Here is a 57671-nt window from a genome sequence, read left to right on the forward strand (position 1 = left end):
GAAGGTCTTGATGCGGAAGTGTTTTATCAGGATTGTCTGGATCGCTATCCAAATGAGCATGATACGTTCTCTCAATTGAAAGCGTGTTTTACCCATTACTCAACGAGCATGACGGGGCAGGACGTACTCGTGACGAACGACGGTTCTTCTGACTTATATAAGTCGTATGTGGATCGCATTACTCTTGGTAACCCTTCCGGACTTATGGCAGTGGAAACCATTGCCCAATTCATCCATTCGTTTGACCGTCCTGTTCGCATTCTGGAGCTCGGGGGCGGTTCCAGTAGCCTTACTCGCTTATTACTGCCGAAGATTGAGAAAAAAGATGTCACTTATCTGTTTACGGATTGTGCGCAATCGTCTCTCGCCGAGGTAGAAAAAGAGTTCCAAGAAGTGTACCCGTTTGTGCAGTTCCGCCTGTTCAACATGGAGCAGGCCCCAGCCGAACAAGGCTTTGATCTGCATGCTTACGATGTGATTATCGCGAATAACGCTATACACAGGACGAAGGATGTTCGGGCATCCTTATCGATTGTGCATCAGTTGCTTGCAGAGCAAGGTGTGCTGTTTGCAATCGAGCTCGTGAAAAATCGTTCAACGGCAAATGTGATCGGGGGGCTTGCCGCAGACTGGTGGCAGTACGAGGACACAGATCTTCGACACCAAGCCAGACTAATGGATGCCTCGCGCTGGGAAAAGGCGCTTCGGGATACGAACTATCAATCGGTTGCCATGTATCCATCATCAACAGCGCTGTTTGATCTTTCTAATTCAGCATTATTGATCGGACACTCAGCGTATACCCCACAAGAGTATCGGGAGTGGATCTATCAGATCAATTGGCAAACGAAAGAGCTGACCACCAATCATCAGTCCCAGCGCCCAGGGATCTGGCTGGTGTTTCAAGATGAAGGCGGTGTAGGAGAAACGCTGGCTGACGCGATGTCATCGGACGGACATGAAGTGTTCAGATTTCGCACTGGTGAGGCTTTTGCCGCCGTTTCTTCCCACGAGTTTATTCTAGATCCTAGCCAGCCAGCAGATCTGCGACGTGTGTTCGAGAGACTCGGGGACAAAAAGGAAAAGCTGACTGGGATGATCCATTTATGGAGCTTGACCTCGGGCGCCCAACAGCCAAATGATCTCGGAGAGCTTGAAGCCCTTGAGTCAGCGCAACATCTGGGCGTTTACAGTCTGTTTCATTTAACACAAGCGTTGCTTGAGCTGGATCTGAAGCAGGTGCTAGATTTACGAATCGTTTCGAACTACGCACAGGCAGTAGATGACAACGGACCTGTTTTTCCTGAAAAAGCTCCTTTGTTCGGTCTAGCTAAGGTGATCTCGCAGGAAAATCCTAAGCTGCAGTGCTTTAGCCTGGATCTTGCAACAAAAGGGCATTCAACATCGCAGTTGGCAGATCAGCTTCTAGCGGAAATTCGCAGCAATCGGGATGACACATTGGTAGCCTATAGAGGAAATCGCATCGTACCTGAGATGAATCGCTGCAATATCGATAAAATTCCGAAACGGCCCGTAGAGATACGTGAAAATGGTGTTTACTTGATCGCCGGAGGTACCGGAAAACTGGGGCTGGCATTTAGTAAACATCTGGCCGCACAAAAAAATGTGACGCTCGTGCTAATTAATCGTTCTCCACTCCCACCTAACCACGAGTGGCAAGAGCGTTTACAGCATCCAGACTGCAATGCTACTGAGGCACGAAAGCTAAGAGGTCTGATTGAGCTAGAGGAAATGGGAGCGCAAGTAGTCTGCTACGCAGCAGACGTGTCCGACCGTCAGCAGATGGAGGATATTTCTGCGCGAGTCCGTGCCCGTTATGGCCCGATCAACGGTATTATCCAATCCGCGGCGCATATCACCTTTGAGACGATTCAGACGAAGTCGTTCTCCCATTTTCAAAATGGTTTGAAAGCGAAGATGGCGGGCACAGTTATACTCGATCAAATAGCTGAGCCGGAGCATCTGGATTTCTTTGTGATCTTCTCATCACTTGCTTCGATTTGGGGTGGAGCGACTGGAAGTGACTATGTCTCATCCAACTGCTTCCTGGATGCCTATAGTGCAGCACGGAGTCGAACGGGAAAACCAACGATAGCTTTGAACTGGTATGCGTTTGAAGGCATAACAGGTCCTGGTTTTATCGGATACATGCCGATGGATGGAGCCATTCAAGCCTTCGATGCATCGTTGTTTTGCCAAACTGAGCATCTGATCATTGGACAATTTGATTTGCAGGTGCTGAAGGAATGGGCACCATCCCTGAAAGTAAAGCTCGGAGATTCGATCTTTGCAAGCGAAAAGTCTCGTAAAGAACGCGAAGTACCATCTGAGTTGACCATGCAAAACCGTGTTGTTTTGTCTGGCAGGGAGAAAGGCGATCCCTACACTTCGTCGGAGCTTGCCTTAGGTCAGATTTGGTCTGATGTGCTGGGTTACACCGAGTTGAGCATCGACGATGACTTTTTCAGACTGGGTGGCGATTCTCTTTTGGCAATCGGTATCGTTTCCCGTGTCACTAAACAGTTGCAAAAAGAGATGACAATCACTGACCTGTTTCAGACTCCGACAATCCGCCAATTGGCAGTGCTGATGGCTCCGAATGAAGAAACAGCTGTGTCAGTGATTCCTGTAGCAGAGTATCGGGAAGCTTACCCCGCCACCTCGTCGCAGCAGAGAATTTATGTGCTGGAACAGATGCAGGAAGGGGCAGTTGCCTATAACATCCCTACAGTTATGATGCTTGAAGGAGAGCTGGACAGAGCGGCTTTCGAACGTGCATTTGTCACACTGGTGCAGCGTCATGAGTCGTTGCGCACCTCATTTTCCATTGTGGATGGAGCTTTGATGCAAACCGTTCAACCAAGCGTAGATTTTACATTGGCGTATCGTGAAGTCGACGAGAACGAGGCCAGAAGAACGGTCAAACAATTCATCCAACCATTTGACTTGTCAAAAGCGCCGCTTGTTCGCGGTATGCTCATTCGAATTGATGTCAACAAACACTTGTTGCTGTTCGACATGCATCACATTATTTCCGATGGTGTATCCATCAACATTTTGATCCGCGAGTTCTTCCAATTGTATCAGGGACTAGAGCTACCCGAGCTGCGGATTCAATATAAAGACTACAGCGTGTGGCAAACAGAGCAGCTAGGTAATGGAGTATTGGCCGCTCAGGAGAAATTCTGGCAGAAAGAGCTGGATGGAGAACTTCCTGTGCTTAATCTGCCTACGGACCACCCTCGACCGTCTATTCAGAGTTTTGAGGGAGATGTCCTGACCTTTGAGATCCCTCAAGAGATGACAGAGAAGGTACTGGCACTGGCAAAAAACAATGGGGCAACCTTGTACATGACGCTACTGGGAGCGCTCACCATTATGCTGTCGAAATACGCTGGCGAAGAAGACATTATCATTGGATCGCCGGTGGCTGGCCGTCATCATGCTGACCTGGAAAACATCGTGGGTGTCTTTTTGAACACACTGGCGATGAGAAACTTCCCGCGAAGCGATCGAACCGTGGCGGATTTCCTTCAGGAAGTAAAAGAACGGGCACTGGCGGCGCTCTCTCATGCCGACTATCCGTTTGAAATGCTGGTGGATCGTCTGACGTTGCCAAAAGATACGGCGCGCAACCCACTGTTTGATGTGATGTTCATTTTGCAAAATACTGGCGACGCAAAAGGAAGCATGAGTGCAAATGGGCTGACGCTCTCTCCTTACCCATTTGAACAGCGCTCTGCCCAGTTTGATCTGACCTTTGACATCATTGAACGAGAACAGCGCCTAATTGTCGATATCGAATACAGCAACAAGCTGTTCAGCAAAGAGACGATCGCGTCGATGTCCACACACTTCCAGAAGATTCTGGAACAAATGGTGGAAAATCCTGAACAGTTGATCGGCAAGATGTCTATGCTGGCAACAGAAGAACGCTTGCTACTGATTGAGCAATGGAATGACACGAGTTTGGAATACTCTCGTGAAAAAACAGTCGTCGAGCTCTTTGAAGAGGTAGCGGCAACACAGCCGAATGCGCTAGCTGTATCATGCGGAGATGAAAAAGTTACTTATGCGGAATTGAATAAGCGAGCAAACCAAGTAGCTCGTTTGATCAAGCAACACGGCGTCACTGCTGATACTTGCGTGGGCCTTTTGACGAATCGCTCCGTGGAAATGATGGTTGGACTCATGGCGATCTTGAAAGCAGGGGCTGCGTTTGTTCCGATTGATCCGCACTATCCAGAAGAACGTATCTCCTATGTTTTGGAAAACAGCATGACTCGCCTCGTCTTAACCCACGATTCCCTGGCTGAGAAGCAGTGGGGAAGTGTTGTCCGAGTGGACGTAAACGATTCCCGGGTGGAGACGGAAGACGATTCCAATCTTCCGCTACAGGCTACACCTGGTGATCTAGCCTATGTCATTTACACATCGGGTTCTACTGGCAAGCCTAAAGGCGTCATGGTTGAGCACGGTAATTTGATGAGCTTCTGCCCAGGGATCGGGGAACACATCGATTTTGCCAGCGCAGACAAAATGCTGGCTGTGACGACGATTTCGTTTGATATTTTTCTGCTTGAAACGATTGTCCCGCTGACGAAAGGGATGACCGTGGTCATTGCAACCGAACAACAGCAAGCCGATCCGCAGGTGCTCAAGGAGTTGATTTTGCAGGAAGAAATCACTTTCCTTCAACTGACTCCATCCCGTCTACAGCTCATGCTGGAAGAGAAGAGCAACTTGCACGCACTTGACTGCCTGAAAGCGATCCTGCTTGGAGGAGAAGCCCTTTCAACGTCTTTGTTCCAAAGGCTTCGCACACAGACCAAGGCGAGACTTTACAATTTGTACGGTCCGACGGAAACAACGATTTGGTCTACGGTGAACGACTTGACCGACGCAGCGGAAGTAACGATTGGAGCGCCGTTGCCCAATACACAAGTCTACATCCTCGATGAGCATCTGCAAGTGCAGCCGAAGAAGATCACTGGCGATCTTTACATCGCAGGAGATGGGGTAACGAGAGGCTACTTCGGCCAGCCAACACTGACGGCTGAGCGCTATATCCCAAATCCGTTTAAACCTGGTCAACGTATGTACAAAACAGGTGATCTCGCGAGATGGCTGCCGGATGGGCGGATTGAATACGTGGGACGATCCGATTTTCAGTGCAAAGTGCGTGGTTATCGGATCGAATTAGGTGAGATTGAAACAGCCCTTTCTCAGCATCCGGATATTACGGAAGCGGTGGTCAGTGTGCGAGATACCGCCAGCAATCCTTACCTGGCTGCCTACTATATGGGAACGCAAACGTTGGACATTGATGAATTGCGAGCGATGCTAAGCAAAAGCTTACCCGATTACATGATTCCACATTTCTATACGCATATGAGTATGTGGCCGCTGACACCAAACGGAAAACTGGATCGCAAATCATTGCCAGAACCTAATGCCCTCCAAGACAAGCACAACGAATATCAAGCCCCGGCTACCAGACTGGAAGAACAGGTGGCGGGCATTTGGCGGGAAGTGCTTAAGCTTGAAACGGTCGGAATGCAGGATAACTTCTTCCACATAGGTGGTAATTCGCTTTTACTGGTGCAAGTTCATGCCAAGCTTGAACAGCTTTACCCTGGACGGGTTCGAATTGCCGATTTGTTCGCCCATCCTACGCTGTACAGCCTAAGCAACTTTTTGAAGAACACTGCTTTAGATGGAGCGGATGAACAGGAGGAAACGGATACGACCACGTATTGGTTGAAGGAGTTGGATCGTGTCTCGCTAATAGAGCTGCCGTCTCCGTATTGGGCTAGTGGAGATGCGAATACGGACACAAACTGGGTCCAATTTTCACTTACGGATGATCTGTTTGAAAATGTGCAGCAGGTAAGTCAAATGGAGGCTGTTGAGGTGAGAGACGTTCTGCTCTCGATGTATCTATACCTCATGGCCGAATTGACAGAACAGCAGGATCTTTATATGGAAGTGGCTGTCGCCCGGGAGCTGCAGATGAATGCCTATCCATTCCGGGTAAACATGTCAGAGATCAACACCTTCTTCGATCTATTCAAGCAGGTGCAGCAGAAACGACAGTTCATCGAGAACATGACGGGGGATGCCTCGTTGTGGCTAAAAAAATTGCGGACGGATCGCAATGATGGAACCATTATTCCATTCTTCGGCAGTGTCAATGAGTTTACAGATGCATCGTTCACACACGATGAACATGAGCTTACCTTCTGGATCAAGGAAGGAAAAGACATGATTGATATCGTGTGTGCATTCGACCCTGATTGTCTCCGGGTAGAAAAAGTTACGGAGATGACACAGGATTACCAGCAATTACTCAGGATGCTAGTGAATGAATATATGACGTAGAGAAGGGTGATCAATAATGGACAAAATCGCACTCTTATTTCCGGGACAAGGTTCGCAATATGTTGGAATGGGCCAAGCATTATGTGAGGCCCACCCCATTGCGGCTCGCACCTTTGAAGAAGCAAGTGATGCGCTTGGATTGAACCTGCAAACGCTTTGTTTTGCAGGGGATGTACAAGAACTGACCAAAACAGAGCACGCACAGCCAGCAATCCTGACGGCAAGTGTCGCAGCCTTCCGCGTTTATTCACAGGAAATGGACATCGAACCGAAGTGGGTGGCGGGTCACAGTCTGGGCGAGTTTACGGCCCTGACTTGTGCCGGTGCTATCCAGTTTGCAGATGCCGTCCGCCTTGTCTATCGCCGAGGTCAGTTCATGCAGGCGGCTACTCCGCAGGGTGTCGGAGCCATGTCAGCAATCTTCGGGTTGAATGTTCAACTTGTCGAGGAGATTTGTCGAGAACATTCTCGTGACGATGCCATCGTCGTGGTCGCCAACCATAACTCCGCTGATCAGATCGTCATCTCCGGTCATGCACATGCGGTACGGCAAGTAGAGGAAGCGTGCAAGCAGCATGGCTCGACTTCCGTTGTCAGCCTCAAGGTGAGTGCGCCTTTCCATTCGCCACTCATGGTGCAAGCCGCTGAACAATTAAACGAAGAACTGAAGCGGTATACGTACTGCGATCCCAAATGGCCTGTCATTTCCAATGTAACAGCACAACCCTATGTCCATGCTGATCAGCTTGTCGATTTGCTCACAGCCCAGACAACCAGCCCTGTTCGCTGGCAAGCTACGATGGATTACTTGGTAAAACAGGGAGCGAATACCGTAATTGAGCTCGGACCAAAAAGTGTACTGACAAATTTGGCCAAAAAATATCCGCTTCGCGCCTTTGCCTTTGACAAGCAGGGGGAGATCGAGCGTTATCAGCAAGAGCTTCAAGATGCTAAAACGCGTAATCAAGCAGCAATTGCCCAATTCGTCGATTCTTGCATTGCGATTGCCGTTTGCACGAAAAACCGCGGTCTCGATGAAGAAGCGTACCAGCAAGGGGTGATTATGCCCTATCAAGCACTTCAACAACTGAGACAACAGCTGGAACAAGGGGAAAAAGAGGGGGGCTATGGGGATGTACGCGAAGCTTTTTCTCTGCTTCGTTTGATCTTGCAAACCAAAAAAGCTCCTGAAGCGGAACAAGCCATGCGTTTTGAACAGCTGACCAGCAAACCAGACCTGCAACAGCGATTTCCCGAGATCAGCAACGTATGGCAAGCAAGCTAAGCCGAACCAGGTAAGCAGAGGACTCAAGGAGGAAGAATGCAGTGAGCAAGCCATTAGGACTTAACCGAGTCAAACTGAATAAACAGCAGACGGATGCTCATTCAACTGACAGCAAAGCCAATCAACACGATATTGCGGTGATTGGTGCTGCTTGCCGATTCGGAAGCGCAGAAAACCCGGAAGACTTTTGGCGTCTGTTACAAGCTGGTCAAGATTGCGTCCGAGAGCTTCCCAAAGAGCGCCAGAACGATTTGATTCCATTGTTACTCGCCAAAGGGTTGACGATGGAGAAAATTCAATTTCGAGAGGCTGCCTACCTGAATGACATTGATAAATTCGATCCGCAATTCTTCGGTCTTTCTCCTAAGGAAGCAAGCCAGATGGACCCGAACCAGCGCTTATTTTTGCTGACATGCTGGGAGGCGATTGAGGACGCTGGATATGGTGGAACGATGCTCGCGGGCAGCCGTACGGGTGTATATCTGGGGTTTAGCAGTGATTTTGGTGAAGAGTATCGACGAATGATTCGGGAGCTGGAACCAGATGCAATGTCCACCTCAATCATTGGCAATATGAAATCGGTGATCGCATCTCGCGTCTCCTACCTGTTGGATCTCAAAGGTCCGAGCATGCTTGTGGATACTTCGTGCTCCTCGTCGCTGATGGCAGTTCATCTGGCATGCCAAGCGATTCGTCGAGGAGAATGTGAGATGGCGCTGGCCGGCGGTGTCAAGCTCATCTTGCTGTCTTTACAAGATGGAAGCAATGATTTGGGAATTTTATCGCAATCTGGGCGTACTCGCCCTTTTGACAATGATTCAGACGGTACGGGTGTCGGTGAAGGCGTTGGCGCCGTTTTGCTGAAACCGTTGACCAAGGCTCTTGCAGACGGGGATTCGATTTATGCCGTGATCAAAGGAAGCGCCGCCAATCAAGACGGCCATTCTTTCGGGCTTACGGCGCCAAATTCATTGGCACAAGCCGAAGTGATCCAGCAGGCATGGAAAGACGCGCAGATTGACCCCGAAACGCTTTCGTATATTGAGGTACACAGCATAGGCACAAAGCTGGGTGATCCTATGGAGATGGACGGGCTTGAGAGAGCATTTCGCCCGTACACAAAGCGGCGCCAATTTTGCGGGATCGGCTCCGTAAAAACGAACATCGGTCACACCGATCACGTAGCGGGTATGGCTGGTCTTTTCAAGGTGATCCTGTCTCTTAAACAAAAGCAGATTCCTCCGCATTTGCATTTTCAGCGCGCGAATCGGATGATTCCTTTTGAACAATCTCCCATTTACATCCATGACACTTTGACAGAGTGGGAACCAGAGAAAAGCGTGCGACGGGCTGGAATCAGTTCGTTTGGCATGAGTGGAACGAATGTGCACCTCGTAGTAGAGGAAGCACCCTTCATTCAGCCTCCCAAGCAAGACGAAGGGTTTCAGGCAATCGCTTTATCCGCTAAAAGCAAGGAGAGCTTGCTCAACCTGTTGCTCCGCTTTCAGAAGTGGACCAGCAAGCCTGTGGAAGAACTGCCGACATTGGAAAGTCTCAGCTTTACGGCAAATACGGGCCGTAGTCACTTTGGCTACCGATTGCTGATGATTTGCAGAGACATGGATGATTTTTCCGCAAAAATCTCTATGTTGTGCGCGAATGATTGGACAACACTTTCTGAACCGGATATTTTCTTTGGCTGGCACAAGGTTATCTCGCAGGAAAAAGCGGATAGAGAGCCAGGGATACTCACTGAGGCAGAGCAACAAGCGATGAATAAGGCTGCTAATGCACTTTTACAAAAGCTTTTATTGGCGCAAAGCAAAGAGTTATCTGATCTGAAAGAGCTTGGCGAATTGTATGTGAGTGGGGCAGATGTACGCTGGAGTGCCATGCATACGTTTAAAAAGCCGTGCCGCGTGCACCTCCCTGTTTATCCGTTTGAGCGTAAGCGTTGTTGGCTGGACATCTCTTCTCTGCATTCTCTTGACAAGGATGCCAGGAGAGACGAAGACCATGTTGCACCGCGAAAATCTGGAGAAGCGAAGCTGCCAAATGTGTTGGTACGTGGGAGAAAACAGGATACCTACACCGTTTTAGAGCAAGAGCTGGCTCGCATTTGGGGATATGTTCTGGGGCTTGAAGAAGTAGATGTCCATGACAATTTTTACGAGCTGGGCGGGGACTCGATCATCGCGATTAGAATGATCAGCGAAATCTCAAAGCGAATGAACCGAGAAGTAGAAGTACAAGACCTACTTACCCATTCGACGATTTCCGAATTTGCTGCCTATCTGGATGCGGCTGGGCATGAAGAAGGACAGGTTGCGAAAGCAGAAGCAGCTGCTACTGTCGTTCAAACTGTCCAAACTGTTCAACAACGAAACACAAAATCATTACATGGTACGCAAATCAAACGCAGCTCGTATGCCGATGTCAGTCAATTATCTTGGCGTCAATGGAATTGTTATGATCGCGGTCTCGCTTTATTAATGGAGGAGCAGGATGCCCATCTGATTCCGTATTTCAAGCTTTTTCTCGGGTTAAAGCGCGGCTATCAGCTTGATGCGGAGGGGTACCCCTATTCGTATCGGGAGCATCCTGAGGTTATGGGATATTTGTCGGATGAGGAGATGCTTTACAAATTTGGCTATCGGGTCAAACTCATGCCTGTCGCTCGTCTGGATGAATTGCATGAATCGATCATTCACCAGTTGGATCAAGGCAAGCCAGTAATGGTTGCGTTTGACGAGTATTACACCTTTTACACGACGCAATACCAGAAGGAACATACCGATCATCTCACCGTTATTACTGGCTATGACCATGAAAAGCAGGTCTATACGATCATCAATCACAATCATTTGACTCGCGGGCAAGCTCAGCGAATCCAGTACGATAAATTTTCCACAACGTACCAAACGCTTGAGGAGATTTATGCAAATGTAGAGCCGCATTCTCGGCTGATCATGGTGCTTGATCGCGTTGCAGATGACGAAGCAATTCTGCGTACCAGCGCAGAACAGGAGTTGCTGTTTTTACTAAAAGCGGTCGAGAGTAAACAGCAAGTTGGTCGTGAGCTTACGCTGTTGCTGTCGCTTACGGAGCAGCCAGACACCTATTTTGATGAAGCCAATCTAAACGAGCTCTACGTTCAATTAGGCGGCAAAGAACTGTGGGTGGAAACATTATTGGACTGCTACATTCCACAGGCTGATCAGTCTGTACGCGAACTAGCGGAGGAGATTTTGCAGACATCCACTAACGCGGTGAATCGCTATGCTCTTAGCTTATACAAAGAAAAAATGTTGAAACGTTCCGATGTGGAAGCTGCTATCGACAAGTTGCGTTCTCTCACTCGTCAATTTCTACAACAAGTATTTGCCTTGCGAGAGCGTGATTCGGATATCCGATAGTCGCATGTGTTTACCATTACGATAGACAGGAAGGAGAGTGCTCATGTCACTCACCGAGATTCAACCGAGCAAGCATCCGAACCTGGATTGCATCGGCGCTTCTATCTACACGGTTCTGAAATACCTGAACTTTTCCGCCTTGGAAACAGCCTGGAAGCAGTGCGGTGCCATCTATCTAAAAACGCAGGATTCTCCTTATGGAGATGTAAACGGTCAATACATGAGAACAGTCGCAGAGCTGGCGTGGATTCATCATATCCGCGTAGAAGGACGGGCTGAACCGGAAAACGACCTGTTTTTGGAAAATATACAAGAACGTTTGGAACGGGGGGTACCGACAATCGTCCTCTGCAATATGGCGGAACTCCCATACAACCCTTATTATCAGGACCTGCCTGAAATGCATAGCATCATTGTCACAGGAAGAGAAGGTAACCAGCTTCTGATTGTCGATGATTACTACCGCTACAAAGGCCTGTTGCCCATCGAGCAATTTTTACTGGCGAGTAACTCTTCCTATCGGGATGCAGGCACAGGCGAATGGTATCCACTCCACAATCGATCATTTGAATTGGTACTTTCAGATTCCCAGCATCCTACGTTCGATCAGTTACTGGAAGCAGTCAGGAGCAATCTCAGCGTACTAGAGGGTCGTTGCGATACAAGTCAAATCAAGCGGGAGTTGGATGTACCCGACGATGTCAACGTCGAGGTAGGGCTGAAATCCCTTGATCCTTTTCTAAAAGACGTAGAGGCGTTTCTCGCTAGCGGAGTGGAGATTACAGACGATCACCTCGATATCCTTAACCACAGCTTGATCAGCATGGCACAAACACGAGCGATGTATGCCAATGTCCTGCAAGTGATCAGTGAGAAGTACCAAAACTTTGGAGAACTTGCCGAGCAGTATCGCAGTATTGGACATCAATGGAAAATTACGACCAATATGATTTTGAAGGCTTTTGACAGTAATCGCAGTGACATGGTTCATCGCGTTCTGCAAAAAATCAGCAGCATAAAAACGCAGGAATTTGAGGCGGTCACAAAAACAAGAGAAGTACTGGAACGGGTTGGCGTTGTTGTGTAAGCATCATCTAGCACATGGAGGGACTCCTATGGAAAGGGAAAACGAAGTATACGAGACGCTCCTACAGTTGTTTTCTGAGTACGTGAACGAAAGCGGAGAACTTACGGAGTACATTGAGTCATTGACCTTTATCAGGTCGGTCGTAAAGGTTGAAAAAGAGTTTGGCATTGAATTCGATGATGACATGCTCCATTTGGAAAACTTTCAAGACATGAAAATGTTGGCAGGTTACATCCAGCAAAAAATGGATGAAAAATCTGCTTGATCGAAGGGCCAAGATATTTATGGTAGATCGGACGAAGACGGGAAAACACGGGAGAGAGGGCTCAACATGCTAACGAAAATGATGGCCATAAGTCACATGATTGGCAATACGCCTTTAATCAAACTTGAGCATGAGCACATCAATCTGTTTTGCAAGCTGGAGTACAACAATCTCATGGGTAGTGTAAAAGTGAGGCCAGCCTTTTACATATTACAGGAGGCGATCAAAAGAGGAGAGATCACGCAGGAAACTACTGTAATCGAATCTTCTTCGGGAAATTTTGCTATCGCTTTGGCAACATTGTGCAAGCAACTCGGAATTAAATTTATTCCAGTCATTGATCCAAACATCAATCCAGTCTATGAGAACTTGCTCAGGGTATTTGCCCATGAGGTCGTAAAAGTAACAGACCGTGACGAGACAGGAGGATTTCTCCTGACGCGCATCCAAACGGTCAATCGTCTACTCAATGAGACGAAGAACTCGTTTTGGACCAACCAGTATGGAAATCCGGATAGTGCTCGAGCCCATTACTTCGGACTGGGAGCCGAGATCGCAGACAGCTTCGAGACATTGGACTACGCATTTATCGGCGTTAGCTCTGGCGGTACGATTACTGGAATTTCGCAGCGATTGAAAGAACGATATCCGAACATAAAAATAATTGCTGTCGATACGGCAGGCTCAGTGATTTTCGGACAAGAGCCACAAAAACGATACATCCCGGGAATTGGATCAAGCATGCGGCCTGACATACTCAAGGGCGCGATTATTGATGAGGTTGTTCATGTTTCGGAGGAGGATACAGTCGAGGCTTGCTATCAGCTGTACGCTGAGCATGGCATTTTTGCTGGAGGATCTTCTGGGACTTCCTACTGGGCAATAAAAAACTATTTCAAAGATCAAAAGCACGTAGTCAAGCCTAATGTCGTCTTTTTATGCCCAGACGGTGGTATGCCATATGTCAATACCGTATACAACCAGGAATGGGTTCAGTGGTTGCATCAGCAAAAGCATTCTTTCGTTGGCAATTAATCAGTGTCCAATAAATCTACTACGAGAAGCAGGGTGGGATGTACGATGTTATATCTAAACACGAGCGATATTGAAAAGGTCGGCAAGAATTGGAAGGAAACGATTGATGTCATTGAACATGCTGTACATTCCTTACACAAGGAAGATTATGCACAGCCGATTAAACCTTACTTGCGATATCATGACATGGCAAACCGCATTATTGCCATGCCAGCATTTGTAGGCGGAGATACTTACATGGCGGGAATCAAGTGGATTGCCAGTTTCCCGAAAAACCTCCAAGAGGGAATCCAACGCGCGCATTCGATTACCATCCTGAACGAAGCCAGAACGGGTAAGCCTGTGTCAACGATTAATACGGCCCTGGTCAGCGGTATTCGAACGGCTTCTGTTTCCGGCCTTCTCCTCAAGCATTACGAACAAGTACGTCCCCTGCAAAATGTAACGGTCGGAATTATCGGATTTGGTCCGATTGGCAGACTTCATTTGCAAATGGTAACGGCCATGTTAGGAGAGAAGATCGCCAAGGTGGTTCTCTATGACATTGCGGGTATCCAGCAGGAGCATATTCCGGCTGAGATAAAAGAGAAAACCGTTATCGCGCAAACGTGGGAAGAAGCCTATTGCGAGGCAGATGTGTTCATTACGTGCACCGTATCACCGCATGGTTTTATTGACAAGCAACCAAAACGCCATTCTTTGTTGTTAAATGTGTCGTTACGCGATTTTACACCAAAAATTCTCGACTATACCCGTTCCATTATCGTTGACGACTGGACCGAAGTTTGCCGTGAGAACACGGACATCGAGATCATGCATCTGGAGAGAGGATTGCAAAAAGAAGATACCAAATCCATCACGGATATCGTCTGCCTTGACCAGATGAAAGAATTTCCACAAGATGAGCCCATCATGTTTAATCCGATGGGGATGGCAATTTTTGATATCGCCATTGCTGCCTATTATTACAAACAAGCACTCTCGCAGGGGATCGGAACTCACTTGCAAGACTAACTGGAGGTTACCATTTTGTACGATGTGCTAGCAAATCTAAAACTGGTAGAGTCATCTCGTATTTGTTTGCACGAGGCACATGAAAACAAGCGACTACACAAGACCAGACAGATCATTGAGGAGGAAGGGATTTTGCGTCATCCTCCGTTGGCGATTCTCATGCAAAACGGCCAGTATTTGATCATTGATGGTGCACATCGGACCTTTGCTCTCCAAATGCTTGGGTGCAAACATATCCCTGTACAGGTAGTGGGGCATGAGGATTTTCACTTGGATATGTGGGATCATATTGTGCCAGTCGCTTCATGGTTGCAGTCAGTGGAGCAGGATTCTGTGTTTCGGTGGGAAACAGAGCGTTTAGGAGAAACGCCTGTGGCAGAAATGAAGATAGGGAATAAGGAACGCTTCTATTTGTATCCAAATGAGAATCGGCAGGATGATGAGTGGCGAATGACGCTATGGCGTCAATTAGTGGACAGCTACACCTATAGCCACCCGGTGCATCGTCTGCCCACAGGGATGCTTGAGTGGCCGGACACAGGAGCCGCCTTGATACGATTCCCGCCAATCAATTTGGCGGAATTGGAGCGTATCGTATCGGAAGGGCATGTTTTGCCTGCGGGTGTTACCCGTTTTGAAATAGACGGGCGTCTATTAAACTTGTGTATTCCGATTAGCCTATTGAAACAGGAGCAAATCGAGCGAGAACAGTGGGAGCGATTGGTTAAAAAATGGAGAGAAACCTTGCGCCTCTACTCGAAACCCGTGTATATGTGCGATGCGTAATAAGAAACCGTGGCGAGTTTGATTCGCCACGGTTTCTATCCAATCCCAATTTACATCACGTACTCGTTTACTTGCGGTTGCGGTCTTTCCCACAGACGCAGTGCCTAAAAAGGAGTGGATCATTCTGCAAAAGATTATAGATGAGTCGGGACGAAAACTAGTATTCTTGCTGATCTGTCTGGTTCTCGTACTTTCCGGAAGTATACCCGTGTACGCTGAAACAAGCGTTCCACAGAATACGGAAATCGCAACGAAAATCGAACAGCTGGTCAATAAAACCATGGAGTCGGAAAAAATCCCGGGTGCAGCCGTTGTGGTCGTCAAAGAGGGGAAAACGATTTACAAGCAATCGTTTGGATTTTCCAATCTCGAGAAGCAGGAACGGATAACTGCTGACACATTGTTTGAAATCGGATCGAACTCCAAGGCCTTTACGGCGCTAGCCTTGCACCAGCTAATCGAGCAAAAACGTCTTTCTCTGGATGATCCTGTTCAGAGCTTTATACCGTGGTTTGCCGTTACATATAAAGGACAACCGGAAACGATCCTGATTAAGCATTTGCTGTATCATACCAGTGGGATTCCTTTTGAAAGTATTGGCTCCATCCCTATTTCTTCCAGTGAGAATGCGATCGAAGAAACCGTGCGAGCGATCAATCATGCTGAACTGGTACGCAAGCCAGGGACCGAGTATGAATACGCCACCATTAACTACGATATCCTGGGCTATGTGGTCGAGAAGGTTACCGGGAAGTCCTATGAGCAGTATGTGCAGCAAGAAGTCATCGCCAAATTGGGACTAACCGATACATTTTTGAAGGCACAGGCACCTGAGTGGGATCTGGCAAAAGGGCATAAAATCAGCTTCTTTTCTCCAAAAGTGTATAATGCGCCTGATTATCGAGGAAACACGCCAGCTGGTTATGTCGTATCCAACCTGACTGATATGGAACGATGGCTGAAGATTCAGCTAGGGGTAGAGTCTTCCGCGATTCGTACAGAGCTGGTGAGTGCCTCACAGCTTCCTGACCGGTCGGTACCTCCAGCTGCGGACGGTTCCTCGTATGCGTCAGGCTGGATGATTTATCAGGATGGTGGCGGGCAAATTTCGCACGGCGGCAACAACCCTGGATTCTCGTCGTACATGGCGTTTCGCCCAGAGGAAAAGCTGGGAGCCGTCGTTTTGACCAATACAAACTCGCTGAACGCATTCGTCATCGCCGAGGGGGCCGTCAATCTCGTACTAGGCAAAGAAGCTCCGGTAGTAGTGTCTGACACCAATCTTCAAGCAGATCGAATGGCAAGCATTTCTCTTGTGATCCTTGGTATCCTTTTGTTGGTACTTGGTGGGGCAATCGTGCAGATTTTCGTGCAAGTCTATCGAGGTGAACGAAAACTCGTCGCGAATGCGGGGCGAATTTGCTTTGCATCCTTTGTTGCATTTGTTGGCATGGGAATTGTTTTAACCGCCGCCTTATACTATTTGCCGGATGTATTTTTTATGGGTTTACCATGGCCGTTCATCGAGGTCTGGCTTCCGATCACCATTTTTTACGCCATATATGCATTGGTAGCAGGACTCGCTCTGTTTAATGTCTACATCACACTCACCCGCTTGTTCCCGAAATCGCAAGAAACATCCATGACGTCTATTGTCATCCAAGGACTTATCAGCGGTTTTGGGAATGCGCTGATTATTTTTATGATCAATCTGGCGCTCACTTCTACAAACAAGTTTCATGCATCCATTTTCCTTTATTTTCTCCTGGGTATCTTGTTGTATATCGTCGGGGAGAAAATGATGCGTAGCCGACTGATTGTGATCACTAATGAAATTGTATACGAAAAAAGAATGGAACTGATCCGCAAAATTTTTCGGACCCCTTATCAAAAATACGAGACACTTGATAACGGTGAAATATATGCGGGGCTAAATAACGATACGGAAACGATCAGTACGTTCGCCAATAGTGTCGTTGTGGCACTGACGAGTGCGGTTACACTCGTGTTTTGCTTCATTTACCTGGGCTCGCTGGATCTATACGGATTTTTGTTTTGTCTGGCTGTCATTTTTGTGGCTGTCGGTTTGTATACGCTGGCAGGTCGCTTTGCAAATAAAGTATGGGAGGAAACCAGAGACATCCAAAATGTGTTTTTCTCCTATATTACCGATATGATCGGGGGCTTCAAGGAGCTGTATTTGACGCAGGCGCAACGAAAAGAATTTGAAGATGACATGGAAAAAAGCTGCTCTGACTATCGACATAAGAAATCAGCGGGCCAATTTAAATTTGTGAACGTGTATTTGATAGGGGAGTTGCTTTTCGTCGTGGTAATCGGCACGGTTGCCTTTTTATTCCCGGTGCTCTTCCCTTCGCTTCAAAAAGAGATGCTGATTAGTTATGTGTTTGTCTTTCTGTATATGACTGGGCCCGTTCACGGTATTTTGAATGCGGTACCGGAGCTGATTCGGATCAAGATTAGTTGGCAGCGATTGAATGCGTTGCTCGATTCGTTATCAGTGGAAACGAGAAGAGAAGAGGAAAGCTTGGCTCGGCAAAACTCGCAAGACTTTGAGACGTTTTCAACTGAACAGGTGCGTTTCCGATACAAAAACAAGGAGGGCGAAGAGTTTTCCGTAGGGCCGCTGGACTTCTCCTGCCGAAAAGGGGAAATCGTCTTCATTGTTGGTGGGAACGGCAGCGGGAAGTCAACATTTGCCAAGCTGATTACTGGATTGTACGAGCAGGATGAGGGCGAGTTTTTCATGAACGGCCAAAACGTGAATGCTGATCAACGCTGCGAATTCTTCTCTGCGATCTTCAGTGATTTCTACTTGTTCGAGAAAATGTACGGAATCGATTACCAAGCGAAGCAAGAAGAAGTGAGCAAATATTTAGAGGTGCTGCGCATCGCTGACAAAGTCGGAGTGGATGAAACGGGAACGTTTAGCACGACGAAGCTGTCTACGGGTCAGCGTAAGCGTCTTGCTTTAATGCTCAGTCTGGTCAGAGACAGGCCCATTTTCCTCTTTGACGAGTGGGCAGCTGACCAAGATCCAGAATATCGTCAATTCTTTTACGAATCCTTGCTACCAGAAATGAAAAGACAGGGCAAATGTGTCATCGCGATCACACACGACGATCGCTACTTCCATCTTGCTGATCAGGTAGTGAAAATGGAGAGTGGGCGAATTATTTCGCAGCAAACACTTACGCATGCCTGATGTCAAACCAAGCAGAGAAGACCGAACGGGGGGATGATGCCCGGCGGTCTTTTTTTGCATGCGTGGCATGGTTCCATACGAAATGGTCGAAAACCCGAAGTAGGGTGTGCGATGAAGGTGATGAATTACGGTCAATAACTTCCCAAAAAGGAGGTTAGTGATGAGTAGAAGTTATAAGAAGCTCCCGGTCGTACAGGACAAGACTGGGCCAGACAAAAAGTTCGCAAAACGGTTAGCATTCATACGGGATGCCATTCGAGATTGGGAGACAAGTGATGTCCTAAGGTGAAGGCGAAGACAAAAAAACAAATCATCAACGAATGGGCGAAATATTGCGTTCTTTCATACCTGCTCGAATACCGAACAACTACCAATTATAGAACCCTTACGGAAGCTCTTAGTGGCTTCGAACGATACTATGGTTTGGAGAGAGGAGAAGCCTTTACTGTGTTTAAGCATCTCGCGGCCTCGAAAAAGGTTCAGTTTGTATGTCAGCCAAGTTCTCCAAGAGTATCAAAATCGCAGATCTCACCATGAATGCACCAGCAATATCACAACTGAGGTCACATATCATATCCGTCAACGAATTGTTACAAGACCTCCACACCGAACAAGAGACAGATGTCGATATGCAAACGTGCTACTTCTGCACGATTATCTGCTGGTAATGCTCGTCTAAGCAGCGCTTAAACAAACATCCCAGTTCCTTACCGGAACTGGGATGTTTGTTACGTGGCCTTTTGTAGCTGCGGGATGCAAGGGGAGAGGATCTCCACGCCTACGTCAATGATCCTCTCGGCACCCATGAAGTTGAGGTGGATCTTCGCCCGCTTTTTGTGACGGTCTATTTTGGTGATGATGCCTTCCATGCCCTGCAGCGGACCGGAGGTTACGGAGATACGTGAATTTTCTATGTAGATGCCCGAATAGCCAACGATCTCTCCGTCTCCGATCAGTTGCAAGATCAGTGACATCTCGCGTTCGTCAATTTTGGAGTAGTAGGTTCCTTCATCTTTGGAGTAGACCGTGCCTTGGCTGAGCAGCTTGTAGCACTTGGGGACTTTTTTCAAGGTGTGAAAAACTTCATCGGTCATGCGGGTCTTGATCAACACGTAGCCAGGGAACATTTTCTTCAGCACGTGCTTAACAGCGCCTGCCTTCTTCTCGGGGACTCTGCGTTTCGGTACGACAGAGTGGAGGGAAGTTTCATCAAAGTACAGGTTCAGGAACTTTTGCACGACCTCTTCTTGACCGGATTCAACGAATAGTGCGTACCAATACAAAATAGCCATCCCCTAACTAGTGTTTGTTGTTAAATAAGTGGTCAAGCGAAAAATAGTATTTTTAGAAGATTATACCATATGATACAAAACGTGGGATAGATTAAATAGGTCTATGGTAAGTAATCCTTGACGAACAAAATTGAATGAGAGTAGTATTAAGTTGTATTACTGGAATGGGTTATGTTGTTCAATTCGTAAATTCATTGATCGAATATTTGGTTGAATCTTAGAAAATCCCTAAGCTAATTTAATCGATGTTTCGGCGCGTTGAAAGAACTTAGGGTATCATATTGAATCGCATTGAGAGGAAGGGGGATGGGTGAAGTGTGTCCTCCGGAGAGCTTCGTGCAGGGACTTGACGTGCGAGGGGGAGAGGAGCCGTACAGCGCTTGGTTGAGCGTTTGCTGTGCGCAGTCGGCGGCGGAGTATCAGGCCACGATCCCGTTTCTGCACCCGAACGAGCTGGCGTTTTATGAAGGGCTGCAGTTTGAGCGGCGGATCACCAGCTATCTGGCCGGACGCTATGCGGCCAAGCGAGCGGTGGCGGTCTCTGTGCAGGAAGAACGTCTGGATCGGATCTGGATCGATCGTGGGATTCTTCACCAGCCGCTGATCGTACACCCTGCCGCTCTCAATCTGCAGGTGAGCATCTCTCATTGCGACGAGCTGGGGGCGGCGCTCGTCTTTCCGGAAGCGCTGCCGATGGGGATGGATGTCGAGCAGATCTGTCCGGCCCGGCAAGCCGTGCTGGCGGGTCAGATGACGGAGCGGGAACGCGAGCGGATCGGTGCGCAGCCAGGGTCTGAGGCGCTCTTGATGACGCTGTACTGGTCGGCCAAGGAAGCCTTGTCCAAAGTCTTGAAAACTGGCCTTGGGGTGCCGTTCGAGTTTTTGGAGATCACAGGGCTCGAACAGCAGGGAACGGCTTGGGTGGCGGCTTACTCTCATTTTCCGCAGTTCCAAGTTGCGGGCTGGGTCGTAGGGGAGCGCGTCTTTGCGATCGCCTATCCCAAGGACTGTCGTTTGGACTTGGAGGCCGTGCAGGATCTGTTGTGCAAGGTGGAAGAAGTTATATAAAATAGCCAAAGCAAGCACAAAAAAGTAGAGGAGATCGTTCCTCTATTTTTTTGTGCTTACTTTGAGAGGGGGGAAGGATGAAGTGGACTATGAGTTGCACCCGTTGAAGGTTGAGTTTTTGTTCATGAAAAATTATGCGTACATACTCGTGGACAAAGCCACCCGGCAGGCGGCTGTGGTGGACCCGGCTTGGGACTTGGAGTTGATCGACGGGATGCTTCGCTCATTGGAGGCGGAGTTGACTTGCATCCTGCTGACACATTCGCATCACGATCATGTCAACAAGGTGGAGCCGCTGTTGGAGCTCTACCCGGCGGCGCGGGCGTACATGTCGGTCAAGGAGATCGATGCCTACGGGTTCGCATGTCGGAATCTGCATTCGTTTGAGGAGGGGGAGACGATCTTGCTGGGAGAGACGCCGATTACCTGCATGCTGACGCCAGGGCACACGGCCGGTGGGGCTTGTTTTCGGCTCGCAGACGATCTAATCACGGGGGATACGGTGTTTATTGAAGGTTGCGGCGTCTGCAATGGGGCCGGAGGTTCCCCGGAGCAGATGCATGACAGTTTTCAGAGGATTCGCAAGTCCACACCCCCTCATGTGCGGGTGTATCCAGGTCATTCTTATGGCAAGGAGCCGGGCATGGCGTTTCGGGATGTGCTGGAGCACAATATCTATTTTCAGATTGAGCAAAAAGAGCATTTTGTCCGGTTTCGGATGCGCAAGAACCAGGGGCAATTGTTCAATTTTAAATAAATCAAGGTAGACGAGTCGCGTTCAGGAGGGGTATGGATGGGTAAGCCGGTCGTGTTTCTTTTCTCCGGACAGGGTTCTCAGTTTTACCAGATGGGTCGAGGGCTCTATGAGGAGGTATCTGAGTTTCGCAAGTGGATGAACAAGTTGGACGAGATGGTGACGCCGCTCGTCGGGGAGTCGGTGCTGGCGCGTCTGTATGCGGAGGACAAGCGCCGAGACGAGCCGTTTGAACGGACGCTATTGACCCACCCCGCGATCTTCATGGTGGAATATGCGCTGGCGCAGGCGCTGATGGACCACGGGGTCAAGCCAGATGCGGTCCTTGGCAGCAGCATGGGCGAGTTCGCGGCGGCGGCTGTGGCAGGTGTGCTCGATGTGGAGGTCGCGTTGGAGCTGGTGGTGGAGCAGGCCAAGGCTTTTGAGGCTACCTGTCTCCCCGGCGGGATGATCGGGATTCTGCAGGAGCCGAGCATCTATGACAGGATACCGCTCTTGCGTCAGAACACGGAGATGGCGTCGATCAATTCGGACGCGCATTTTGTGGTGGCCGGCCCGGCGGCGATGCTGCCGAGAATCGGGGAGGCGCTTCAGGAGAAAGGCATCGCCTATCAGGTTCTGCCGGTCTCCTTTGCGTACCATTCCTCATGGGTTGATCCGGCTGCTGCTTCCTATGTGGCCCGGTTGCGCGGGCTCTCGTATCGCCAGCCTCAGGTGCGATTTTATTCCGGGGTGACCGGGCGGCGGGAGACAGCGCTGAGGAGCGAGTATTTCTGGGAGGTGGCGCGACAGCCGATTCGCTTTGCCGAAGCGGTGCAGGCGCTGGAGCAGGGAGACGATTGCCTGTACGTGGACTTGGGTCCTTCGGGAACGCTGGCCAATCTGGCCAAGCGGAGTTTTAAACAGGATTCGCTCTCGCAAAGCTATGCGGTCCTCACGCCGTATCAGCAGGATCTCAAGAACTTCAACAAGGTTTGCGAGCAACAGGAGCAACTCATTTCATCGCCCATCAGAAAGGAAGGACAACCTATGAAAGCATACGTGTTTCCTGGACAAGGTTCTCAGCACAAAGGCATGGGAGGTACGCTGTTTGACGAGTTTACAGATCTGATGGCACAAGCGGATGAGATCTTGGGCTATTCGATCAAAAGGCTGTGCTTGGAGGACCCGGACAATCAGCTGGGTCAGACGCAGTACACACAACCAGCTCTGTATGTGGTCAGTGCACTGAGTTTTCTCAAGAAGGTGCAGGAGACGGGATGCAAGCCGGATTATGTGGCCGGGCACAGCTTGGGTGAGTACAATGCGCTGTTTGCGGCTGGGGCGTTTGATTTTGCTACCGGTCTGCGGATGGTCAAGAAGCGGGGCGAACTGATGAGCCTTGCGAGCGGTGGGGGCATGGCGGCGGTGATCGGGTTTACGGTGGAGCAAATCGACCGGGTGCTGATGGAGAACGGGCTGGACGCAATCGACATCGCCAACCACAATTCGCCGGACCAGATTGTCATCGCGGGCTTGAAGACGGACATCCTGCGCGCGCAGCCGTTTTTTGAGGAAGCGGGCGTGCGCATGTACATTCCGCTCAATGTGAGCGGGGCTTTCCATTCCCGGTATATGGCGGAGAGCAAGCGAAGTTTTGAAGCGTATCTGGAATCGTTCGAATTTTCGAAACTGGAGATTCCGGTCATCTCGAACATTTATGCGCGTCCGTACAAGCAACGGCAGGTGAAGGATAATTTGGTGCAGCAGATCGTGTCTCCGGTCAAGTGGACGGACAGCGTGCGCTATCTGATGGGCCTTGGCGAGATTGAGATCGAAGAGGTTGGGCCGGGCAATGTCCTGACCAAGCTCATCACCTCGATCCGCCGCAAAGCGGAACCGCTCGTGATCGAGCCGGAAGCGGAAGACGTGGAAGAGGCGGAAGAGGCGGTGCTGGTGGCTGTGGCGGCGTCTGTGACTGTGCCTGAGGTGACGAAAGAATCGGTCGCGGAGGTGGCAGTCGCTGTTGAGGCGCCTGCTCCGGCTCCGGTGGAGGTCGTGCCGGTGAGGGAAGCAGTGAGCGAGCCGGTCGTGCGTGTGTCAAGAAGGGCGAGCACGGCAGAATCGCTGGGCGATGAGGAGTTCAAGAAGGATTATAACTTGAAGTACGCCTATGTCACGGGCTCGATGTATCGTGGCGTGGCCTCTGAGCGCCTGGTCATTCAGGTCGGCAAGGCGGGCATGCTGGGTTTTTACGGGACCGGAGGCATGAAGCTGGAGCAGATCGAACAGGCGATCCGCACGATTCAGCAGGCGTTGATGCACGGTGAGGCGTATGGCATGAACCTGCTGCATAACCAAGGCAACCCATCGATGGAGGAGATGACGGTCGATCTCTTCCTGCGCACCGGCGTGCGGAACGTGGAGGCAAGCGCCTACATGGCGGTGAACTCCGCATTGGTCCGCTACCGGGCGAAAGGGCTGAAACGCTCGGCAGAAGGCGGCGTGATCGTCGAAAACCGCATCCTCGCCAAAGTCTCGCGCCCGGAAGTTGCCGAGGCGTTTCTGAGCCCGGCACCGGAGCGCATCGTCGACAAGCTGTTGCTGGAACAGCGGATCACGCGCGAGGAAGCAGATCTGCTCCGCGAAGTTCCGGTGGCGGATGACATCACCGTTGAGGCCGACTCCGGCGGACATACCGATCAGGGGGTCTCTTCCGTGCTGCTTCCGTCGATCGTTCGCCTGCGCGATGAGATGATGGCCAAATACGGATACAAGAAGAAGATTCGCATCGGAGCGGCCGGCGGTATCGGAACCCCGGAAGCTGCGGTGGCGGCGCTCGTGCTCGGGGCGGATTATCTCGTGACCGGCTCGATCAACCAATGCACGGTGGAAGCGCAGACGTCCGAGTCGGTGAAGGATCTGCTGCAGGAGATGAACGTGCAGGACACGGCCTATGCGCCGGCGGGCGACATGTTTGAGATCGGCGCTCGCGTGCAGGTTTTGAAAAAAGGCGTCTTTTTCTCGGCCCGTGCGAACAAGCTGTACGATCTCTACCGCCAGTTCAACTCGCTGGAGGAGATCGATGAGAAGACCCGCCGCATTTTGCAAGAGCGTTACTTCAAGCGCAGTTTCGACGAGGTCTACCGCGAAGTACAAGCCTATGTGGCCCCGCAGGAGATCGAGAAGGCGGAGCGCAATCCCAAGCACAAGATGGCGCTGATCTTCAAATGGTATTTTGGCTATTCGTCGCGCATGGCGCTCAGCGGGGACGCCGAGCACACGGTGGATTATCAGGTGCATTGCGGCCCGGCCTTGGGGGCGTTCAACCGCTGGGTGAAAGGCACGCCGCTGGAAAGCTGGAGAGCGCGCCATGTCGATGTGATCGGCGAAAAACTGATGCGCGAAACGGCAGACCTGCTGAACCGGCGCATCTCTGAACTGGTCGGATTGTAAGCAAAAAGGAGCGAATCTGGATGACTCAAACGCCAAAGCGAGAAGTTGCCATCGTCGGAATCGCCGGTCGTTTTCCGGGGGCGAAGAACACGCAGGAATTCTGGAACAACCTCAATGCAGGCCTCAACAGCATCTCTGTCATTCCGCAAGACCGCTGGAAGTGGGAGGATGTGTACGGCGACCCGCAAAAGGAAGAGAACAAGACGAACAGCAAGTGGGGCGGATTCATCGAGGAGGTCGATCGATTCGACCCGCTGTTTTTTGGCATCTCGCCCAAAGAGGCTAATTTTATCGACCCGCAGCACCGCCTGTTTCTAGAAACGGTCTGGCAGGTGATTGAAAACGCTGGCTACAGCCCGAAGAGTCTGTCGGGCGGGAAGATCGGCGTCTATGCGGGCGTTTCGAAAAACGACTATGCCGAGCTGATGGGGGAGAACATTAGCGCCTTTGTTTCCACAGGAACGGTACACTCGATCCTCGCGAACCGCGTGTCGTATTTTTTCAACTTCAGAGGGCCGAGCGAAGCCGTGGACACCGCGTGCTCCAGTTCTCTGGTCGCCCTGCACAACGCGGTGCGCGATATTCGGGAAGGGGAATGCGAGGCGGCGATCGTCGGGGGCGTCAATGCGCTGCTCAGCCCGCGGATGTACATCTCCCATGCCAAGTCCGGCATGCTGTCGGTGGACGGGCAATGCAAAACGTTTGATGCGTCGGCGGACGGCTATGTGCGCGGTGAAGGTGTGGCCGCCCTGTTCCTCAAGCCGCTGGATAAGGCGGTGGAGGACCGTGACAACATCTTGGGCGTGATCAAGGCGACGGCGATCAATCATGGTGGGCGCTCGAATTTCCTGACGGCCCCCAACGTGACCGCTCAGTCTGAGGTGGTCTACACGGCGCTGCAGCGCTCCGAAGCGGATCCGCGCAACATCTCCTACATCGAAGCGCACGGCACCGGCACGCCGCTGGGCGACCCGATCGAGATCAATGCGCTGAAGAAAGCATACGGGCAGTACTATGAGGAGCGGGGCCTGCAGCCGCGCGAGAACTCTTGCTTGCTCGGCTCTGTCAAGACGAGCATCGGCCATTTGGAGAGCGCGGCCGGGATGGCTTCGATCATCAAGGTGCTGCTGGCGATGAAGCATGGCGTGCTGCCGGGGTTGCTCAATTTTACAGAGATCAATCCGTACATCTCGTTTGAGGGATCGCCCTTTGGCCTCGTTACGGCTCCGACCGCGTGGAAGAAGCGGCGCATCGAAGGCAAGCTGCTGCCGAGACAGGCGGGGGTCAGCGGGTTTGGCATGGGCGGCGTCAATGCGCATGTGATCTTGGAAGAGCCACCGCGCAGCAACAGACCTCGCGCCAAGAGCGCTTCGCAGAAGCGGTTGGTGCTTTTGTCTGCGAAAAAAGGGAAGTTGCGGGCATTGGCTGAGCGGCTGCTCACATTTTTGCGAAGCGAAGCCGGACAGTCTGTGCATGTGGACGATCTCGCGTTCACGCTGATGTTCGGGCGCGAGGAGTTCGAGGAGCGTCTGGCGATGGTCGTTTCGTCGGTGGAGCAGGTGGTGGAGGAGCTGGAGCGGTATGTGAGCGAGCAGGCCTCGCTGTCGCTGTTCCAAGGCGTCGCGGTGACGAAGCCCGACGCGCCTGTGCAGGTCGCTACGTCGACGGACGATCTGTTCCTGCTCGCCGCGGCTTGGGTGAAGGGCGAGGGGATCGAATGGGAGCAGGCGAGCTTCCACGGTTCTCGCATCGAGGTGCCGGGGTATCCGTTTGAGCGGTTGCGCTGCTGGTTTGAGCCGAAGACAGTGAAGGCGGATGCGAATGCGAATGGGGCTTCCAGCGACAAGCAGATCCTGCTCCCTGCTACGGAGCGGATGGTGCAAGACCATCTCGTTCAGCAGCAGAAAGTGCTGCCGGGCGTGGGCTATCTGGACCTGATCGTCGGAGAGCTGAAGGAAGAGTGGACAGCCGGTGTGACGTTCCAAGATGTTTACTGGCTGAAGCCACTGGCCGTTCTCGACGAGCCGCGCCCCCTCCTCTTGAACGTGAAGGAGGAAGGAAGCGACCGGGCTGTGCGCATCCGTTCGGGTGCGGACCTGCACTGCCAAGGCCGCCTGGTCAAGCAGGTGGCGCGGACGGAAGAGCGAATCGAGGTGGAGGAGATTCGCAAGCGCTGCGAGACGAAGGAATCGAAGGCCGAGCTGTATGGTCTCTTTTCCGAAAACGGTCTGGTGTACGGGCCTTCGTTCCAGGTGATCGAGACGCTGCACTGCTCGGCTAACGAGGCGATAGCGGAGGTGGACGTCGGGAATCACGGGCGCATTGCAGCCGGCATTCTGGACGGGGCGCTGCAGACGGCGGTGTGCTTGAGCGTGCGAAACGGCACGGCGAGCGAATCGCAGTATGTGCCGTACTATGCGGAGAGCTTCACGGTTGCGGGAAGCTTGGAAGCGGTGCGCTATTACTATGTTAAGCAGCGTCAGGTGCAGCAGAGCGGTTCGATCCAGTTCGACCTGTATCTCTGCGACGGCGAAGGTCGCGTGCTGGCTTCGGTGAAGAATTTTACGAAGCGGACGTTGGTGAGAAAAGAAGAAGCAAGGAACGAAGAAACGAGAAAAGAAGCGCCGAGCAAACAGGGGCTGCTCTATTACACCTCGAAGTGGCGGGAGGAAGCCTGCGGTCCGGAGGCGAAGACGAAGGGCTTGCTCCTCCTCAACGGTTCGGAGTCGCTGGCCGATTGGATGCGCGGCGAACTAGGCGAGGAGGTGCCGTTCCGGCGCTTGACGATCGCCGAGCAGGACCCGGATCGCTATCTAGAAGCGTTGCAGGAGGTCAAGGCGAGCGGGTTTGCCGTGCGGCAGATTCTCGTGCCAGCCGGCCGTCCGGGGGTGGAAGACCTGCGGGGGCTACTCGTGCTGGCAGGAGCTCTGATTAAGTGCCGGTTTAAAGAGCCGATCAAGATCCTCTACGCCGGCGAGAGCATGTCGTCCGAGACGCTGCCCGCCCTGTATGCGGCCGGCGGGCTGGCTCGCACGCTGAAGTATGAGTACCCACGCCTTCATCTGGAGGTGGCGGCGTTTACGGATCGCTTTGAAAACTGCGGCCGGGCGCTGCTGGAGGAGCTGTTTGCGAGTGCTCCGGCCCCGTTGCATGAAGTGAGATATGTAGGCGGGACAAGGCAGCTGCGCGAGATGGTGACCGTTGCGGGCGGCTTGCAGAAGCAGGCTTATGCGCTGCGCCAAGGCGGGGTGTATCTGATCGCAGGCGGCACGGGCGGCCTGGGGCAGATTTTCTCCGACTATCTGGCCAAGGAATATCAGGCGAAGGTCGTGTTGCTCGGGCGAAGAGAGCAGGATGAGAGAATCGCGGCACAGCTTGACAGGCTGGCAAGTCTGGGCGGCTTGGGCCTGTACATTCGGGCGGACCTCGGTGATGCTGGTCAAGTGCGTGCGGCGGTGGAGCAAGCGCGTGCGACCTATGGCAGCATCCACGGCGTTTTGCAGGGAAGCGGGTTGATTGAAGACAGCTTCATCCTGCGCAAAACAACCGAGTCTTTTGAAAAAGTCCTGCAGCCCAAACTCGCGGGGACGCTCCATCTGGACGACGCGACGGCCGACGACGAACTGGACTTTTTTGTCATGTACTCGTCGATTGCAGCGCTGATGCCCAATCAAGGGCAGTGCGATTATTCTTCGGGCAACAGCTTCATGGATGCGTATGCGGCGCACCGGCAGCAGCTCGTCACCGAGGGCAGGCGCAGCGGTCTGTCGCTGGCGATCAACTGGCCGCTCTGGGCGAATGGCGGGATGACCGTGGAGCCGGAGGAGAAGGAGCACCTCTGGAAGGTGTTCGGGATGCAGCCGCTGGAAACGCCGCAGGGCTTGGTCCTGCTCCGGGAAGCGCTGCATCTGGCAAGTCAGGAAGGTTTCGCTCACATCGTAGGGATCGAAGGTGACCAGATGAAAATTAACCAGCACTTTGGCATCTGCAAGAAGGCGGAGACTGTGCGAGAACTGGATGTGTCGACGATGATCCGTCGGGATCTCTACAGTATCCTCGCACAAGCGCTGCACCTGGCTCCGGCGGAGATCGGTGCCAGCCAGCCGCTGCAGCAGCTCGGGGTGGCGTCGCTGTCGCTGCTGCAGATCGCGAACCTGATCTCGCAGTATTTTGGCGTCGATTTCAAACCGCCGTTGCTGTTTGAGCATGGAACCTCGCAACAGATTCTGGACTATCTGCTGCAAGACAAGCAGCGCGCGGTTATCGAGGCTCACTATGCCGAGCTGGGGGCTCTAGCTCCGCTGTATCGCAGCTCGGGACTGATCGATCTGAACAAGGTCGATGGTGAGCAGGGGCTGTACCAGCGACGTTATGACAACACGGAGTTCTATCAGGTCGATCATGTGGTGGACAACAAATACAACGTGCCAGGCGCGTGCTATGCCGAGATGGCCAGACAGGCAGGCGCACTCGCTCTTCCGGGCCAGCGGGTGAGCAAGCTGCTCAACTGCTACTGGGCGAAGCAACTGTCTTCGGGCGGAGAGCCGTTTGATGTGTTCATTCAACTGTTGCCAAAAGGGGAGCGCACCGACTACGAGATCTACAGAATGGAAGGGGCCGAGCGCGTCGTGCATGCGACTGGGGCGTTGGAATATGCTCCGTGGCAGCTGGCGCAGAGCGAGGTGGAAACGATCGATCTCGCGGCGATTCGAGAGCGCTGCACGGCGAGCTGGACGCGGGAGCAGGTCTATCAGCAGATTCATGCGGAAGGCTTGATCGTCGGGGAGAGCTTCATGCCGATGCAGGAGATGGTGCTCAACGAGCAGGAAGCGCTGGCGACGCTGGAACTGCCGGAGATGATCGCAGACACGTATGAGGAGTACCTACTGCACCCGACGATGCTGACGGGCGTGTTCCAGACGGCGCTGATCAACAACCGCTTCCACGGCGATGACGAGCGCGATTTTATACCGATTGCGATCGAAAGCTTGGAGATGTGGGGGATCGTGCCGCGCAGATGCCACGTCTACAGCGAAGTCAGCCCGAAGACGAAGAACAACCCGGACATCAAGAAGTTTAATCTGACCGTTTGCGACGAGGAGGGGCGCGTGGTGGCGCGGCTCGTCAATTTCTCGATCAAGGCGACAAATTATGAAAAATCGGCCTTGGTGCAGGCGGCGGCCCCGGTGTCGTCGGCCCAAACGCAGGCGGTTCGCGACCGTGGAGTGGCGGTGCTGAGATCTCGCGCACAGGAATTCGTGCGGGGTCTGCTGTCTGAGGCGATCGGGCTGGAACCGTCGATGATCCTGCCGGAGGAAGCGTTCGAAGCGTATGGCATCAACTCGGTGATGATCTTGGAGCTGAATAAGCTGTTCGAGGATGCGTTCGGGTCCGGGCTGTCCAAGACTCTGTTCTTTGAGTACCGCAACTTAGAAGATCTGACGGGTTATTTCCTGGAGGAGTATGAAGAGACGCTGCGTTCGCTGCTGCAATTGCCGGAAACGGTTGAAGTGGATGAGGTGGTAGAGGCGGAGGTTGAATCGACAGTAGCGGCTGTGGCGAGTGCTCAAGAGACCGCGTGTTCCGCAGATGTGGTCGAGACGGTCGCGATGACACCGCACGCTCCGGCTGTGCGGGATATCGCGATCATCGGCCTTGCCGGGCGCTATCCGCAGGCTGGATCGCTGGCGGAATTTTGGGCGAACATCCAAGCGGGCAAGGACTGCATCGAAGAGATCCGACCGGATCGATTTGATTATGTGCGCTACTATGATCCGGACAAGCAAAACGACAAGCTGTACAGCAAATGGGGTAGTTTCCTAGAGGATGTGGACAAGTTCGACCCGATGTTCTTCAACATCCCGCCGCGTGAAGCTGAGCTGATGGACCCACAGGAGCGTTTGTTCCTTGAGGTGGTCTGGCATGCGCTCGAAGATGCCGGCTATACGAGACAGAGCCTCAGCGATCAGTCGGTCGGCGTGTTCGTCGGGGCGCTGTGGCAGCCGTATCAAGAGCTTGGTGTGCTCGCACAAGCGCAGGGCCATGTGCTCAGCCCAAGCACGCTGCTCTACAGCATCGCCAACCGCGTTTCGTATTTCTGCAACTTCAACGGGCCGAGCCTGACGGTGGATACCGCGTGCTCTTCGTCCCTGACCGCGCTGCATCTCGCCTGCCAGAGCATTCTAAACGGAGAGAGCAGCGTCGCCATCGCCGGCGGCGTCAACCTGTCGATCGGCGCGGGGAAATATCTGTTCCTGAGCCAATACAAGTTCCTGGCGACGGATGGCAGATGCAGAAGTTTTGGCGCGGATGGCGACGGGTATGTGCCGGGCGAAGGTATCGGCGCCGTGCTGCTCAAGCCGCTCGACCAAGCGGTGAAGGACGGCGACCACATCTACGGCGTCATCAAGGCGACTACTGTCAATCACGGAGGCAAGACCAACGGGTATACGGTGCCGAACCCGACGGCGCAGTCGGACATGATTCTGAAAGCGCTGGAGCGGGCGAAGATCAATCCACGGGGGATCAGCTACATCGAGGCGCACGGCACCGGCACGGCGCTGGGCGACCCGATCGAGATCACGGGGCTCTCCCGCGCGTTTGGCAAGTACACGCGAGACAAGCAGTTCTGCGCGATCGGCTCTGTCAAGTCGAACATCGGGCATCTGGAAGCGAGCGCTGGCATCGCCGGCCTGACCAAAGTGCTGCTCCAGCTCAAGCACCGCAGAATTGCTCCGTCATTGCACTCTCAACAGCTCAACGCAAACATCGACTTTCGGAACAGCCCGTTTGTCGTGCCGCAAGAGCTGATGGAATGGAAGCGCCCTCAGGTGGAGTTCGATGGTCAGACAAGAGAATTCCCGCGCCTTGCGGGCCTCTCGTCGTTCGGGGCCGGCGGTGCGAACGCGCATGTGATCATCGAGGAATACCAAGCGGTAGAGCAACAGCGTGACCATTTCGGAACGGCTCCGCACGTCATCGTGCTCTCGGCCAAGAACGCAGACCGTCTGCAACAACAGGCACAGCGCTTGTTGCAGGCTGTCGAGAGCGGTGCATACAGCGATGCGGACATGCCAGCGATGGCCTACACCTTGCAGCTGGGCCGTGAGACGATGGAGGAGCGTCTGGCCGTGCTGGCCTCGTCGCTCAAGGAACTGAGTGCCAAACTGCAAGATTTCCTGTCCGGCAAACGAGGCATCGACGGCGTGTTCCACGGACATGTCAAGCACTATAAGGACACGCTGGCCCTCTTCGCGCAGGACGAGGACATGCAGGCGGTGATCGAGGCATGGCAGGCAAAAGGCAAGTTCGGCAAGCTGCTTGACCTGTGGGCTAAAGGGCTGTCGATCGATTGGAGCCGGCAATATGCAACAGGCAAGCCAGGTCGCATCTCGCTACCGGGCTATCCGTTTGCCAAGGAGCGCTACTGGCTTCCGATCGACGGAGCTGTGCAGAGCGGGACGGGCGTAGGACGCGCCGCGATGCTGCATCCGCTGGTGCACGAGAACACGTCCGACCTGACCGAAGTGCGGTTCCGTTCGACGATGACGTGCCGCGAATTTTTCCTCCGCGATCACGTCGTCTATGGCAACCCGGTACTGCCGGGCGTAGCAGAGCTGGAGCTGGCGCGAGCGGCTGCTCTGCTGGCGACGGGTCTTGAAGCGAACGATCCGACATCCATGCGTTTGAAAGATGTCGTCTGGCCGAAACCGATCGTCGCAGCAGGCGAATCTATAGGTCTGCATGTCGGACTCCATGCGCTGGAGGACGGCGAGATCGCCTATGAGATCAGCAGTGACATCCCACAAGGGGAGGAAGCTCCGACGCTGTATAGCTATGGCGAAGTCGAGATCTGCGCGTTCGATCCGGCACCGCCGCTCGATCTACACGCCTTGCAGGTGCAGTCGGGACTCGGCGTTCTGACGGCTGAGCAATGCTACGATGCCTTCCACGCGATGGGGACGGCCTATGGGCCGAGCCTGCAAGGGATCGAGACGCTCTATCTGGGAGTGAGCCACGTGCTGGCCAAGCTGGCCCTACCGTCAGCAGCTTTTGCCACGGAAGCGGACTATGTGCTGCACCCAACCTTGTTGGAAGCTGCGGTTCAGGCCGTGAACGCTTTTACGCTGAAACAGACCGACCGCAAGCCGACCCGACCGGTCTTCTTGCAGTCGCTGGACATCCTCCGTCCGTGCCCGTCTACGATGTGGGCGCTGATTCGAAGCGGGGAGACCGGCTATGACCTCGACCTCTGCGACGAAACGGGCGAGGTCTGCGTGCAGATGCGCGGACTGGTGCTGGAGCCGGTCGAAGGCGAGTGTCAAGGAAACAGCACGGCGGCAGAGCGCAAGATGTATTTTCTGAAAAAAGTGTGGGAGCCATGTTCCGCAGCTCCAAGCCGCAGCGTCAACCGGGCGGTGGCGATCCTGACCACGCCGGAGACGCGCAGTTTGGCCACCGAGCTGGCGAAGAGACTGCCGCAAAGCCGCCTGTTCGATGTGGAGCAAGAGCCGCAAGAGCTGGATTGGCAGGTGTATGACGGCCTGATCGATCTGGTCGGCTGCGGTCAGGAGCGCAAGGAGTCGGCGGAATGGATGAGCTGGCTTCAGCTGCTGATCGAACACGGCCGCCGCGATGAGATGATGCTTTTGGGTGTCACCAAGGGGCTGGAAGGGTATCAGAATGCGACGGTCAACCTCGCGGGTGCCTCCCGTGCGGCGCTCTATCGCATGCTGCAGAGCGAATATGGCCATGTGCAATCCCGCCATCTCGATCTGGAGCCGGTCTCTAATGAAACGGGGCTGGCCGAGCAGATCGCCGCTGAGTTCCTTGTCGAAGATGAGGACACGGAAGCGTGTTGGCGAAACGGGCTGCGTTATCGGGCGCGGCTCAAGGAATGGGAAAAAGGCGAGCAGCAAGTGCGAACACCGTTCCCGGAAGATCAAGTGCTCTGGATCACCGGGGGGACGCGGGGCCTTGGGTATCTGTGCGCGCAGCATTTTGTCAAACACTATGGCGTCAAGCGCTTGGTGCTGACCGGACGGGAAACCTTGCCGCAGCGCGAGACATGGGCGGCGCACCTTCGGGAGCAGACGCCTGTTTCCCGGAAGATTCAGGGCATCCAAGCTTTGGAGCGAGAAGGGGCGCAGGTGATGGTTCTGTCTGTGCCGCTGTCCGATGTTCAGGCGGTCGAAGAGAGCGTGCAGGCGGTTCGCCGAAGCCTCGGCCCGATCGGCGGGGTGCTGCATGCGGCGGGCCTGCTCGATGAAGAGAACTCGGCCTTCATTCGCAAGACGGTCGAAGACATCGAGCAGGTGCTGGAGCCGAAAGTGGCGGGACTTGACGTGTTGTACCGCAGTCTTTGCGCAGAGCCGCTACAGTTCTTCGTCGCGTTCTCGTCTGTGTCGGCCACGATCCCGTCGCTCGCGGCGGGGTTGAGCGACTATGCGGTGGCCAATGCCTACATGGATTATCTGGCGGAAGCAAAGCGTCCGGAATGTCCGATCGTCAGCGTGCAATGGCCGAGCTGGAAAGAGGCGGGCATGGGCGAAGTCAAGAGCAGAGCCTACGAGCAGACAGGCCTTCTGACGATGACCAACGCCGAGGGGCTGGAGTTCCTCGATTATGTGCTGGCGAGAAAAATCGGCCCGGTCGTCATGTCTGCTGTGGTCAACCCATCGCTCTGGAATCCGCAAACGCTGATGCAGCGCAAAAAGCAGACGGCGGCGCTCCCGACATCCCCTGTGGTTCAGGCACAGCGTCCGGCGACCCCTGCGCAGAAAGCAAGCGTTGTGGCAGGCGGCCAAGGGCAGACAGCGGAGGCTTGGGTTCGGTCGATTTTTGCAAAAGAATTGAAAATGGATCCGGCCAAGATCGAGGTCGATGCGCAGATTACAGACTACGGGGTCGATTCCATTTTGCAAGCGCAATTGCTGCGTCAGATCGCGCAGGCGTTGCAAGTGAAGCTCGACCCGTCTCTCCTGCTGGAGTTCCCGACGATCGAATCGCTGGTGAAGCATTTGGAGGCTCTGCATGGGCCAGCCCTCGCCAACGCGACGGGGGCCACGCAGGTTCAGCAAGAAGAGCTGGCGGCACCTTCTTATCGTGCGCCGAGTCGTCCTGCCAAGCCGCGTGTCGCGAAACAAGGACAAGCAGCCGTGCGCAAAGCGGCTCCGGCCTCTGGGGCCGCTGATCTGGCTGTCGTCGGCCTGTCTTGCCGACTGCCGGGGGCGACTTCTCTGGAGCAGTATTGGCAGTTGCTGTCCGAGGGCCGTTCCGCCATTCGCGAGGTGCCGCTGGGGCGCTGGGGGTATTCGAGCGGTTTCTATGCCGGATTGCTCGACGACATCACGCAGTATGACCCGTCGTTCTTCCATCTCTCGGAGGAAGACGCCAAAGCGATGGACCCGCAAGCCCTTCTGGTGCTGGAAGAGAGCCTCAAGCTCTTGTGCCACGCCGGCTACAACCAGCAGGAGGTCAAAGGCCGCTCGGTCGGCGTCTACCTCGGGGCGCGCAGTAAGCATTCGCCGAGCACGGCGGATCTGGGTCAGACGCGCAACCCGATTTTGGCTGTTGGACAGAACTATCTGGCGGCGAATATCTCGCAGTATTTTGACTTGCGCGGCCCGTGTGTCGTAGTGGACACCGCTTGCTCCTCCGCTCTGGTGGGGATGAACATGGCAGCGCAGGCGCTTCAGAGCGGGGAGATCGAGTCGGCGATCGTCGGCGGGGTCTCTCTGCTGACCACCGATGAGACGCACCGAATCTTTGAACAGCGCAACATCCTGAACCGAGAAGGGGCGTTCCACCTCTTTGACCGTCGAGCGGACGGGATCGTGGTCGGGGAAGGGTGTGGTATGGTCTTGCTGAAGACGGTGGAGCAGGCTTTGCGCGATGGCGATGCGATCTACGCCGTCATCAAAGCGGTCGCTGTCAACAACAACGGACGGACCGCCGGACCAGCCACCCCGAGCCTTGAGGCACAGAAACAAGTGCTGCAGGCGGCGCTCCGAAAAGGCGGGGTATCGCCTGAAGCGGTTCGCTATATCGAAACAAACGGTTCGGGCACGGAAGTGACCGACCTCTTGGAACTGAAGACGATCCAAGGGGTGTATCGCGCTTCCTCGAACCTCCCGCTGGGATTGGGGTCGATGAAACCGAACATCGGGCATCCGTTGTGCGCGGAAGGGATCGCCGGATTTATCAAAGTCGTCTTGATGCTACAGCATCGGCAGATGGTGCCGTTTTTGTCGGGTGAAGAGGCGATGACGCATTATGATCTGCAGTCGTCGCCGTTTGAGATGGCCCGTCAACTTATGCCTTGGACCGAAACGGCTCGCATCGCGGCGATCAACTGCTTTGCCGACGGCGGCACCAACGCGCACGTGATCCTCGAAGGCTGGGAAGAGTCTGAGGAGCGTTCGATCCTTCGCAAGCCGATTCCGCTTCCTGTCTTGCAGCGCCGCGATGTGAGCGGGCGCGGACAGGGCGAACGGGCAGAGGGCGCGATGAATATCTGGAAGCAAATTGGAGTTGAGGTGTAACATGGAAGATCAAATTCTAATCGGCAAGGATCATCCGGTCGTCAAGCATCACAAGGCGTACGGTCAAGAACTGTTTCCGGGATTTGCGTACATCGATCTGCTCTATCAGCTGTTTCGAGAGCGGGGCTATGATTTCGCACGGCTGGAGCTTCTCAATCTTTCCATTTATAACCCGCTGGTTGTGGGGCAGGAACTGAACGTCCTGCTCCGCATTCAGTGCGCCGAGACGGAAGCCGGCCGCTGGCAGATTCGCGTGGAAGGGCAGGAGCAGCGCAAGGGGGTCTTGTCCCCGGAGCGCAAGTTGCACATCACGGCGGAGATGCATCAGTGCGATCCGCTGACGTTCGACGAGGTTCTTGATATCAGCCGGATTAAGCAGACGGCTGCGCACTCGGTATCGCTTGATTCGTTTTATGCGCAGTGCCGCCACCAAGAGCTCGTGCATACCGGGTTCATGCTGGCGGACGGCGTGGTCTATGAAGGCGAGAACGGGGCGTCTTACATCGAGATCGCGCTGGGGGACGAGGCGCGCCGCAGTGCGGAGGGCTTCATGTTCCACCCGACGCTGATCGATGGCAGTGGCGTTGGCACCGGTGTCTTGTTCGACAACACGAACGAGGAGGAGCAGCGGCTGTTCCTGCCGCTGTTTTATGAAAAATTTCGCGCCGCCGCTCTGCTCGGAACGGAGTGCTGGACGCGCATCGCCAAGCCGGTTGAGCGGAAGAAAGAGCTCAATTTTCTGACGATGGAGTTTTTTGACACGAACGGAAAGAAGATCGCGGAGTTGCTCAATTACAAGGGCAAGCTGGTGCGCGGGGCAGGGCTGATCAATCCGGCCCGAAAAGCGGAGGCAGCTGTGCAAGAAAAGCCGAAGCGAAAACCACAGCCCCGACCTTCCGCACCGGTCGCACCTCCTGCGTATGCGTCGGGATGCGGTTCGGCGGTCGATGAGGCGTCCGCATTCCTTCGCCGGTTGATCGCCGAAAAGCTAGGCAAACCGGAAGATCAAGTGGCGACAGATGTCGGGTACTACGAGATCGGCCTCGACTCGTCGATGCTGCTGGAAGTCGTTACGGCGATCGGCAGCAAGCTCGAAGCGCAGCTTATGCCGACGCTGTTGTTCGAGTACACGACGATCACGGAGCTGGCCGAGTACCTCGCTGAGCATCATGCGGATCGCTTCGGCGGCGGTGCAAGCGGAGCGAATCAGGCAGAGGCAGAGTGTAGCGAGCCAGCGGACGAGCTGTACGAAGCTGAGCGCGAACTCCCGGAGACCGGCAGCTATGGCGTGCCGGATGCGGGAGAGGACATCGCGATCATCGGGATGTCCGGCAAGTATCCGCAATCGCGCGACCTTCACGAGTTCTGGGAGAATCTTCTGGCTGGCAAAGACTGCATCACGGAGGTTCCGGAGTCGCGCTGGGAGCGGGAGCGGCTGGAGGGCGTCGAGTCTCCGTCCGGCAAGCCGATGTCGCGGTGGGGCGGTTTTATCCATGATCCGGACCGCTTCGACCCGCAATTCTTCCGCATCTCGCCACGGGAGGCGGAGACGATCGACCCGCAGGAGCGCTTGTTCCTGGAGACCTGCTGGGAAGCGGTGGAAGACGCCGGCTACACCCCGAAGACGGTGGTGACGCCAAAAGGGCCGAACAAGCGCCGCAACGTCGGCGTGTTCGTCGGGGTGATGCACAAGGACTACACGCTGATTCAAGCCGAAGCGGTGCGCGACGGACTGCCGCAGCCTTTGTCGCTCAGCTATGCGTCGATCGCGAACCGCGTGTCGTATTTTTGCAATTTTCACGGACCGAGCATGGCGATCGACACCGTCTGCTCGTCTTCGCTGATCGCCGTGCATCTGGCGCTGGAGAGCATCAAGCGCGGCGAGTGTGAAGTGGCGTTGGCCGGCGGGGTGAACCTGTCGCTGCATCCGAACAAGTACATGACGTATGGCATGATGGACATGCATTCCAGCGACGGGTACTGCCACACGTTCGGCAAAGGCGGCGACGGGTATGTGTCGGGCGAAGGCATCGGCGCGGTGCTGCTCAAGCCGCTGAGCAAGGCGATTGCGGACAACGACCACATCTATGCGGTGGTCAAAGGAAGCACGACCAACCACGTGGGCGCGGTGAGCGGGATCACCGTCCCGAGCCCGGTGGCCCAAGCGGACATGATTCAGGCATGTTTGGAAAAAACGGGTGTCGATCCGCGCACGATCTCGTATATGGAAGCGCACGGTACCGGGACGTCGCTCGGCGACCCGATCGAGATCCAAGGGCTGGTCAAGGCGTTCCGACACTTCACGCCGGACAAGCAATACTGCTCGATCGGTTCGGTCAAGTCCAACATCGGCCACGGCGAATCGGCGGCCGGCATCAGCGGTCTGCACAAAGTCGCCCTGCAGCTTCATCACAAAAAGCTCGTGCCGTCGCTTCATTCGGTGGAGCTCAACCCGTATATCGATCTGGAAAATTCGCCTTTTTACGTCCAGCACAAGACGGAAGAGTGGCAGCGTCCGACGCTCATCGAAAACGGTGAGCGGGTCGAATACCCGCGCCGTGCCGGGCTGAGCTCGTTCGGGGCGTACGGCTCGAATGCACACGTGATCTTGGAGGAATACATCCCGCCGCTAGCGGTGACGAGAACGGAAGGGCAGGGTGCCGCGCTGGTTCCTCTGTCCGCGAAGAATAAAGAGCGCCTGGTCGCCTATGCGGGCCGCTTGCTGGCGGCTCTGAATAAGAACGAGGAGGCGCAGCGTCAGAATCCGGTGCGGGTGGCTGTGCAAGCTGTGGAGCCTGTGCAAGTGCAGGGGATGGAATTGCGTTTGGAAGCGGTGATGCGAGAGATGCTCGCGGAGCTGATCCACGTGAAGGCAGACGCGTTGGAAGCGGATGTCGAGTGGAGCGAATATGGCATCGAACCGATTCACCTGGCCAAGCTGAGCGAGCGTCTGCAAGCGGAATTCCAACTGGAGGTCGATCCTAAAGAACTGCTGGAGCAAGAGTCGATCGCGGCGACGGTGGCCCACGTGGCAGGGCTTGAGGGAGTGGTGCGGGAAACGGCGGCGGCCGGCCTGCATCTAGAGTCTGTCACCCCTGATGCGGGGGCTCTTCAACGCCTCAACCTGATCGATCTCGCGTACACGCTGCAAGTCGGTCGGGAGGCGATGGAGGAGCGCGTGACCTTTGTCGTCCGCGACCTCTCGGAGCTGAAGCAAAAGCTAGAAGCGTATCTGGCAGACCCGGACGGGCAGGCGGGCGTGCATCGCGGCTCTGTCAAGCAGAACAAAGAGACGGTTGCGCTCTTCAACGCAGACGAAGACTCGCGGGAACTCCTTAACCGATGGATCGCCAAAGGCAAGCATGACAAGCTGGCAGACCTCTGGGTCAAAGGCGTGGAGATCGACTGGAATCGCCTCTACCTTCAAGGGCGTCCGCAGCGCATCAGCTTGCCGACCTACCCGTTTGCCAAGGAGCGCTATTGGGTTCCCGAGGCTGGAAACAGTGCGACGGCACAGGTCGCGGCCGAAACGGCGGGCGTGCAGAGCGTGCTTCATCCGCTGCTGCATCAGAACACGTCCGATTTTGCCGAACAGCGTTTCTCGTCGACCTTTACCGGCGAGGAGTTCTTCCTGAACGATCATCGGGTGCAAGGCAATCGCGTCCTGCCAGGCGTGGCTTATCTGGAGATGGCGCGGGCCGCAGTCGAGCATGCAGCCGGAGGGCTGGTCGAAGGGCCGAGCGAGGTGCAACTGCAGAATGTCGCATGGGTTCGCCCGATTACAGTAGGAGAGCAACCTGTGCAGGTGCACATCGGACTGTTCCCGGAAGAGAACGGCGAGGTCATCTATGAGATCTACACCGTGGGGCAGGACTCCGAGCCGGTGGTGCATGGCGAAGGCCGCGCGCTGCTCGCTTCTGTCACGGCTACTCCGACGGTCGATCTTGCCTCGTTCCAGAAGCAAGCGTCCTCGCAGATGCTGACTTCGGCAGCCTGCTATGAAGCCTTCTCGTCGATGGGCATCGAGTACGGGGAAGGTCATCGCGGCATTCAAGAGCTCTACGTCGGCGCAGGTCTCGTGCTGGCTCGACTTTCTCTGCCGTCCGCGCTGTCAGCATCCGCCAGCCGGTATGTTCTGCATCCGAGCCTGCTGGATTCTGCGCTGCAGGCGTCGGTCGGCTTCCTGCTCGGCGCGCGCGGAGACCTATCGCCGAACCCGATTTTGCCATTCGTGCTGCAAAAGCTGGAGGTCTACCAAGCCTGCACCTCTGAGATGTGGGCGGTGCTCCGCTACAGCGAAGGCAACCAAGCAGGCGGCGCGGTGGAAAAGCTCGACATCGATCTGTGCGACGAGGCAGGCCGCGTTTCGGTTCGAATCAAAGGCTTCACGTACCGTGCGCTGGATGCGAAAACGTTGTCCGGACAGGAGGGCAAAAACGACCCGCTGGTCGGCAACTTGACCTTGGCACCGGTATGGGATGTCGTCACGCCGGAACGCGTGTCGTCTTTCCCGGCTTCTGCCGATCACGTGTTGGTAGTCGGAGGCACTTCGGGGCAGCAGCGTTCCGTGCGCTTGCACCTTTCGAATGTGCAGTCGCTCGACCTGCATCCGAGCGATTCCATCTCAGAGATCGGAGACAAGCTGCAGCGCCTGGGCAGGTTCGACCACATTTTCTGGATCGCTCCGGAGCGGGCTCTCTCCTCGGTGACGAACGAGGCGCTGGTCCGCGAACAGGAAGAAGGCGTGCTGCTGCTCTTCCGTACAGTCAAAGCTCTTTTGCAAGCGGGATACGATTCCCGTCCGCTGGGCTGGACGGTACTCACGACGCAGGCCCAACCGTTGCACGCGCAGGAGCAGGTCAACCCGACCCACGCCAGCTTGCACGGATTGGTCGGCTCTTTGGCGAAGGAGTACCCGCGCTGGAAAATCCGCCTGGTCGATCTCGAAGCGGGCGCGTGGCCGCTGGTTGACTTGCTACAGCTCCCGACGGATCGCCGTGGTCGCTCTTGGGTCTATCGAGGCGGCGAATGGCACCGCCAACAGCTCGTCTTGCTCCAAGCGGCGCCGGCTGACGGCACGCTGTACCGACAGGGCGGCGTGTATGTGGTGATCGGTGGGGCCGGACGGATCGGAGAAGCATGGACCGAGTACATGATTCGCCGCTACGAGGCGCAGGTCGTCTGGATCGGTCGCCGTCAACCGGATGCCTCCATTCGATCCAAGCTCGAAGCCCTCGGACGGCATAGCAAGGCTCCGCACTATGTGGTAGCCGATGCGACCGATGCCGCGTCGCTCCAACGGGCGCGTGACGAGATCAAGCAGCGGTATGGCCGAATTGACGGGATTATCCACTCGGCGATGGTGTTGCAGGACGCAGGACTGGATCGCATGGAGGAGGCGCAATTCCGCACCGGATTATCGGCGAAGGCGGACGTCTCTTTGCGCGTGGCCCAGGTGTTCCGCGATGAGCCGCTTGATTTTGTCCTGTTCTTCTCTTCGATCATCTCGTTCATCAAAAATGCGAACCAGAGCCACTATGCGGCTGGTTGCACGTTCATGGATGCTCTTGCCCATCAGATGGCGCGCGAGATGTCTTGCCGCGTGAAGGTGATGAACTGGGGCTACTGGAATGCCGAGGAGATCGTGCATTCCAAAGAAGGGGAGCTGTTGTCGCAGGTCGGCATCGGATTTGTCGAGCCGAAGGAAGCGATGGAAGCTCTGGAAACGCTGCTGACGCGCCCGATCGCCCAATTCGGGCTGATGAAAACCACCAAGGCCGTGCAGGTCGAAGGGGTGAACGCGACCGAAACGATGCAGATCGGGACGGACGTTCTGCCTGCGCTTGCAGAGGCGCTGCACAAGCGCCTGCCGGATCAGAACAGTCGCGTGGCACGCATGAAGGCGGACGAGAGCTTGGACAAGACGGACATGGAGGAGTTGCTGGTTCGTCTGCTCGGCGCGCAGCTGCAAGCGCCGCAATTGCAGGACGGAAATGCGGTGCGCGGATTTTACCGCAAATGGCTGGCGGAGAGCGTCGCCGTTCTGGAGCGCGATCCTGCGCTCAAGTTCGATACGCCGGCACAGGTGCTCTGGCAGGAATGGGAAGCGAACAAGCCGCACTGGCTCACCAACCCGAACCTGAAAGCCCAGGTGCAGCTCGTCGAGGCCACCTTGCGCGCCTTACCGGATATCCTGACCGGCCGCGTGCCGGCGACGGAGATCATGTTCCCCAACTCCTCGATGGCGCTGGTGGAGGGGATCTACAAGAACAACCAGATCTCCGACTACTTTAACGAGGTGCTCGCCGACACGGTGGTGACCTATCTGCAGGAACGGATGGCGGACGATCCGGCCGTCTCCCTGCGCATTCTGGAGATCGGCGCCGGCACGGGAGGCACGAGTGCTATGGTCTTCCGCAAGCTGCGGCCGTATCAGGATCGCATTGTGGAGTACTGCTACACCGACATCTCGCGTGCGTTTCTGCTGCATGCAGAGCGTGAGTACGGGGCTGACAATCCGTATCTCGCACCGAAGATTTTTAACGTCGAAGCACCGCTCGCCGGACAGGACATTGAAGCGGGGGCCTACGACCTTGTCATCGCGACCAACGTCCTGCATGCGACCAAGAACATCCGGCAGACGATTCGCAACGCCAAAGCCGTGCTTCGACCAAACGGCCTCCTTTTGCTGAACGAGATCTCGCAAAATGCGCTGTTCACGCATCTGACGTTCGGCCTGCTCGAAGGCTGGTGGCTCTACGAAGATGCAGAGTTGCGTATTCCAGGCAACCCGGGCCTGTTCCCGGAGGTATGGAGCAAGGTGCTGGCGAGCGAAGGCTTCTCCGGTGTGTTCCATCCGGCAGAACAGGCGCATGAGTTCGGCCAGCAGGTTGTCGTCGCCATGAGTGACGGCGTCGTTCGCCAGAAGCAGGCGGCGAAGAAAAGCAAGCCGGTGGCCAAGCAGGCGACCAAGCCACAAGCAGCAAAACCGCAAGCGGTATCGATCAAGCCGGCCACTGTGCAGGCGACGTTCGCCGCGCTTTCTCCTGAATCTCTGCGCGAGAAGAGCGTGACGTATCTGAAAGAGCTCGTCAGCGACACGCTAAAGATTCCGGTGCACAAGGTCGACGAGACGGAAGCGTTGGAGGAGTACGGCATCGACTCGATCCTCGTCGTGCAGCTGACCAATGCTCTGCGAGAGGTGTTCGGGGAGATCAGCAGCACCTTGTTCTTTGAATATCAGACGCTCGGCGAGCTGACCGACTATTTTGTCAAGGCGCACAAGGACGCTTTGCAAAAGGCGATCGGTTTCGAGCCGGAACCGGTGAGTGCAGAACCGATTGCGGTTGTGCAGCCGGCATCTGTCGCGCAGGCTCCTGTTACGAAAAAACGCCTGCGTGAAAACGTCATCGCCTACCTTCAAAATGTGATAGGTGACACGCTGAAGATTCCGAGTGACCAGATCGACCCGTCCGAATCACTGGAGGAGTATGGCATCGATTCGATCCTCGTCGTCCAGCTGACCAATGCGTTGCGCGAAGGGATCGGGGAGGATCTCAACAGCACGCTGTTCTTTGAATACCAGACTCTAGACTCGCTGGCCGATCATCTGGTCGACACGCAGCGCGAGGCGCTTGTCGCAAAGCTCGGGCTGGCCGGGCAGACGGAGGTGCAGCAGACGCCGCGCACGGAGGCTTCCGTGCCTGCACAGGCTGCGCAAACACGCACAAATCTGACCTTCCGCACGTCCTCCAAGCGCTATCTGCAGCGGCAAGAAGAGGCACCTGTCGCACGTGATGTGAGAGCTGAAGAGCCACCGATGCGCCTACATGACATCGCGATCGTCGGGCTGGCCGGGCGCTACCCGGGCGCTGACGATGTGAACAGCTTCTGGAACAATCTGAAGAAGGGCCACAGCAGCGTGGGTGAGATTCCGCAAGAACGCTGGAACTGGCAGGACTATTTTGACTCGGAAAAAGGAAAAGCGGGGACGATGTACACCCGATGGGGCGCGTTCCTGAAGGACATCGACAAGTTCGATCCTTTGTTTTTCCAGATCTCCCCTGCCGAAGCGGAGAAGATGGACCCGCAGGAGCGGTTGTTCCTGGAGACGGTATACGCGAGCATCGAAGATGCGGGGTACACGCCGGGCACTCTCGCGGAGAGTGGCAAGGTCGGGGTGTTCGCCGGGATCATGAACGCTTTTTACCCGACGGGTGCGAACTTCTGGTCGCTGGCGAACCGCGTCTCGTATCTCTTTAACTTCCAAGGGCCGAGCATCAATGTGGACACGGCTTGCTCGTCCTCTTTGACGGCGATTCATCTCGCCTTGGAGAGCTTGTACAGCGGCACGAGCGATTGTGCGATCGCAGGGGGTGTCAACCTGATCTCTGATCCGGCGCACTATCTGCGGCTCTCGGCGATGACCATGCTCTCGGCGACCGATGCGTGCAAGGCGTTCGGCGATGGGGCTGACGGCTTTGTCGACGGAGAGGGAGTCGGGGCGATCCTCCTGAAGCCGCTGCACAAGGCGATCGCCGACGGCGACCACATCTATGGCGTCATCAAGGGCAGCATGGTGAACGCGGGCGGCAAAACCAACGGCTACACGGTGCCGAACCCGAACGCGCAGTCTCGCGTCATCGCAGACGCTCTGCAGCGGGCGGGCGTTCACCCGCGGACGGTCTCGTATCTCGAAGCGCATGGAACCGGCACGTCGCTGGGCGACCCGATCGAGATCACCGGCCTGACCAAAGCATTTGAAAAAGGCACGGAGGACAAGCAGTTCTGCGCGATCGGCTCGGCCAAGTCGAACATCGGCCATTGCGAGAGCGCTTCAGGCATCGCGGGAGTGACCAAAGTGTTGCTGCAGATGATGCATGGACAGATCGCGCCTACCCTGCACGCCAAGACGCTGAACCCGAACATCAACTTCGGCAAGACGCCGTTTGTCGTGCAGCAGGAACTGGGAGAGTGGCCGCGTCCGGTTCTTGAACTGGATGGGGTTCGTCGAGAATATCCGCGCATCGCAGGGATCTCATCGTTTGGCGCGGGCGGTTCGAACGCGCATCTGGTGATCGAGGAATATATCCCGAGCGGAGCACGCCAGACCAAAGGCACCGCGCCGGAGCAGCCGGTGATCGTCGTGCTATCGGCGAAGAATGAGGAGCGCCTGCAGGAAAAGAGCCGCCAACTACTCTCCTTCGTGGCGGAAGGACGCATCACGGATGCCGATCTGGTGGACGCGGCCTACACATTGCAGGTGGGACGCGAAAAGATGGAAGAGCGGATGGCCCTCGTGGTCCGATCCTTGCAAGAGCTGACAGACCGTTTGGAAGCGTACGTGCAAGGGCAGGAAAACATCGCCGGGCTGTACCGTGGTCAGGTCAGACGCGGCAAGGACAAGCCGAGCCTTGGCCACCTCGTATCCGAGGCAAGCGATTGGATGCAGAATCGTCAGCACGACAAGCTCGCCGAATTCTGGGTCCTTGGTGGCAGCATTGACTGGAACGAGCTGTATCAAACCCTACCGCAGCGCATCAGCCTGCCCACCTATCCGTTCGCCAAAGAGCACTACTGGATGTCCAAGGAGGAGGGGACGGAAGGCAGCGGACGCCGTTCGTCGCACGCGATGAACACGGCGCTTCACCCGCTGCTTCACCGCAACACGTCCGACCTGACCGAGCAGCGATTTACCTCGACCTTCACAGGGGAGGAGTTCTTCTTGGCCGACCATGTCGTGCAAGGCCAGCGCATGCTGCCGGGCGTGGCGTATCTGGAGATGGCGCGCGAAGCTGTCGAACTGGCTGCCGCTTCTCTGAAAGATGGAAGAGACGGCCTGCGCCTGAAGCATGTCATCTGGGCAAGCCCGCTCCTCCTCGGGGAGCAGCCGCTGGATGTGCATCTGAGCCTGTTCCCGGAAGCGGATGGCGAGATCGGGTTTGAGGTCTATCGCGAGGAGGAGGCAGGTCAGGAGCCGGTCATTCACTCGCAAGGGCGTGCTGTCTGGAAGTCGTTTGAAGCCATGCCAAGCCTAGACCTCAAGACTTTGCAGTCTCAGTGCTCCCGCAAGACGCTCGATGCCTCCGCGTTCTACTCGATGTTTGAGTCGCTTGGCATCGACCACGGGCTGGCACATCGCGGCGTCGAGCGCGTGCATCTGGACACGGATCGAGCGCTCGCCCGTCTTGTGCTGCCGGCTTCCGTTGAGCAGGAAAGCTCGTTTGTGCTGCACCCGAGCCTGATGGATTCGGCCTTGCAGGTCACGCTGGCCCTGCTGTCCGATGGTGCCGACATCAAGAGTCCGGCTCTGCCGTTTGCGTTGGAGGAAGTGGACATCCTCGGTTCGTGCACGGACGAGATGTGGGTGCTCGTGCGCCGCAGCACTGGCAACCGTCCGGGGGATAAGGTGCAAAAGTTCGATCTTGACCTCTGCGCCGCAGAAGGCGATGTCCGCGTTCGCATCAAGGGCTATTCCGCACGACAACTGGACGATGGGCGCGGCCGGGAAGGAACGCTGATGCTGCTCCCGAACTGGACGGAGCAACCGGTCGGCGAGCCGGCACAACAGCCGAGCTACAGCCAGCGCTTGGTGCTCCTCTGCGACATGGAGGCAGACGTGCACGACGCTCGCTGCATAACTTTGCGCTCGGAGACATCCGATCCGGCAGCGCGTTATGAAGCGCACGCGACCCAAGCGTTCCGAGAAATCAAAGCTCTGCTCCAGCAGAAGATAAAAGGCCAAGTGCTCGTGCAGATCGTAGTCGGCACCGAGCCGGAGCATCGCTTGAGCGCAGGACTCTCCGCTCTGCTGCGAACGGCGTCGCAAGAGAATCCGAACCTGATCGGGCAACTGATCGAACTGGAACGCACATCCGACGCGACGGAAGTGGCCGCTCGCCTGCAAGAGAATCTCGCCCGCTTGGAAGACCATCACGTTCGTTACCAAGATGGCAAGCGCTGGGTGGCAGGCTGGAGCGAAGCGACGGTCTCCCGGCAGGAGGTGCATATCCCGTGGAAAGATGGCGGGACGTACCTAATCACGGGCGGCGCAGGCGGTCTCGGCCTGATCGTGGCTCGGGAGATCGTGCAGCAAGTCAGCGGCACGACCTTGTATCTCACCGGCCGCTCTGCTCTTGGAGCGGTACAGCAGACCGCGATGCAGGAGCTGCAAGCGACAGGTGCTCGCATCGAGTACAAGCGTGTGGATGTGACTGACAGAGCACAGGTCGCACGCCTGTTTGATGCCATCCGCGCCGATTCCGGCAAGCTGGACGGCATCGTCCACAGCGCTGGCGTGATCCGCGACAACTTCATGCTGAAGAAAACGGAAGCGGAACTGGCCGAGGTGTTGGCTCCTAAAGTGGCGGGTCTGGTGAATCTGGATCAAGCGAGCGGCGACATGCCTCTCGACTTCTTCGTCACGTTCTCGTCGATCGCCGGTGTGCTCGGCAATCCGGGCCAAGCGGACTACAGCATGGCCAATGCCTTCTTGGATGCATATGCCCAGTATCGCAACGGGCAGGTGGCAGCCAAGCAGCGCCAAGGTCGCACGCTGTCGATCAACTGGCCGCTCTGGCAGGACGGCGGCATGCGCTTGGATGCCGAGACGGAGCGAACCTTGCAAGAGCAGCTAGGCATGACCGCGATGTCGACCTTGAGCGGCGTACAGGCGCTGTATCAGAGCCTCGCGGTGGAACAGGATCAGGTTGTCGTGTTTCACGGCGACATAAGACAGCTGAGGGCTTCGCTGTTAGAGCAGCAGCAAGAAACGGCAGTTCCGAATGCATCGGCTTCTGTGCTGAGCACGTCTTCGGTGTCCGAAGAGATCCTGCGGGACAAGTCGATTCTCTTTTTCAAAAAATTGCTATCGACCGTCCTGAAGATGCCGACGGCCCGCATCGAAGCGGATGCACCGTTGGAGGACTATGGCATCGATTCGATCATGGTCATGCAGATGACCAACCAGCTGGAAAAAACGTTCGGTTCGCTGCCGAAGACCTTGTTCTTCGAATATCAGAACATCGAAGACCTGACCGGGTACTTCATCGACTCCTATCCGGAGCCGATGAAAAAGCTGCTCGGGGTCGAGGTGCCGACAAATCAGACGGCTCCGGCAGCCGCTAATCCGGTCGCCGCAGCTGAGCCGATCACAGAGCGGGAAGCGCCCGTGCTCAGCAAGCGAGGGAGAGGCCGTTTCGTACAAGCTCCTTCGAAGGTGCGTGCAAACGTACCGACCGTTGAAGCAACTTCTGATGCAAAACCGCTGGATATCGCGATAATCGGCGTCTCCGGTCGTTACCCGGAGGCGCAGAACCTGCGCGAGTTTTGGAAAAACCTCCGCGACGGTCGCGACTCGATCACCGAGATTCCGGCTGACCGCTGGGATCACAGCCCGTATTACGACGCCGACAAGCGCAAACCGGGCAAAACGAATAGCAAGTGGGGTGGCTTCCTCCAAGATGTGGACAAGTTCGATCCGCTGTTCTTCAATATCTCCCCTCGCGATGCGGAGTTCATGGACCCGCAAGAGCGGCTGTTCCTGCAGACCGTCTATGAAGCAATGGAAGATGCGGGCTACACCCGCGATGCGCTCGCCAAGCACCGCGCCTATGGGCTCGACGGCAATGTCGGGGTGTTCGTTGGTGTGATGTATGAAGAGTATCAGCTGTACGGGGCGCAGCAGACGCTGCTCGGCAAGCCGATGGCGCTTGCCGGCAACCCGTCTTCGATTGCCAATCGCGTGTCCTATTTCCTGAACCTGCATGGGCCGAGCCTAGCGGTCGACACGATGTGCTCTTCGTCCTTGACCGCGATTCATCTGGCTTGCCAGAGCTTGCTGCATGGCGGGTGCGAGGTGGCTTTTGCCGGCGGCGTCAACGTTTCGGTGCACCCGAACAAGTACCTGCTGCTCGGGCAGAACAACTTCGCGTCGAGCAAAGGGCGCTGCGAGAGCTTTGGCGAAGGCGGCGACGGATATGTGCCGGGCGAAGGCGTGGGCGCTGTGTTGCTCAAGCCGCTGGCCAAAGCGCTGGAAGACGGAGACCAGATCTACGGCGTGCTGAAAGCGACCGCCATCAACCACGGCGGCAAGACCAACGGCTATACGGTCCCGAACCCGAACGCGCAGGCGAGCGTGGTCAGCCGCGCTTTTAAAGAGGCCGGCATCGATCCGGGCACGCTCTCCTATGTGGAAGCGCACGGCACCGGAACCTCGCTGGGCGACCCGATTGAGATCACCGGTCTCACCAAGGTCTTCCAAGAGTCGCGTGTCGGCAGGCATAAGTGCGCGATTGGTTCGGTCAAATCGAACATCGGGCACTCGGAGAGCGCCGCGGGCATCGCCGGTCTGACGAAGGTGCTGCTGCAAATGAAACATCGTCAGCTCGTGCCTTCTCTGCATTCAGCCGTGCTCAACCCGCACATCGACTTTGACCGCACGCCGTTCGTCGTCCAGCAGGAGCTGGCGGAATGGAAGCGGCCGGTGATCGACGGGCGGGAAGTGCCGAGGAGAGCAACTGTAAGCAGCTTTGGCGCGGGTGGTTCCAATGCCTGCCTCTTGCTGGAGGAATACGTTCCCGAAGCGGAGGTTCACGTGCACCGGAAGGTCACCGCAGAGAACCCGGCGGTCGTTGTGCTGTCGGCCAAAGAAGAGCCGCTCCTGATCGAGCAGGTAAGGCATCTCCTGACCGTTTTGCAAGAGGAAGCGTTCACCGAAGCCGACCTCGTCGATCTCGCGTACACCTTGCAGGTCGGACGAGAAGCGATGGAGGAGCGGTTGGCCCTGACGGCTTCGAGTGTCGGGGAGTTGGTGGAAAAGCTGGCGGGCTTCCTGAATGGGGAGGATGGCATCGACGGCTTGTACCGTGGTCAGCTTAAAGGCAACAAAGAGACCCTGTCCTTGTTTGCGGCCGATGAAGACTTGCAGGCGGCCATCGAGGCGTGGGTGAGCAAGCGCAAATATGCGAAGCTGCTCGACCTGTGGGTCAAAGGATTGGCGTTTGACTGGAGCCGGCTCTACGAAGGAAACAGACCACGACGCATCTCCCTGCCGACCTACCCGTTCGCCAATCAGCGCTGCTGGGTGGAGCCGTTGATGGATAATCCGGGAGTGGCTTCCTTTGCACCGCAGACTTCAAGCGCAGAATCGAACCTTCTGCACGATGAGCAAGGCGAGGTTGTGAGTCTGGTTCCTGTCTGGGATGCGGTTCCCTTGGAGAGAGGCCCCTTGCACCCATCCCCGCTTGATCAGATCGCCATCGTTGGCGGCACGCCGGAGCAGCAGCAAGTGATCCGGCAGTATCTGCCGAACGCCCGCGAACTTGACATCAAGCCGGGAGAGAGCGTGGAGGCCATTGTCAGCAAGCTGCAGGCGCGCGGTGCGCTCGATCACATTTTCTGGATCGCGCCCGACCGTTCTTCTGACGGGCTGGAGCTGGAGGCGGTGATCGCCGGGCAGCACGAAGGGGTTCTGCTCGCCTTCCGCCTGATCAAAGCGGTGCTCGATCTCGGGTACGGAGCTCGAAGCCTTGGCTGGACGGTGCTGACGACGCAGACGCAGGCTCTGCACCGCGAAGAGGAGGTCAACCCGGTTCACGCCGGCTTGCATGGCCTGATTGGTTCGATGGCCAAGGAGTATCCGAACTGGAACATTCGCCTGGTCGATCTGGACGCAGAGGAGGCATGGCCGCTGCCCGACCTGTTCACGATCCCGGCAGACCCGCAAGGGGATGCATGGGTCTATCGAGGACGGCAATGGCATCGCCAGCAACTAGCGGAGCTGAGTTGCCCACAGCCGGATCAGATGATCTACAAGCCGGGCGGCGTATACGTGGTGATCGGCGGGGCCGGCGGCATCGGCGAAGTCTGGAGCGAGTACATGATCCGTACTTACGCGGCGCAGATCGTCTGGATCGGCCGCCGTTCGCAGGATGCCGCGATTGAAGCCAAGCGGATCGCCCTGTCCAAGCTGGGGCCTGCACCGCACTACATCGCGGCGGATGCGACGGATCGACAGTCGCTGGAGCGCGCCTATGGGGAGATCAAGGCTCGCTACGGACAGGTCGACGGGATCGTACACTCCGCGATCGTGCTGGCGGACAGCAGCCTGGCCAACATGGAGGAGGAGCAGTTCCGCGCCTCGCTCGCAGCCAAGGTGGATGTCAGCGTCCGCATGGCGCAGGTGTTTGGCGAAGAACCGCTCGACTTCGTGATGATCTTCTCCTCGGTGAACGCGTTTCTCAAAGCGGCAGGCCAGAGCAACTATGTGGCTGGCTGCACCTTTACCGACGCGTTTGCGCAACGGCTCGCACGGGAATGGCCTTGTGCTGTGAAAGTGATGAACTGGGGCTACTGGGGCTCGGTCGGGGTCGTGGCATCTCCAGCCTATCAGGAACGCATGACTCAGGCGGGGATCGGCTCGATCGAGCCGCCTGAGGGCATGCAGGCGCTGGAGGTGCTGCTGGCAGGTCCGATGGATCAGATGGCACTGATGAAGATTTTGAACTAGATGAAAAGCGCTCCTTTTCCTGTCCAGGAAGGGGGGCGCTTTTTTTTATGCAAAAGATAGGAAAGCAAATCACCTGACTTGAGGGGGCAAGATCATGAACCGGTATCTAGAGACAAGAGCAGGAGACATCATCACCGTCTATCCGCAGAAGCATCCCTCCATTGTGAAACAGATCCGCAAGGAGTTTGTGTCTGATGACGCCACCCTCCTTCGCGTATGGGCAGAAGGCAGCCGTGATCGCGAGGAACTGGATGAACTCCTCTGTCGTCTGCTCGGGGCGCACCTGCGCGAACTGGGACTGCATCCGTCCAAGAACCCGGCTCGCGGATTGACCGACTTATATAACAAGTGGTCCGAAGAAAGCCTCGCCCTCTTGACCCGTTATGGCCATCTCAGCTTCGACGCGTCGTCGGAAACGCTCTGGCAGGAGTGGGAGGCGAGAAAGTCGCGCTGGCTGGAAAAAGCGGAACTCAAGGCGCAGGTCGTGCTGGTCGAGACGACGATGCGTGCACTGCCGGACATTCTGACGGGCAAGCGGGCGGCGACGGACATCCTGTTCCCTGATGCCTCGATGAAGCTGGTGGAAGGTGTGTATAAAAACAACGTGATCTCCGACGGCTTCAACGAAGTGCTGGCCGACACGGTGGTTCTCTACCTGCAGGAGCGTTTGAAAAACGAGCCGGCGGCGCGCATCCGCATCTTGGAGATTGGAGCAGGAACCGGCGGGACGAGCGCGATGGTGTTTGACAAGCTACAACCTTATCAGCAGCACGTCGAAGAATATTGCTACACGGACATCTCCAAGGCGTTTTTGCTCCATGCCGAACGGGAGTATGCTCCGAAGGCTCCCTATCTGACCTATCGAGTGTTCAATGTGGAGGGGCCGATCGCTGGGCAGGGACTGGACGCGGGGGCGTATGACCTCGTGTTGGCGACCAACTGCCTACATGCCACCAAGAACATTCGCCAGACCTTACGCAATGCCAAGGCTGTTTTAGCAAAAAACGGTCTGTTGCTGCTCAATGAGATGAGCCGCAATTCGGTGTTCACGCACCTGACCTTTGGCCTGCTCGATGGATGGTGGCGGTATGAGGATGCGGAGCTGCGCATGCCGGGTTGCCCGGGCTTGTCTCCGGAGGCCTGGTCCTCGGTGCTGAAAGCGGAAGGACTCCGTGCGGTCGATCATCTAACGCAAAAGGCGCACGATCTCGGCCAGCAGATCATCGTGGCGGAAAGCGACGGGGTGGTGCGACAGAAACAGGGGAAAGGGCCGACGGTGGTCTCCACCACAGCGAAGTCGCCGAAAACGGAGATCCCCGTTGTGTCGAGAGAAGCGGGCGAGGCTCCGGCCTCCGAGGTGACGGAAGCGCGGATCGAGGAGCGGGTGAAGGAGGCGATTAAGGACCAGCTCGTCTCCTCGTTAAAAGTGGATCGGGAACGGATTGATTCCGACAAGTCGTTTGCCGACTACGGTCTGGATTCGATCACGGGTGTTCATCTGGTGCAGGCGCTGAACGACAAGCTGCCGGTCGGGTTGAAGACGACGAACCTGTTCGATTACAGCTCGGTCAACCAACTCGCTTCCTACATGCTCCGGCAATACAAAGAAGCGCTTGCTACAGCGTTCGCTCCCGCCAAGCCTCAAACATCGGCGACGACCTCAGCGACTGTAATCGCAAATGACCCTGCAAGTGCAAATACAATTACATCGGCAGCAACATTGGTGCAAACGGCAAGCGCTCAAGCTGACGTTCAGCAAGGCGCTCGAGAAAGTGCTCGAGAAGGCGGTCGAGACGATGCGGGGAAAAAGATCTCCGAACAAGGCGGAGATCTTGATGTGATTGCGATCATCGGCATGAGCGGGCGTTTTCCGAAGTCGGGGGACTTGGGCGAGCTGTGGGAGCATCTGGCGAACGGAGACGATCTCGTTGGCCCGGTGACGCGATGGGATCTTCGCTCTTATCATGCGGAGGGAGCACGCTTTTGCAACGAAGGCGGCTTCCTCGATGACATCGACCGCTTCGATCCGCTGTTCTTCCACATCTCGGGTGTTGAAGCGGCGTACATGGACCCACAGCAGCGCATTTTCCTCGAAGAGTCTTGGAAAGCGCTCGAAGTGGCCGGTTATGCCGGCGACGCGATCAAAGGAGCCTCCTGCGGGGTGTATGTCGGGATCAACGGAGGCGACTACCAGCAGTCGATGGTTGAACAGGCACCGGCACAAGCGATGTGGGGCAACGCCGCCTCTGTGATTCCGGCGCGCATCTCGTATTTCCTAGACCTTCAAGGCCCAGCGGTCACGGTCGACACGGCTTGTTCGAGTTCGCTCGTCTCCATCCACTTAGCTTGCCAAGGGTTGCGGTCGAAGGAGACGAACATGGCGCTGGCCGGCGGCGTTTTCATCCAGAGCACGCCTCGTTTCTACTTGACGGCAGAGCGTGCGAGCATGCTCTCAGCGACAGGGCGCTGTCACACGTTCGATGACCAGGCGAACGGATTCGTGCCGGGAGAAGGCGTGGGGGTCGTCGTCCTCAAACGACTGAAAGACGCGCTCGCCGACCGAGATCATATCTATGGCGTGATTCGAGGCTCAGCGCTCAACCAGGACGGCACGACGAACGGAATAACTGCTCCCAGCGCCAATTCGCAAGAGCGTCTGGAGCGCGAAGTCTATGAGACGCATGGGATCAACCCGGAGCAGATTCAACTGGTCGAAGCGCACGGCACCGGAACGAAGCTCGGCGATCCGATCGAGTTCGACGCCTTGACCCGCGCCTTCCGCGCCTACACGGATCGCAAGGAATACTGCGCGATCGGTTCGATCAAAACGAACATCGGACACGCAGCAGCGGCGGCCGGGGTCGCCGGGGTGCTCAAGATCCTGCTCGCGCTTGAACACAAGCAACTGCCGCCCTCGCTTCATTTTGATGCGTGGAATGCAAACATCGAGCATCAAGGCAGCCCGTTCTATGTGAACACCAAGCTGCGGGACTGGAGCATCGAGCCGGGGAGCAAGCGCCGCGCAGCGATCAGCGCCTTCGGGTTCAGCGGCACCAACGCGCATATGGTGATCGAGGAAGCACCGCAGACCGTTCGGACGCCGATTGACAGAGCTGGGCATCTGATCGTGCTGTCCGCTCGCACCGCCGAACAGCTTCGCAAGCAGGTGCAGAATCTGATCGCCTGCTGCGAGCAGGAACCGAATGCGGACTGCGGCAACATCAGCTACACCTTGCTCGTCGGGCGCAGGCATCTGCCTCACCGCTTGGCCTGCGTGGTGCGCGATGTGCCGGAACTGGTCAAGTCGCTGCAAAAATGGCTGGAGACGGGAAATGTCGCCGGTGTGCATCACGGCGAATTGCTTGAGAACGAACTTCGGGAACAGCCATCGCTCAAACGCTACGGCAACCAGTGCATCGAAAACAGTCGCCATGCTGCCCAAGGGGCAGACCTGCTCGAACAGCTCGCGGCCGTGGCCGATCTGTATGCACAAGGCTATGCGCTGGAGTACGGACGCCTGTTTGAAGGGCTGCCCTATGCGCGTATCCCGCTGTCGACATATCCGTTTGCCAAGGAGCGGTATTGGAAGCCGGAGGATTCGGCGCACTCTGTCGCGAAGGTGGGCGGCACGAACTCCCGCACGCTACATCCGTTGCTGCACGAAAACATTTCGGTGCTAGAAGAGCAGCGCTATGCGTCTGTTTTTACAGGAAAAGAGTTCTTCCTTGCCGATCATGTGATCAACGGACAGCGGATTCTGCCGGGCGTGGCCCATCTCGAAATGGTCCGTGCAGCTCTTGAGCTGGCGGCAGGAGCGAGCGAAGAAGGCAGCCCATGGCGCTTGCAGCATGTGGGCTTCGCAAGCCCGATCCTCGCAGGGAACGAGCCCGTTGAGGTTCAGGTCGGGCTGCGGCAGGAAGAGGCCGAAGTGATTTCTTTTGAAGTCAGAGACGGGCGGGGAGCTGTCGTACACAGCCAAGGCCGGGCGAGACGCTTGGGTAAGGCAGATGCACCTGTCGTCGATCTCGCCACTCTGCAGACGGCCTGCTCGCAGAACCGAATCAGCGCTTCCGAGCTGTACGAGCTCTTCCGCCAAGCCGGGCTGGACTACGGGCCGGCTCACCAAGGGATCGAGATCCTGTCGATCGGAACGGGGCAGGTGCTGGCGAAGTTGTCGCTGCCCGATTGCGTGGCTGACACAGAGAGCCGCTACGTTCTGCACCCGAGCCTCATGGACGCGGCGCTGCAGGCCGCGATCGGCCTGATGCTCGGCACTGCGTCATTCAAACCGCTTGTGCCCTTCGCGTTGGAGGAAGTCGAGATCTACGGCCCGTGCACACCCTCAATGTGGGCCGTGGTGCGCCGCAGCGAAGGCAGCACAGGAGAAGACAAGGTGCAAAAGTTCGATGTGGACGCGTGTGACGAAAATGGTCAGGTGCGCGTGCGCTTGAAAGGTTACAGCTCGCGCATGCTGGAAGAGGGAGCAGGGGGGCGCACGCAGGGAACGCACTTGCTGCAGCCGAGCTGGAAGCAGCAGGTCATCGCGCAGAAGACGGCCCTTCGTGCCCTGTCGCAGCATTTGGTGCTGCTCTGCGAGCTAACGGCACCTCTCGTGCTCGGCGGACAGGTCGTGGTGCTGCAGTCGGATCGTCAGGACATCGCCGAGCGCTACCAAGCGTATGCGGTGCGCGTGTTCGAAGAGATTCAGACCCTTCTGCGCAGCAGGCCACAGGGCAAGGCGCTGGTGCAAGTCGTGGTGCCTGCCGACGGAGAAGGTCAGGTCTTCAGTGGCCTTGCCGGACTGCTTCGCACCGCTCGCCGCGAGAACCCGAACCTGATCGCGCAGTTGATCGAGGTCGAGGACACGGCAGGATTGGAACACAAGCTTTTGGAAAATCGCCATTCCCTGCAAGATGACCGCATCCGCTACCGATACGGGCAGCGCTGGGTCGCTTCTTGGGATGTGGCGGAAGTCTCGCAGCAGGCGTTCCACACCCCGTGGCGAGATGGCGGCGTCTACCTTCTGACTGGCGGTGCGGGAGGACTCGGCCTGATTTTTGCCAAAGAGATCGCAAGCCAAGTCAAGGCTCCGCGACTCATCCTCACCGGCCGCTCCCCCTTAGGCCTACAGCTGCAAGCGGCTCTGCAGGAGTTGAAGGACCTCGGCGCACACATCGAGTACCAACAGGTCGATGTGACGCGGGAAGAGGCGGTCGCTGGACTGTTTGAAGGGATCCGGGCACGCTATGGCACCCTCCAAGGCATCCTGCACGGAGCGGGCGTGATCCGCGACAACTTCATCATCCGCAAGACCGGGCAGCAGATGCAGGAGGTGCTGGCTCCCAAAGTGAGCGGATTGGTCCACCTCGACCGTTCGAGCATCGGGCTGCCGCTGGACTTCTTCGTGCTGTTCTCCGCTGTGGCTGGCTGCCTAGGAAATCCGGGGCAGGCCGATTATGCGGCGGCCAACGGATTCTTGGATGCTTATGCTGCCGAGCGCAATCGTCTGGTCGCTCGCGGGCAACGCCAAGGCCGCACGCTTGCGATCGACTGGC

At 55.8% G+C, this 57671-nt stretch carries 17 protein-coding genes and 1 pseudogene (2 of these 18 only partly in view); 17 read left to right on the forward strand and 1 reads right to left on the reverse strand.

All coding sequences use genetic code 11. From position 1 onward, the window contains the following. From edeI to E8L90_RS31355, 11 genes are all read left to right on the forward strand, one after another. Nucleotides 1-6402, forward strand: partial view of an edeine biosynthesis hybrid PKS-NRPS EdeI gene (edeI, locus tag E8L90_RS07335; RefSeq protein ID WP_137028635.1) — the 3' portion only. 2256 nt of this gene lie to the left of the window's left edge; the window shows 6402 of its 8658 coding nt (coding positions 2257-8658); the start codon falls outside the window, past its left edge; the stop codon is at nt 6400-6402. Between the two features lie 16 nt (nt 6403-6418). After that, nucleotides 6419-7687: an ACP S-malonyltransferase gene (fabD, locus tag E8L90_RS07340; protein ID WP_137028636.1), complete on the forward strand. Its 1269-nt coding sequence runs from the start codon at nt 6419-6421 to the stop codon at nt 7685-7687. Between the two features lie 41 nt (nt 7688-7728). Continuing rightward, on the forward strand, nt 7729-11103 hold the full coding sequence (locus E8L90_RS07345) for a beta-ketoacyl synthase N-terminal-like domain-containing protein (protein WP_137028637.1): 3375 nt from the start codon (nt 7729-7731) through the stop codon (nt 11101-11103). A 43-nt stretch (nt 11104-11146) separates the two neighbouring features. Continuing rightward, complete coding sequence (locus tag E8L90_RS07350) at nt 11147-12190, forward strand: BtrH N-terminal domain-containing protein (RefSeq protein ID WP_137028638.1); 1044 nt, start codon at nt 11147-11149, stop codon at nt 12188-12190. 28 nt (nt 12191-12218) lie between these two features. Continuing rightward, a complete protein-coding gene (locus E8L90_RS07355) occupies nt 12219-12455 on the forward strand; it encodes an acyl carrier protein (RefSeq protein ID WP_137028639.1) in 237 nt (78 codons plus the stop codon). Between the two features lie 66 nt (nt 12456-12521). Beyond that, a complete protein-coding gene (sbnA, locus tag E8L90_RS07360; RefSeq protein ID WP_137028640.1) occupies nt 12522-13490 on the forward strand; it encodes a 2,3-diaminopropionate biosynthesis protein SbnA in 969 nt (322 codons plus the stop codon). A gap of 45 nt (nt 13491-13535) precedes the next feature. Further along, nucleotides 13536-14504 carry a 2,3-diaminopropionate biosynthesis protein SbnB gene (gene sbnB / locus E8L90_RS07365; protein WP_137028641.1) on the forward strand — a complete coding sequence of 323 codons (969 nt, stop codon included), beginning with the start codon at nt 13536-13538 and terminating at the stop codon, nt 14502-14504. A 24-nt stretch (nt 14505-14528) separates the two neighbouring features. Next, a complete protein-coding gene (locus E8L90_RS07370) occupies nt 14529-15290 on the forward strand; it encodes a ParB N-terminal domain-containing protein (protein ID WP_244297500.1) in 762 nt (253 codons plus the stop codon). A 166-nt stretch (nt 15291-15456) separates the two neighbouring features. Beyond that, entirely contained in the window at nt 15457-18516 is a 3060-nt protein-coding gene (edeA, locus tag E8L90_RS07375; protein WP_137033316.1) for a cyclic peptide edeine export ABC transporter EdeA, read from the forward strand. Between the two features lie 160 nt (nt 18517-18676). Beyond that, nucleotides 18677-18805, forward strand: coding sequence for a hypothetical protein (locus tag E8L90_RS31075; protein ID WP_279633648.1), 129 nt, complete (start codon nt 18677-18679; stop codon nt 18803-18805). Continuing rightward, complete coding sequence (locus E8L90_RS31355; RefSeq protein ID WP_137028643.1) at nt 18802-19053, forward strand: TnsA endonuclease C-terminal domain-containing protein; 252 nt, start codon at nt 18802-18804, stop codon at nt 19051-19053. The genes E8L90_RS31075 and E8L90_RS31355 overlap by 4 nt, the downstream gene beginning before the upstream one ends. Before the next feature lie 191 nt (nt 19054-19244). On the opposite strand, the gene loaP is transcribed toward E8L90_RS31355, so the two are convergent. After that, nucleotides 19245-19808 carry an antiterminator LoaP gene (gene loaP, locus E8L90_RS07385; protein WP_425267101.1) on the reverse strand — a complete coding sequence of 188 codons (564 nt, stop codon included), beginning with the start codon at nt 19806-19808 and terminating at the stop codon, nt 19245-19247. Nucleotides 19809-20114: 306 nt separating this feature from the next. Between loaP and E8L90_RS07390 the strand changes: the two genes are divergently transcribed. The 6 genes and pseudogenes from E8L90_RS07390 to E8L90_RS31080 form a co-directional block, all read left to right on the forward strand. Then, nucleotides 20115-20876 carry a 4'-phosphopantetheinyl transferase family protein gene (locus tag E8L90_RS07390; protein WP_137028645.1) on the forward strand — a complete coding sequence of 254 codons (762 nt, stop codon included), beginning with the start codon at nt 20115-20117 and terminating at the stop codon, nt 20874-20876. Nucleotides 20877-21000: 124 nt separating this feature from the next. After that, on the forward strand, nt 21001-21633 hold the full coding sequence (locus E8L90_RS07395) for an MBL fold metallo-hydrolase (RefSeq protein ID WP_137033318.1): 633 nt from the start codon (nt 21001-21003) through the stop codon (nt 21631-21633). A gap of 36 nt (nt 21634-21669) precedes the next feature. Beyond that, entirely contained in the window at nt 21670-25065 is a 3396-nt protein-coding gene (gene fabD, locus E8L90_RS07400; RefSeq protein ID WP_137028646.1) for an ACP S-malonyltransferase, read from the forward strand. Between the two features lie 20 nt (nt 25066-25085). Continuing rightward, the gene (locus tag E8L90_RS07405) at nt 25086-36608 is read left to right on the forward strand and encodes an SDR family NAD(P)-dependent oxidoreductase (protein ID WP_137028647.1); all 11523 of its coding nucleotides are present in this window, start codon (nt 25086-25088) and stop codon (nt 36606-36608) included. Nucleotide 36609: 1 nt separating this feature from the next. Continuing rightward, nucleotides 36610-52113, forward strand: a pseudogene (locus E8L90_RS30660) (SDR family NAD(P)-dependent oxidoreductase); the annotation flags it as partial. Between the two features lie 97 nt (nt 52114-52210). Then, a protein-coding gene (locus E8L90_RS31080; RefSeq protein WP_137028648.1) for an SDR family NAD(P)-dependent oxidoreductase crosses the window boundary here: on the forward strand, nt 52211-57671 show its 5' portion. The gene runs 2825 nt beyond the window's last position; 5461 of the gene's 8286 nt are visible here — the first part of the coding sequence; the start codon lies at nt 52211-52213; the stop codon falls past the right edge of the window.

Source organism: Brevibacillus antibioticus (genome assembly GCF_005217615.1).
GTDB classification, from domain to species: Bacteria; Bacillota; Bacilli; order Brevibacillales; family Brevibacillaceae; genus Brevibacillus; species Brevibacillus antibioticus.

What these genes read in the sequence shown, in the direction of transcription:
- E8L90_RS07405 (WP_137028647.1), top strand. Translation starts at nt 25,086, where the DNA reads ATGACTCAAACGCCAAAGCGAGAAGTTGCCATCGTCGGAATCGCCGGT.
- E8L90_RS07395 (WP_137033318.1), top strand. Translation starts at nt 21,001, where the DNA reads ATGAAAAATTATGCGTACATACTCGTGGACAAAGCCACCCGGCAGGCG.
- E8L90_RS31075 (WP_279633648.1), top strand. Translation starts at nt 18,677, where the DNA reads ATGAGTAGAAGTTATAAGAAGCTCCCGGTCGTACAGGACAAGACTGGG.
- loaP (WP_425267101.1), bottom strand. Translation starts at nt 19,808, where the DNA reads ATGGCTATTTTGTATTGGTACGCACTATTCGTTGAATCCGGTCAAGAA.
- E8L90_RS07390 (WP_137028645.1), top strand. Translation starts at nt 20,115, where the DNA reads ATGGGTGAAGTGTGTCCTCCGGAGAGCTTCGTGCAGGGACTTGACGTG.
- fabD (WP_137028636.1), top strand. Translation starts at nt 6,419, where the DNA reads ATGGACAAAATCGCACTCTTATTTCCGGGACAAGGTTCGCAATATGTT.
- E8L90_RS07350 (WP_137028638.1), top strand. Translation starts at nt 11,147, where the DNA reads ATGTCACTCACCGAGATTCAACCGAGCAAGCATCCGAACCTGGATTGC.
- sbnA (WP_137028640.1), top strand. Translation starts at nt 12,522, where the DNA reads ATGCTAACGAAAATGATGGCCATAAGTCACATGATTGGCAATACGCCT.
- sbnB (WP_137028641.1), top strand. Translation starts at nt 13,536, where the DNA reads ATGTTATATCTAAACACGAGCGATATTGAAAAGGTCGGCAAGAATTGG.
- E8L90_RS07355 (WP_137028639.1), top strand. Translation starts at nt 12,219, where the DNA reads ATGGAAAGGGAAAACGAAGTATACGAGACGCTCCTACAGTTGTTTTCT.
- fabD (WP_137028646.1), top strand. Translation starts at nt 21,670, where the DNA reads ATGGGTAAGCCGGTCGTGTTTCTTTTCTCCGGACAGGGTTCTCAGTTT.